At 38.8% G+C, this 57671-nt stretch carries 56 protein-coding genes and 2 pseudogenes (1 of these 58 cut by a window edge); 33 read left to right on the top strand and 25 right to left on the bottom strand.

The window, feature by feature from the left end; translation table 11 throughout:
- Both fba and F952_RS10620 read left to right on the top strand, forming a co-directional pair.
- Nucleotides 1-703: the 3' portion of a class II fructose-bisphosphate aldolase gene (gene fba / locus F952_RS10625; protein ID WP_004927166.1), read on the top strand. The gene continues 335 nt to the left of window position 1, outside the view; 703 of the gene's 1038 nt are visible here — the last part of the coding sequence; the start codon falls outside the window, past its left edge; its stop codon occupies nt 701-703.
- 63 nt (nt 704-766) lie between these two features.
- Entirely contained in the window at nt 767-1618 is an 852-nt protein-coding gene (locus F952_RS10620; protein ID WP_004927163.1) for an EamA family transporter, read from the top strand.
- Between the two features lie 45 nt (nt 1619-1663).
- On the opposite strand, the gene nfsB is transcribed toward F952_RS10620, so the two are convergent.
- From nfsB to F952_RS10605, 3 genes are all read right to left on the bottom strand, one after another.
- Nucleotides 1664-2317, bottom strand: coding sequence for an oxygen-insensitive NAD(P)H nitroreductase (nfsB, locus tag F952_RS10615; RefSeq protein ID WP_004927159.1), 654 nt, complete (start codon nt 2315-2317; stop codon nt 1664-1666).
- 104 nt (nt 2318-2421) lie between these two features.
- Nucleotides 2422-3150: a UDP-2,3-diacylglucosamine diphosphatase gene (locus F952_RS10610; RefSeq protein ID WP_004927155.1), complete on the bottom strand. Its 729-nt coding sequence runs from the start codon at nt 3148-3150 to the stop codon at nt 2422-2424.
- A 19-nt stretch (nt 3151-3169) separates the two neighbouring features.
- Nucleotides 3170-3679 (bottom strand): peptidylprolyl isomerase, encoded by a 510-nt coding sequence (locus F952_RS10605; RefSeq protein ID WP_004927153.1) that lies wholly within the window; start codon nt 3677-3679, stop codon nt 3170-3172.
- A gap of 167 nt (nt 3680-3846) precedes the next feature.
- Here F952_RS10605 and F952_RS10600 point away from each other — a divergent pair, with 167 nt between their 5' ends.
- On the top strand, nt 3847-5574 hold the full coding sequence (locus tag F952_RS10600; protein ID WP_004927148.1) for a glutamine--tRNA ligase/YqeY domain fusion protein: 1728 nt from the start codon (nt 3847-3849) through the stop codon (nt 5572-5574).
- Nucleotides 5575-5736: 162 nt separating this feature from the next.
- Here the strand turns inward: F952_RS10600 and F952_RS10595 are convergent, their stop codons facing one another.
- A complete protein-coding gene (locus F952_RS10595; protein WP_004927145.1) occupies nt 5737-6267 on the bottom strand; it encodes a lecithin retinol acyltransferase family protein in 531 nt (176 codons plus the stop codon).
- A gap of 274 nt (nt 6268-6541) precedes the next feature.
- On the opposite strand from F952_RS10595, the gene F952_RS10590 reads away from it, so the two are divergent.
- Nucleotides 6542-6733: a DUF2536 family protein gene (locus tag F952_RS10590; RefSeq protein WP_004927142.1), complete on the top strand. Its 192-nt coding sequence runs from the start codon at nt 6542-6544 to the stop codon at nt 6731-6733.
- Between the two features lie 27 nt (nt 6734-6760).
- On the opposite strand, the gene fdhD is transcribed toward F952_RS10590, so the two are convergent.
- From fdhD to F952_RS10570, 4 genes and pseudogenes are all read right to left on the bottom strand, one after another.
- A complete protein-coding gene (fdhD, locus tag F952_RS10585) occupies nt 6761-7582 on the bottom strand; it encodes a formate dehydrogenase accessory sulfurtransferase FdhD (protein ID WP_011182374.1) in 822 nt (273 codons plus the stop codon).
- Nucleotides 7575-9965: pseudogene (locus F952_RS10580) on the bottom strand (FdhF/YdeP family oxidoreductase). Before F952_RS10580 ends, fdhD begins: the two are co-directional and overlap by 8 nt.
- Before the next feature lie 175 nt (nt 9966-10140).
- Nucleotides 10141-11172, bottom strand: coding sequence for an ABC transporter substrate-binding protein (locus tag F952_RS10575; protein ID WP_004927132.1), 1032 nt, complete (start codon nt 11170-11172; stop codon nt 10141-10143).
- Nucleotides 11159-11764, bottom strand: coding sequence for an ANTAR domain-containing response regulator (locus tag F952_RS10570; RefSeq protein WP_004927129.1), 606 nt, complete (start codon nt 11762-11764; stop codon nt 11159-11161). The genes F952_RS10575 and F952_RS10570 overlap by 14 nt, the downstream gene beginning before the upstream one ends.
- 438 nt (nt 11765-12202) lie before the next feature.
- On the opposite strand from F952_RS10570, the gene F952_RS10565 reads away from it, so the two are divergent.
- The 14 genes and pseudogenes from F952_RS10565 to F952_RS16875 all read left to right on the top strand — a co-directional run.
- The gene (locus tag F952_RS10565; RefSeq protein WP_004927126.1) at nt 12203-13549 is read left to right on the top strand and encodes an MFS transporter; all 1347 of its coding nucleotides are present in this window, start codon (nt 12203-12205) and stop codon (nt 13547-13549) included.
- A 33-nt stretch (nt 13550-13582) separates the two neighbouring features.
- Nucleotides 13583-16126: a nitrite reductase large subunit NirB gene (gene nirB, locus F952_RS10560; RefSeq protein ID WP_004927123.1), complete on the top strand. Its 2544-nt coding sequence runs from the start codon at nt 13583-13585 to the stop codon at nt 16124-16126.
- Between the two features lie 11 nt (nt 16127-16137).
- Complete coding sequence (nirD, locus tag F952_RS10555) at nt 16138-17775, top strand: nitrite reductase small subunit NirD (RefSeq protein WP_004927119.1); 1638 nt, start codon at nt 16138-16140, stop codon at nt 17773-17775.
- 33 nt (nt 17776-17808) lie between these two features.
- Nucleotides 17809-20607: a nitrate reductase gene (locus F952_RS10550; protein ID WP_004927117.1), complete on the top strand. Its 2799-nt coding sequence runs from the start codon at nt 17809-17811 to the stop codon at nt 20605-20607.
- Nucleotides 20604-21242 carry an NTP transferase domain-containing protein gene (locus F952_RS10545; protein WP_004927114.1) on the top strand — a complete coding sequence of 213 codons (639 nt, stop codon included), beginning with the start codon at nt 20604-20606 and terminating at the stop codon, nt 21240-21242. Before F952_RS10550 ends, F952_RS10545 begins: the two co-directional genes overlap by 4 nt.
- Before the next feature lie 109 nt (nt 21243-21351).
- The gene (gene moaA / locus F952_RS10540; RefSeq protein ID WP_004927111.1) at nt 21352-22377 is read left to right on the top strand and encodes a GTP 3',8-cyclase MoaA; all 1026 of its coding nucleotides are present in this window, start codon (nt 21352-21354) and stop codon (nt 22375-22377) included.
- On the top strand, nt 22378-22629 hold the full coding sequence (locus F952_RS10535; protein WP_004927109.1) for a MoaD/ThiS family protein: 252 nt from the start codon (nt 22378-22380) through the stop codon (nt 22627-22629).
- A 1-nt stretch (nt 22630) separates the two neighbouring features.
- On the top strand, nt 22631-23140 hold the full coding sequence (locus tag F952_RS10530) for a molybdenum cofactor biosynthesis protein MoaE (protein WP_004927106.1): 510 nt from the start codon (nt 22631-22633) through the stop codon (nt 23138-23140).
- Nucleotides 23141-23160: 20 nt separating this feature from the next.
- On the top strand, nt 23161-24084 hold the full coding sequence (gene moaCB / locus F952_RS10525) for a bifunctional molybdenum cofactor biosynthesis protein MoaC/MoaB (RefSeq protein ID WP_004927103.1): 924 nt from the start codon (nt 23161-23163) through the stop codon (nt 24082-24084).
- Nucleotides 24084-25310, top strand: coding sequence for a molybdopterin molybdotransferase MoeA (locus tag F952_RS10520; protein WP_004927100.1), 1227 nt, complete (start codon nt 24084-24086; stop codon nt 25308-25310). The genes moaCB and F952_RS10520 overlap by 1 nt, the downstream gene beginning before the upstream one ends.
- A 10-nt stretch (nt 25311-25320) precedes the next feature.
- Nucleotides 25321-26082 (top strand): molybdate ABC transporter substrate-binding protein, encoded by a 762-nt coding sequence (modA, locus tag F952_RS10515; protein WP_004927097.1) that lies wholly within the window; start codon nt 25321-25323, stop codon nt 26080-26082.
- Between the two features lie 8 nt (nt 26083-26090).
- Nucleotides 26091-26774: a molybdate ABC transporter permease subunit gene (gene modB / locus F952_RS10510; protein WP_004927094.1), complete on the top strand. Its 684-nt coding sequence runs from the start codon at nt 26091-26093 to the stop codon at nt 26772-26774.
- Nucleotides 26771-27418 carry an ATP-binding cassette domain-containing protein gene (locus F952_RS10505; RefSeq protein WP_004927091.1) on the top strand — a complete coding sequence of 216 codons (648 nt, stop codon included), beginning with the start codon at nt 26771-26773 and terminating at the stop codon, nt 27416-27418. Before modB ends, F952_RS10505 begins: the two co-directional genes overlap by 4 nt.
- A gap of 1 nt (nt 27419) precedes the next feature.
- Nucleotides 27420-27515 (top strand): annotated as a pseudogene (locus tag F952_RS16875) (winged helix-turn-helix transcriptional regulator); the annotation flags it as partial.
- Between the two features lie 26 nt (nt 27516-27541).
- Here F952_RS16875 and F952_RS10500 read toward each other — a convergent pair.
- Nucleotides 27542-28942, bottom strand: a complete 1401-nt coding sequence (locus F952_RS10500; RefSeq protein WP_004927088.1) for an aminotransferase-like domain-containing protein — start codon at nt 28940-28942, stop codon at nt 27542-27544.
- 128 nt (nt 28943-29070) lie between these two features.
- On the opposite strand from F952_RS10500, the gene F952_RS10495 reads away from it, so the two are divergent.
- Entirely contained in the window at nt 29071-29940 is an 870-nt protein-coding gene (locus F952_RS10495) for a DMT family transporter (RefSeq protein WP_026056835.1), read from the top strand.
- Between the two features lie 4 nt (nt 29941-29944).
- Here the strand turns inward: F952_RS10495 and F952_RS10490 are convergent, their stop codons facing one another.
- Genes F952_RS10490 through tusD form a run of 4 tightly spaced genes read right to left on the bottom strand, consistent with a single transcriptional unit; the run spans nt 29945 to nt 31332 of the window.
- Nucleotides 29945-30256: a TusE/DsrC/DsvC family sulfur relay protein gene (locus F952_RS10490; RefSeq protein WP_004927084.1), complete on the bottom strand. Its 312-nt coding sequence runs from the start codon at nt 30254-30256 to the stop codon at nt 29945-29947.
- A gap of 23 nt (nt 30257-30279) precedes the next feature.
- Entirely contained in the window at nt 30280-30561 is a 282-nt protein-coding gene (locus F952_RS10485) for a hypothetical protein (protein ID WP_011182367.1), read from the bottom strand.
- A gap of 7 nt (nt 30562-30568) precedes the next feature.
- Nucleotides 30569-30919, bottom strand: a complete 351-nt coding sequence (locus F952_RS10480) for a hypothetical protein (RefSeq protein ID WP_004927079.1) — start codon at nt 30917-30919, stop codon at nt 30569-30571.
- A gap of 44 nt (nt 30920-30963) precedes the next feature.
- A complete protein-coding gene (tusD, locus tag F952_RS10475) occupies nt 30964-31332 on the bottom strand; it encodes a sulfurtransferase complex subunit TusD (RefSeq protein WP_004927076.1) in 369 nt (122 codons plus the stop codon).
- Between the two features lie 71 nt (nt 31333-31403).
- On the opposite strand from tusD, the gene F952_RS10470 reads away from it, so the two are divergent.
- The 4 genes from F952_RS10470 to F952_RS10455 all read left to right on the top strand — a co-directional run bounded on the left by F952_RS10470 (nt 31404) and on the right by F952_RS10455 (nt 35272).
- The gene (locus F952_RS10470) at nt 31404-32408 is read left to right on the top strand and encodes an SDR family NAD(P)-dependent oxidoreductase (protein ID WP_004927074.1); all 1005 of its coding nucleotides are present in this window, start codon (nt 31404-31406) and stop codon (nt 32406-32408) included.
- 148 nt (nt 32409-32556) lie between these two features.
- Nucleotides 32557-33951 carry a class II fumarate hydratase gene (gene fumC / locus F952_RS10465; RefSeq protein ID WP_004927071.1) on the top strand — a complete coding sequence of 465 codons (1395 nt, stop codon included), beginning with the start codon at nt 32557-32559 and terminating at the stop codon, nt 33949-33951.
- 95 nt (nt 33952-34046) lie between these two features.
- Complete coding sequence (locus F952_RS10460; RefSeq protein ID WP_004927068.1) at nt 34047-34538, top strand: hypothetical protein; 492 nt, start codon at nt 34047-34049, stop codon at nt 34536-34538.
- A gap of 131 nt (nt 34539-34669) precedes the next feature.
- Complete coding sequence (locus F952_RS10455; RefSeq protein ID WP_004927065.1) at nt 34670-35272, top strand: nitroreductase family protein; 603 nt, start codon at nt 34670-34672, stop codon at nt 35270-35272.
- Between the two features lie 58 nt (nt 35273-35330).
- Here the strand turns inward: F952_RS10455 and F952_RS10450 are convergent, their stop codons facing one another.
- Entirely contained in the window at nt 35331-36260 is a 930-nt protein-coding gene (locus tag F952_RS10450) for a LysR family transcriptional regulator (protein ID WP_004927063.1), read from the bottom strand.
- A gap of 91 nt (nt 36261-36351) precedes the next feature.
- Here F952_RS10450 and F952_RS10445 point away from each other — a divergent pair, with 91 nt between their 5' ends.
- Genes F952_RS10445 through F952_RS10425 form a run of 5 tightly spaced genes read left to right on the top strand, consistent with a single transcriptional unit; the run spans nt 36352 to nt 40781 of the window.
- Nucleotides 36352-37593, top strand: a complete 1242-nt coding sequence (locus F952_RS10445) for an acyl-CoA dehydrogenase family protein (protein ID WP_004927061.1) — start codon at nt 36352-36354, stop codon at nt 37591-37593.
- 28 nt (nt 37594-37621) lie between these two features.
- Nucleotides 37622-38725, top strand: coding sequence for a phosphotransferase family protein (locus F952_RS10440; protein ID WP_004927059.1), 1104 nt, complete (start codon nt 37622-37624; stop codon nt 38723-38725).
- A gap of 14 nt (nt 38726-38739) precedes the next feature.
- Nucleotides 38740-39438, top strand: a complete 699-nt coding sequence (locus tag F952_RS10435) for a histidine phosphatase family protein (protein WP_004927057.1) — start codon at nt 38740-38742, stop codon at nt 39436-39438.
- 13 nt (nt 39439-39451) lie between these two features.
- Nucleotides 39452-40195, top strand: a complete 744-nt coding sequence (locus F952_RS10430; protein WP_004927055.1) for an SDR family oxidoreductase — start codon at nt 39452-39454, stop codon at nt 40193-40195.
- A gap of 1 nt (nt 40196) precedes the next feature.
- The gene (locus tag F952_RS10425; protein ID WP_004927054.1) at nt 40197-40781 is read left to right on the top strand and encodes a uracil-DNA glycosylase family protein; all 585 of its coding nucleotides are present in this window, start codon (nt 40197-40199) and stop codon (nt 40779-40781) included.
- A gap of 5 nt (nt 40782-40786) precedes the next feature.
- Here F952_RS10425 and F952_RS10420 read toward each other — a convergent pair whose 3' ends face one another.
- Nucleotides 40787-42349: a phospholipase D family protein gene (locus F952_RS10420; RefSeq protein WP_004927052.1), complete on the bottom strand. Its 1563-nt coding sequence runs from the start codon at nt 42347-42349 to the stop codon at nt 40787-40789.
- Nucleotides 42350-42593: 244 nt separating this feature from the next.
- Between F952_RS10420 and F952_RS10415 the strand changes: the two genes are divergently transcribed.
- From F952_RS10415 to F952_RS10405, 3 genes are all read left to right on the top strand, one after another.
- Complete coding sequence (locus F952_RS10415) at nt 42594-42869, top strand: metal/formaldehyde-sensitive transcriptional repressor (protein WP_004927050.1); 276 nt, start codon at nt 42594-42596, stop codon at nt 42867-42869.
- Nucleotides 42870-42890: 21 nt separating this feature from the next.
- Complete coding sequence (locus tag F952_RS10410; protein ID WP_004927048.1) at nt 42891-44000, top strand: S-(hydroxymethyl)glutathione dehydrogenase/class III alcohol dehydrogenase; 1110 nt, start codon at nt 42891-42893, stop codon at nt 43998-44000.
- 546 nt (nt 44001-44546) lie between these two features.
- A complete protein-coding gene (locus F952_RS10405; protein WP_004927046.1) occupies nt 44547-45602 on the top strand; it encodes a 3-deoxy-7-phosphoheptulonate synthase in 1056 nt (351 codons plus the stop codon).
- Nucleotides 45603-45645: 43 nt separating this feature from the next.
- Here the strand turns inward: F952_RS10405 and gcvH are convergent, their stop codons facing one another.
- The 4 genes from gcvH to F952_RS10385 all read right to left on the bottom strand — a co-directional run bounded on the left by gcvH (nt 45646) and on the right by F952_RS10385 (nt 49512).
- Nucleotides 45646-46020, bottom strand: a complete 375-nt coding sequence (gene gcvH, locus F952_RS10400) for a glycine cleavage system protein GcvH (RefSeq protein WP_004927044.1) — start codon at nt 46018-46020, stop codon at nt 45646-45648.
- A 70-nt stretch (nt 46021-46090) separates the two neighbouring features.
- Nucleotides 46091-47116, bottom strand: a complete 1026-nt coding sequence (locus tag F952_RS10395; RefSeq protein ID WP_004927042.1) for an AraC family transcriptional regulator — start codon at nt 47114-47116, stop codon at nt 46091-46093.
- 102 nt (nt 47117-47218) lie between these two features.
- Nucleotides 47219-47665 (bottom strand): MaoC family dehydratase, encoded by a 447-nt coding sequence (locus F952_RS10390; RefSeq protein ID WP_004927041.1) that lies wholly within the window; start codon nt 47663-47665, stop codon nt 47219-47221.
- Nucleotides 47665-49512: an ABC transporter ATP-binding protein gene (locus F952_RS10385; RefSeq protein ID WP_026056833.1), complete on the bottom strand. Its 1848-nt coding sequence runs from the start codon at nt 49510-49512 to the stop codon at nt 47665-47667. The genes F952_RS10390 and F952_RS10385 overlap by 1 nt, the downstream gene beginning before the upstream one ends.
- A 467-nt stretch (nt 49513-49979) precedes the next feature.
- On the opposite strand from F952_RS10385, the gene F952_RS10380 reads away from it, so the two are divergent.
- The gene (locus F952_RS10380; RefSeq protein ID WP_004927037.1) at nt 49980-51143 is read left to right on the top strand and encodes an MFS transporter; all 1164 of its coding nucleotides are present in this window, start codon (nt 49980-49982) and stop codon (nt 51141-51143) included.
- A 24-nt stretch (nt 51144-51167) separates the two neighbouring features.
- Here the strand turns inward: F952_RS10380 and F952_RS10375 are convergent, their stop codons facing one another.
- The 6 genes from F952_RS10375 to F952_RS10350 all read right to left on the bottom strand — a co-directional run bounded on the left by F952_RS10375 (nt 51168) and on the right by F952_RS10350 (nt 56431).
- The gene (locus F952_RS10375) at nt 51168-52448 is read right to left on the bottom strand and encodes a mechanosensitive ion channel family protein (protein WP_004927035.1); all 1281 of its coding nucleotides are present in this window, start codon (nt 52446-52448) and stop codon (nt 51168-51170) included.
- 121 nt (nt 52449-52569) lie between these two features.
- Nucleotides 52570-53106 carry a DUF2058 domain-containing protein gene (locus F952_RS10370; protein ID WP_004927034.1) on the bottom strand — a complete coding sequence of 179 codons (537 nt, stop codon included), beginning with the start codon at nt 53104-53106 and terminating at the stop codon, nt 52570-52572.
- A 15-nt stretch (nt 53107-53121) separates the two neighbouring features.
- Nucleotides 53122-53796, bottom strand: a complete 675-nt coding sequence (locus F952_RS10365; protein ID WP_004927030.1) for a YoaK family protein — start codon at nt 53794-53796, stop codon at nt 53122-53124.
- A 38-nt stretch (nt 53797-53834) separates the two neighbouring features.
- Complete coding sequence (gene sstT / locus F952_RS10360; RefSeq protein WP_004927028.1) at nt 53835-55034, bottom strand: serine/threonine transporter SstT; 1200 nt, start codon at nt 55032-55034, stop codon at nt 53835-53837.
- Nucleotides 55035-55232: 198 nt separating this feature from the next.
- On the bottom strand, nt 55233-55541 hold the full coding sequence (locus tag F952_RS10355) for an ArsR/SmtB family transcription factor (protein WP_004927027.1): 309 nt from the start codon (nt 55539-55541) through the stop codon (nt 55233-55235).
- 323 nt (nt 55542-55864) lie between these two features.
- Nucleotides 55865-56431: a TetR/AcrR family transcriptional regulator gene (locus F952_RS10350; protein WP_004927025.1), complete on the bottom strand. Its 567-nt coding sequence runs from the start codon at nt 56429-56431 to the stop codon at nt 55865-55867.
- Nucleotides 56432-56777: 346 nt separating this feature from the next.
- Here F952_RS10350 and F952_RS10345 point away from each other — a divergent pair, with 346 nt between their 5' ends.
- Nucleotides 56778-57620, top strand: a complete 843-nt coding sequence (locus F952_RS10345) for a hypothetical protein (RefSeq protein WP_011182364.1) — start codon at nt 56778-56780, stop codon at nt 57618-57620.
- The last annotated feature ends 51 nt before the right edge of the window (nt 57621-57671 follow it).

The raw sequence follows: 57671 nt of genomic DNA, 5'->3' as shown, positions 1-57671 counted from the left end.
CAAAACACCAACTTCTTATGATTACAACGTTGATGTAACTCGTCGTGTAGTGGCTATGGCACATGCATGTGGTGTATCCGTAGAAGGTGAAATTGGTTGTTTGGGCAGCCTTGAAACTGGTTTGGCGGGTGAAGAAGATGGCGTGGGTGCAGAAGGTGTACTTGACCATTCACAACTTTTAACTTCTGTTGAAGAAGCGACTCAGTTTGTTGCAGATACCAATGTCGATGCGCTTGCAATTGCAGTGGGTACCTCACACGGTGCTTATAAGTTTACTCGTCCACCTACAGGCGATATTCTAGCAATTGACCGCATTAAAGAAATTCACGCAGCTTTACCAAATACGCATCTTGTGATGCATGGTTCAAGCTCTGTACCTCAAGACTGGTTGAAAATTATCAATGAGCATGGTGGTCAAATTGGTGAAACTTACGGTGTGCCACTTGAGCAGCTTGTCGAAGCAATCAAGCATGGTGTTCGTAAAATCAATATTGATACCGATTTACGTTTGGCATCAACGGGTGCAATTCGTAGCTTTATGTCTGAAAATCCAGCCGAATTTGATCCACGTAAATACTTGGCAAAAACTGTTGATGCAATGAAGCAGATTTGTATTGAACGTTATCAAGCGTTTGGTACAGCGGGCAATGCAGATAAAATTCGTCCTATTTCTTTAGAAGCGATGGTTGATCGTTATAAATAATTAGTCCGAAATTCAGAAAAGCCCATTTGATGGGCTTTTCTTGTTTTTGATGAGGTAGAAATAGTGGAATTCATTGTTTTAGCTGCACTATGTAGTGTGTTGGTTTCCATCTTAATAAAAGCATTAAAGTCTAAAGGCTTTGAACCACTTCAGATGATTGTCTGGAATTATAGCAGTGCCAGTCTGCTATGTTTTCTATGGTTCAAACCTGATCTGGCACATCTTTCAGTCCAGCATACGCCGTGGTGGTTAATTGTACTATTGGGCATTGCACTGCCAAGTGTATTTTTATTACTGGCCAAATCTTTGCAGTATGCAGGTATCGTTAAAACTGAACTCGCACAGCGATTGTCTGTTGTGCTGTCTTTACTTGCTGCTTTCTTTATCTTTCAAGAGCATTTTAACGCTTTTAAACTTTTAGGCATTATTTTGGGTTCGTTTGCTATTGGTTTAATCATGCTCAGTAAAACACAGCAGAACCAGAGTGTTCATCAGAAAAGTCTTGTGAGTCTGGTGGGTGTGTGGAGTGGCTATGCTCTGATTGATATTTTACTAAAGTACACCAGTAGTTTAGGTCTTAAATTACCCATGACCTTAAATCTGGTATTTATCGCTGCATTTGTATTTTCATTTATCTATACTTATATTTTTAAGAAAGAAACTGCACGTTTCAAAAACATGTTAGCTGGATTGGTTTTGGGTGGGTTGAACTTTGCCAATATTGCCTTATATGTGCAGGCGCATATTCTCTTAAAAAATAGTCCTGCCATCGTGTTTGTGGGGATGAATCTTTTCGTTGTCATCTTTGGAATTTTAAGTGGTCTTCTACTCTTTAAAGAAAAAGCAGAGCCTAAAGTTATCATGGGTTTAGTATTGGGAATGGTCGGAATTATTTGTCTTGCTCAAGCGATGTGAACAAGGTCATCGGGTTATTAATAGACCAGATGACCTTTTTCTAGGTTAAATTTTAGTAAAAATGATGTCATCGCTTAAACGTGATTTCGGTAATTTTGCATTAAAGTCAGCTTCACTGCGATAACCTAATGCAACTACAACAGACGCACGAAACCCTTTTTCTGTTAATCCAAATTCTTGATTTAAGATATCTTCATCGAAACCACCCATTGGTGTTGCATCAACATCTTCTAACCCCGCTGCCAATAAAAGCTGCCCGAGCGCGATAAAGGTTTGGTTTTCCATCCATCCATACAGGTTTTGTTGCTCATTGCGATAATATTCGACATAGCCTGCACGGGTCTGACGTTGGCCTTCTTTTGCACTTTCATCTTTAAAACGTCCGCTTAAATCATCTTGCTCAAGAAGTTGTTCAAGATGTTCATGTGTGACATCAGTGCGGGTGCAAAAAACAATGGTATGTGAAGACTCTAGCACTTTGGGTGCATTATAGGCATAACGTCCAGTCATGGCTTTGGCAACACGCGCTTTAGCTTGCTCACTTTCTGCGATTAAGAAATGCCACGGCTGAATATTGACAGAAGAGGGAGTTAAACGCAAAACCTTGAGTAAACGCTCAAATTGATCTAAGGGAATTATTTTACTGCGATCATAAGCTTTGGTGGTATAACGACTTTTTGCGGTCTCTAGTAAGTTCATGATCATGTCCCTCATATTTAAAGGTTAGATAAAACATGATCATAAATCGAAAAATTATCAGATGAAATGCTTTCAAATAAAAATTGAGGTAACAAAATAGATTTTTAGCGTGATGAACTAATATTCCATTGAATAAAATTTTGGTGACCTTGTTCATCGATTTCTAAAATCATGGCTTGATTTGTTTTTTCTCGCCAATCCCCTAAAACGATTCGGGTTTTTTGTCCCAAAGGATGTATTGCAGGGCGGTGAGTATGACCATGAATTAAAATATCGACATCAAATAGCGCAGTTTCGACAGCTTTGGGATGTACATCCATAATGGCATAAGTTTTTTGTTGCTTGTCATCATGACTTTTTTTACGAAAGCCATTGGCCAGTTTCTGTCTAAAACTTAACGGCGTACGTTTTAATAATGCAATAAGATAAGGATTTCGAATGATCTTTTTGAAGCGTTGATAAGCGACATCATCTGTACATAGTGCATCGCCATGCTCGAGCCTATACGTGACACCAGAGATATTAAGCGTATAGATATCAGGAAGTAAAATGCCATGAAATTGCTTTAAAAAATCATATCCCAATGCAAAGTCACGATTACCCACCTGAAAATAGACTTGATTGCCGTGTCGATGAAAATCCTGAAGTTTTTCTACGATTTCATCCAGCCAGGGGGCAGTATAATCATCGCCAATCCAGGCATTAAACCAGTCGCCCAAGATATAAAGCTGAGTATGTCGGTCTTGATAAGATTGTAATAAATCTAAAAACCCTCGAATGAGTCGAGGGTGTTCAGGTGACAAATGTAAATCTGAAATAAACAAATAAGTCACAAAATAATCCGTTTAAAAATTATTCAGCGATAATTTTAGCAGATTCAATGACAACATTTTCTAAAGGTACATCAGCGTGATAGCCACGGTTGCCAGTACGAACGTTTTTAATTGCAGTTACAACGTCCAGACCTTCAACAACTTTACCAAACACCGCATAACCCCAACCTTGCGCAGTTTTACCTGTGTGGTTAAGGAAAGAGTTGTTTTTCACATTAATAAAGAATTGAGCAGAAGCAGAGTGAGGTGCTTGAGTACGTGCCATAGCAATCGTACCTTCATCATTGCTCAAACCATTGTCAGCTTCGTTTTCAATTGCATCACGAGTGGCTTTTTCTTTGAAGTTTTCGTCCATGCCGCCGCCTTGGATCATAAAACCATCAATGACGCGGTGAAAAATCACGCCGTCATAGAAACCATCACGAACATATTCCAAGAAGTTAGCAACTGTTTTAGGCGCTTTTTCAGGGTTAAGCTCAAGAACAATACGACCTTTATTGGTGTTTAATTCGACTTGAGGAAAACTCATTACATAATCTCCTAATCATGGACACGAAAGCCATGGGTTTTTTGGTTGAGAGAAGCATAAGCAAACTGTAAACTACATAGCAAGTAAAAAACGTAAATTTCTTTGATAAAAACAAAGATTACGTTTCATTCAGTCAAATTTTAACTGTAAAGAAGTGAAATATTTATATGAAGCCAAATGATGTTGTTTCAACTCTGCCCAATTCTCCGACAACGAATACTCATACATCTGTCGATTCTGCGCAGCAAGAACAACAGGCAGGCTTAGATTTTGTCAGACAAGTCATCACAGAAGATTTGAACGAAGGTCGTACCCAAACTGTGGTCACTCGTTTTCCACCTGAACCAAACGGTTATTTGCATATTGGTCATGTTAAGGCCATTTGTCTTAATTTTGGCGTTGCTGAAGAATTTGGTGGTTATTGTAATCTCAGATTTGATGATACCAACCCAGATGCAGAAGAGCAGGAATATGTCGATGGGATTGCCAACGACGTAAAATGGCTTGGTTTTGAATGGAAAGATGAACCACGTTATGCATCGAGCTACTTCGACCAGCTTTATACGTGGGCGGTACAACTGATTAAACAAGGTGATGCCTATGTCGACTTGCAAACACCCGAAGAAATTAAGCTGAACCGTGGTAACTTTGTAGAGCCAGGTAAAAACTCTCCTTACCGTGATGCGAGTGTAGAAGAAAACCTTCAACATTTTGAAAAAATGAAAGATGGGACTTATCAGGAAGGTCAAGCTGTTTTACGTGCCAAAATTGATATGGCAAGCCCGAATGTACATATGCGTGATCCAATTTTGTATCGTATTCTGCATTCAGAGCACCATCAAACAGGTGATACATGGAAAATCTATCCAATGTATGACTATGCGCATCCGTTATCTGATGCGATTGAAGGTGTTACGCATTCGTTATGTACGCTTGAGTTCCAAGATCATCGTCCATTTTATGACTGGGTGATTGAAAAAGTTCATTCAGAAGCAGTACCACGCCAGTATGAATCATCTCGTTTAAACATCGATTACACCATTACCTCTAAGCGTAAGTTACGCCGTCTGGTCGAAGGTGGTTTTGTAAATGGTTGGGATGATCCGCGTATGCCAACAGTCGTCGGTATGCGCCGTCGTGGATTTACCTCTGAAGGCTTGCGTGATTTTTGTAAGCGTGTAGGTGTATCTAAAACGGATGGTATTGTGGATGTTGCAATGCTCGAATTCTGTATTCGTCAGTCGCTCGAAAATACTGCAAGCCGTGGCATGGCTGTACTCAATCCGTTGAAAGTCACCTTAACCAATTTGCCAGAAACACTTGATCTTGTGCATGCACGCCATCCGAATGTCGATATGGGCGAACGTGTTATTCCACTAACATCTGAGCTTTATATTGACCGCAAAGACTTTGAAGAAGTGCCACCAAAAGGCTTTAAACGTTTGATTCCAGGTGGTGAAGTACGTTTGCGTCATGCTTACGTGATCAAATGCGATGAAGTGGTCAAAGATGAACAGGGTGAAGTCATTGAGCTTAAATGTTCAATTGATCCAGACACTTTAGGTAAAAACCCCGAAGGTCGTAAGGTAAAAGGGGTGATTCATTGGGTATCTGCAACCAAAGGACTTCCTGCGGAAGTGCGTATTTATGATCGCCTATTTACAGAAGCTGCACCTGATGCAGATGATGACTTTCTTGCCAATTTGAATCCTGACTCATTACAAGTCGTTCAGGCCTATATTGAGCCAGCATTGGCACAAGCATCACCTGAACAACGCTTTCAGTTTGAGCGCGAAGGTTATTTTGTAGCAGATCAGCATGATCACACTTCAGAAAAACCAGTGTTTAACCGTATTTTAGACCTAAAAGATAGCTTCAAACCTGAGAAAAAATAAGGCGACAGCCTTATTTTTTCGCAAGGCCCCGCAGGGTAAAGCGCGACAGTCTTATTTTTTAGCAAGGTCCCGCAGGGAAATGTAGCAACGCTTTACCTCAGCACAAGGGTCTTATAAAACAGGATAAAAGTCTTTTTAAAATAAGCTGTCGAATAACGCAGCTTATTTTTTATGTTCTTCATGATAAAAAATAGAATCAGGTACTTTCATTTTGGCCTTATCTCTTAATTTTTTCTTGATATAAAGTACGAGTGCAAAACAAGTGGTGGCAATCGTGAGGAATAAGCTGTTCATATAACTCATGATTGAGCTGAGATAGCCAATTGTAGTCAGGCGGTTCATCATTTTAACCACTTGATGGCTATTCTCAACGCCTGTAATTGCCCATGAGCATAAATGTTCACAGTTATTGATAATGAGATGATAGTGATTTTCATGTATGCGTGAGCGCATTCGGCGTACAACAGTTCGGCCCTTATATTTGGGTTGATCATAGATACGGATATGGATTTTTTTTCCGTGAGAAAATTTCTGCAGTGTCGTGATTTCAATTGGCTTTTTTTTAAAAAGATGGGCAAATCCAGAATAATGGATTACACGACCACGACCCGCATAAATACCATGGTGGCTATATCCTAGATGATAGATGACCAGATGTGCACCTATGGGATAACGTTTAATGTGCTGTTGCATGTGCTCCAAAACCAAAAAAGTGTACCAGCAGTAACTTGATTGCGATGAATGTTGAAAGTATAACGAATATTTATGACAGTAACTTCAAAATTTGTATCTTTAAGATGAATTGGAATAAAAATCCAGCATAACCACAAAAAATAAGTTGTATTGTTAATTGAGCAGTGCGCATGCTTTAATATTACAAGATTGATATAGACTAGATCTGGTATAAATAATCATGTAATAGGGAAATCGACCTCAAAACATTGATATAGCCATGGAGATTAGGCACATGCAGCAGGTTAAAATATTTGAAACTAACGTATTTAGCAAACTTGAGACAGACATTAATCACTGGATTGATTACGAACATCGCAACAAACGCTGTATTGAAATAAAGTCAATTAGCCATGCTTATGTCGGATCTGAAAACGATTTTTACAAGTATACTGCGATTGTGGCATATGATCTCAAACATGAATAACGTAAATCGAGTCCTATTAACGTGGTGTTATGAGTAAACCACATAACGAGACTGACGGCAAAAACTAGCCAGTTTTAGGCCACTACGCTTCGCAAGCTCTATCGCTAAGCTTGTAGGCGCAGAAATGGTAGCCAAAAGTGAAATGTTAAGTTGCGCACATTTTTTAACAAGCTCATAACTTGCCCGACTTGTCATTAAGACAAACCCTTGTGAGCGATCGATATCATGCTTGACCAAATGGCCGAGAAGTTTATCGAGAGCATTATGACGTCCCACATCTTCAAACACAGTTAGAATGTTACCATTCACGACCCAAGCTGCCGCATGTGCACCTCCCGTGACAGCAGAAATTGGTTGCTGCTGCTGTAATTGAACCATGGCATCTGGTATTTGATCTAGCCAGTGTACAAAAAAATCATGAGTCACTGGGGGAAAGGTATGTTGAATCTGTTGCAAACTCTCGATGCCACATATACCACAACCCGTTTGACCTGCAAGTGTACGTCTATGTGTTTTTAACTTTATAAATGCCTCAGACGCGATTGTTATTTCTACCTGTATGCCCAAATCGCTTTTTATAATTTCAATATCATAAATCTGTCGTGGATGATCAATAATGGCTTCTGTCAGACTAAATCCAATTGCAAACACTTCAAGATCGAGCGGCGTTGTCATCATGACTGCATGAGAGATCCCGTTATAGATTAAAGCAACAGGGAATTCCTCTACTACACAGTCATACACAACCTCACGTATGTGACCGACATGCCGAGTAGTGGAAACGCTTTGATAGCCTTGAGCATGAGTATCATTACTCAAGGCATTTGTCGTTTCGGTTAAACTATCCATTTGCATGTTCAGGATCGACGGGCGCAGCGAGATTAAAATGTTCTGGCGCTTGACCAGGATGTAAGATTACAGGAATACTTTTGGATGCAGGTATTTTTGCGTATTTGTCATGACTGCTTAAAGCCACCAAGGGGTTTGTTTCTGGATAATAGGCCGCCATACTTCCCCTTGGAATATTGTACGGTACGATTTTAAAGCTACGGACAATACGTTTGAGTCCATCGGAATAGATACTTTCAATATCGACCCATTGGTCTGCCTGAAAGCCTGCTTCTTGAATATCCTGTTCATTCATAAAGAGTACACGGCGCTGACCGAATACCCCACGATAACGGTCATCTAGACCATATAGCGTTGTATTATACTGATCATGTGAGCGTGTAGTCATGAGTGTATAAACTTTAGCTTTTGAGTAAGTATCTGCAAATTGATGTTCTTTATCTGCATACACTTCTGAAATCGGTGTAATTAAAAATTGGGCTTTGCCTTTAGGGGTATTCCACACATGCTGATTGGCAGGGTGCTCAAGGTGAAATCCTCCAGGTTGATAGACGCGTTGATTAAAGTCATGGAATTCATCAAACACTTCAGATATTGCATCACGAATACGGTCATAGCTTTCAACATACCAGCGCCATTTGATCTGACTATCAGGTAATGTTGCTTCTGCAATTCTGGCGACAATGTCGGGTTCTGATAGTAAATCTGAAGAAATTGGTTCGTTACGTCCTGCTGAAAGATGCACATTGCTCATCGAATCTTCAACAGAAATCGCTTGTGGGCCGTGTTTTTGCGTATCAATTTCAGTTCGACCCAGGCAAGGGAGCATTAGGGCGTCTTCACCACACACCAAGTGGCTACGGTTCATTTTTGTGGTGATATGTACGGTTAATTTACATGCACGTAATGCTTGTTGTGTATAGTCGCTATCAGGTGTAGCTACGGCAAAATTTCCACCTAGACCGATAAATACTTTTACTTGACCTTCAGCCATCGCTTTGATGGTTTCTACAACACCCAGCCCATCTTCACGTGGAGACTGAATGCCAAAAACGCGATCAATACTATCCAGCATTTTGGCGCCTGGACGCTCATTGATTCCCATTGTGCGATCACCCTGTACATTGCTATGACCACGAATAGGCGCTAAACCTGCGCCAGGACGTCCAATGTGGCCACGGGCAAGCATCAGATTAGCAAGCATGTGCACATTAACCGTGCCATGACGATGTTGGGTGATTCCCATACCCCAGCAGAAAATGGCACGCTGTGATTCGAGATAGAGTTTTGACAGTGCTTCAAGATGTTCGGGTGTAAGCCCAGTATGTGGATGGATCTCCGACCAAGAAGTATTACGAATTTCGGTTAGCATGTCTTCAAAACCTACGGTATTGAGCGCGATAAAATCACGATCAAACACACTTGGTTTACCTTTAGACAGATTGATTTGATCCCATTCATCCAGATGTTTGAGCATGCCAAACATAATGGCATAGTCGCCGCCTACTTTAGGTTGAAAATAATAACGGCTGATCGGTGTACTACCATTGGTCATCATTTCAAGTGGGGCTTGAGGATCTTGAAATCTTTCTAAACCACGCTCTTTAAGCGGGTTAATTGCAATAATGGTTCCACCACGTTTCGATACTTCACGTAAGGTTGCCAGCATACGCGGATGATTGGTTCCAGGGTTATGACCGAAGCTAAAAATTGCGTCAGCTTGATCAAAGTCATCCAGTGTAACCGTACCTTTTCCAAGACCAATAGCGTCTTTCAAACCAACACTGGTCGCTTCGTGACACATGTTCGAGCAATCTGGAAAATTATTTGTTCCAAAATTTCTGACAAAAAGCTGATATAAAAATGCAGCTTCGTTACTGGTACGACCAGAGGTATAAAACGCGGCTTCGTTTGGATGATCGAGTGCCTGCAAATGCTTGGCAATTAACTGAAACGCATCATCCTATGAAATAGGAACATATTTGTCGGTTGCTGCATCGTAACGCATAGGGTCGGTGATACGCCCAGCATCTTCTAGAAAAAAGTCACTTTGTTCTTTGAGCCAGCTTACGGTATGCGTTGCAAAAAACTCTGGTGTGACACGTTTACTGGTGGCTTCAAATGCAACGGCTTTGGCGCCGTTTTCGCAGAAATTAAAGGTATGGGTGTCTTTTTTTTCAGGCCAAGCGCAACCAGGACAATCAAAACCTGTGGGTTGATTAATATTAAGTAATGAAATGGATCCTTTTTTAAATGTTTCTTGACGTTTTAAATTTCTTGCAACACTGAGTAAAGCACCCCAACCGCCTGCGGGTTGATCATAGGGTTCGATACGTGCATAACTCGCATTATTATCTTCTGTTGTGGTTTCTCGGCTGTCCATATGTGCATCTCGATAGCTTTTAAATAGATATTAAAATGATTAATTAAGATGTGATGATAAAAATTGTAAAGATTGAATAAATAGTTTTGACTGTAGATTAAATATTTAATCTACATTCAAAACTGCTTACAAGTAATTAAATGGCTGAGATTGATTCAACTACCCAGTATCAAAATTAACCCGTGTTACTTTGAACATGCTGCATGGCTTTCTCAAAACTATTTTGATCAATACAACGTTGACTCAATTCGTTAAGCGCTGTTGTCTCAATTGTTAAATCATGCCATTTTTGCATTTGTCCAAATAACCAGAGCATATCTTCACTACAGGGAGCAGCTTGTCCAACAACCAAATGTCGAATGATCTGTTCGAGTGCATGGTAAGACTTAACATGAACCGATTTGGAACATTGGAAGCGAACAATATTAAAATTAATGAGTATCTGCCAAACGGGCTCAAGGTTAGATAAGGTTTCAAGTTCTTGTTGCGCTTTTAATATGGCTGCAGTTAAAGCAATCACAGTATTCGGATGATGTGCTGCCCATTCTTCTGTAACAGCTAAAACTTTATCGGCCACTTCAGGAATAATATCTCGACTAGAGGCAACAATCTGGCTATATCCTTCAATTTCACCTTGAGTATTCCACGGTTCTCCTACACAAAAACCATCAATTGAAGCAGATGCCAGTGCATCAAGCATATACGGTGGGGGTAAGGTTTTTAATTGAATGGCTTTAGCTAGGTCTAGATGGCTTAATGCCAGCCATTCACGTAAACAGTAGTGATGAATTGAATGATGAAATACATGTGCAAGCGCTATGCTTTGTTCTTGCTCAAGATACTTTACAAGTTTTGCCGAATTTTCTTGGGCATTATCAGCGTTTTGGATAGATAGCTCATAGCATAATTTCTGGCTCAAGCTGATATAGGCACGGTTTTTACTGAGTACCAACGGTGTTTTGAGTGGGATTCCAATTTGATCTTCACCAATGGCGGCTGCAGGAAGCATTGCAGAGAGACAGTGAGCAGCATCTAAAATACCAAAAGCCAGGCGATCCCTTAAACTTGCCCAAGATGCTTCTTTGACTAATGTGACATCTAATCCCATTTCTTCAAAGTAGCCACGTTCTTTGGCCCAAAGGAGTGCAATGCAGTCTAAAAGAGGAATATATCCGAGCTGCAATTGTTTTTTTTCAATCTGACTCATGAGAATCCTCTTTTAACGGGTTAAGAAGTAACTGTTGTGCATCAATTAAACGCCGTGCCATTTCTCCCATAGTGATACGATGACTCATGGCATTTTTACGCAACAATTGAAATGCAGTATCTTCACTCAAGTGATGTAACTGCATTAATAAAACTTTGGCTTTTTCGATATCTTTACGGTCTGCCAGTTTTATTTTGGTTTCTTTGAGATCACTCTCAAGCTGCTTATGCTTTTTATACTGCTCAATTGATATTTCTAGAATGGTATCTAAACGTGATGGGTCAATTCCATCGACAATATAGGCTGTTACACCAGCAGCAATGGCTTGCTTAATCGTATCTTTATGCGTGTTTTTGGTAAAAAGTACCGTAGGTAAATCGAAACGGCTGACACAGCTTTCTATAATATCTCGGTGAGGATGATCCATATCCAGCAAAATAACATCGGCCTGAAGTTTTTCAAGTTTGAGTACATTCAAATGATCCAGTGTCATGCAAGCAACGACATCAAAATCATGTGCACGTAAATCCTGCCGAATAAATTCGGCTCGTTCGAGGTCATCATCAATGAGTGCAATTTTTAATTTAGACATAAGAAATAGAGCAAATTTTTTCGCATTTGCGAAATAGTGTAAGCGAAATCAATGACAAAATTGCATTGCAAAATCGATGCCATGAAAAAAACAATGCAATTGGCATTTGAAACATTAAAGTACAGCCTGAACTGAAATAGTGCGAATAGCTGACTTTGTAATATATTTTTATCCTCAATGCTGCGTTTTTTAAGAAAAAAAGTTCAATTTTAAAATATCTCTTAAATATTGAATTTAATTTTATTATAAAAATCAAATTCATAATTGGTATAGTGCTTGGTTTTATATTTTCTGGCACACTCATTGCTTAATTAAATATGAGTCAAAGACGACTCAAAGTTGAAAAATTTGTAAGACGGCCAACGACGTCCGTTCTGATCGATTGCTCATACAGCATTTGCTGTAAAGCCCATATTACGTTCAGTTCAGGAGAAGGCGATGTCTTCAAATTTAGATTTAACAGCAAAAAAAGCGACTAAAATAAATTTATTTAATTTTAGTGTTCCAGCGATGCGAGCCTTCCATATGAGTTGGCTCGCTTTTTTTGTTTGTTTTTTTGCATGGTTTGCCTGTGCACCTTTAATGCCAGTGATTGCAGGTGAGTTTCATCTGACTAAAGACCAAATTGCCAATATTAATATTGCTGCTGTTGCGATTACCATTGTGGTCCGTCTGATTGTGGGGCCGCTGTGCGATAAATATGGCCCACGTAAAACTTATACTGCCTTGTTACTCATTGGTAGTTTGCCAGTGTTTGGGGTCGCCGCTGCCAATAGCTATGAATCTTTTTTGTTCTTTCGCCTATTGATTGGCGCAATTGGTGCAAGTTTTGTTATTACTCAATACCATACCAGTATTATGTTTGCACCCAATGTGGTCGGAACAGCCAATGCGGCTTCCGCAGGTTGGGGAAATGCAGGTGGTGGTGCAACCCAAGCTTTAATGCCGTTATTACTCTCTGCTCTAGTGATGTTTGGTGTCGAGCAAGCAATGGGCTGGCGTGTTGCTTTACTGGTTCCTGGTGCAATGATGGTGATTGTTGGGCTACTTTACTGGAAATATACGCAGGATTGCCCGCAAGGAAACTTTAAAGAACTCCGTGCCCAAGGGATTCAAGTGGGTAGTGATAAAAAAGGCGGTATGGCAATTCTGATGCATGCTGCACGTAATTATCGTGTCTGGATTTTATTTGGTGCTTATGCTGCATGTTTTGGAATCGAAATCTTTATTCATAACATTGTGGCGATGTATTACGTCAATCATTTCAACTTTGGATTAAAAGAAGCAGGTTTAGCAGCAGGTATTTTTGGTTTGCTGGCACTATTTGCGCGCGCTTTGGGTGGCATCATTTCAGATAAAGTTGCAATCAAAAAAGGATTAGATGGCCGTACCAAAGTGTTGTTTGCCATGATTGTGGGTGAGGGTTTGTTTCTGATTATCTTCTCTCAAATGAACAGTGCGATGCTCGCAATTATGATCATGACGTTATTTGCTTTATTTACTCATATGGCGTGTGGAGCAACCTATGCGTTGGTGCCATTTATTGATCGTGATGCGTTGGGCGGTGTTGCGGGTATTATTGGCGCTGGAGGTAATGTCGGTGCAGTTGCAGCAGGTTTTTTACTCAAGGGAATGATGGATATTCAAACCTGTTTGATGGTACTTGGTGGTCTGGTGATTATTGCAGGTGGTTTTGTCATGCTGATTCGTTTCTCGGCTGAACATAAAGTCAAAGAGCAGCGCTTATTTGAACAAGCGGTACTTGAAAGAAATAATCTGGCTTAAGTCAACCTATTGCATGATCTGAGGAGAAACCCAATGAAACTAGTCATGATTGGCCATGGTATGGTTGGCCACAAATTTATCGAAAGCCTGTTAGAAAAAGCAGATGATGAACTTGAAGTTACAATTATTGCTGAAGAACCCCGTATTGCATATGACCGCGTACATTTGACGGAGTATTTTTCTGGTAAAACCGCTAAAGATTTGTCATTAGCACGCGCAGATTTTGCAGATGCTTACGGGATTGATCTACGTTTAAATACCAAAGCCATCGCAATTGATCCGATTCTAAAAACAGTCACTACCAGTGCAGGTGATGTTATTGGCTACGATAAATTGGTACTTGCAACAGGCTCTTATGCCTTTGTACCCCCAATTTCAGGTAATGACCGCAACAACTGTTTTGTTTATCGTACCCTTGAAGATTTAGATGCGATTCGTGCCGCAAGTAAAAATGCTAAATCTGGCGTAGTGATTGGCGGTGGCCTGCTTGGACTTGAAGCGGCAAAAGCACTACGCGATTTAAATCTGGAAACACATGTGGTGGAGTTCGCGCCACGTCTAATGGCGGTTCAGATTGATGATTTAGGCGGTAAGGTTTTACGCCGTAAAATTGAAGATTTAGGGGTTAAGGTTCATACCCAAAAAGCAACACAATGTATTGAAGATGGTTCGACCCATCATCACATCATGAAGTTTGCAGATGGTTCAGTGCTTGAAACGGATATTGTGCTGTTCTCTGCGGGAATTCGTCCACGTGATGAATTGGCAAAAATATCGGGTTTGGCGACAGGTGAGCGTGGCGGTATTGTTATTAATGATTATTGCCAGACTTCTCAGCCTGATGTTTATGCGATTGGTGAATGTGCACTCTGGAATAATAAAATTTATGGTTTGGTGGCACCAGGCTATGATATGGCACGAATTGCAGCCAAGCATATTTTAGAGGAAGAAACCCATTGCTTTACTGGTGCGGACATGAGTACCAAGCTTAAACTAATGGGGGTGGATGTTGCATCGATTGGTGATGCGCATGCGATGACTCCGAATGCGCTTAGCTATTTTTATGCTGATGAAGATGCATTGATTTATAAAAAAATTGTGGTGAATGCAGAGAAAACACAATTGCTTGGTGCTGTTTTGGTGGGTGATGCGAAAGAGTATAGCGATCTGTTACAAATGATGCTCAATGGTATGGCACTTCCAGAGCAACCAGAAAGTCTGATCATGCCAGGTTTTTCTGAGGCAGGCGCTGCAAAATCTGGTGGTAGTGGTGTCGATCTACTTCCAGACAGCGCAACAATTTGCTCATGTAATAATGTTTCCAAAGCGGATATTTGCCAAGCGATTGAAGACGGCTCAACTTCTTTAGGTGCATTAAAAAAATGCACCAAAGCGGCTACCGCTTGTGGAGGTTGTGCTCCGTTAGTGACTCAGGTGTTAAAGTCTGAGCTACAGCGTCAAGGTGTCACCGTAAATAATCATCTCTGTGAACATTTCGCTTATTCTCGCCAAGAGCTATATCACCTCGTCCGTGTTAATGAGATTAAAACATTTGATGATTTGATTGAGCAGCATGGCCATGGTTTGGGTTGTGATATCTGTAAGCCAACTGTTGCTAATATTTTAGCCTCTTGCTGGAATGATTTTGTACTCAAGCCAAGTCATGCTGGTCTTCAAGATAGTAATGACTACTACTTGGGTAATATTCAAAAAGATGGTTCTTACTCTGTTGTACCACGAATGGCAGGCGGTGAAGTCACACCTGATGGGCTAATCGCCGTCGGCCAGATTGCCAAAAAATATAACCTGTATACCAAAATTACAGGTGGTCAGCGTGTTGACATGTTTGGTGCGCAGTTACATGAATTGCCACTGATCTGGGAAGAATTGATTGCTGCTGGTTTTGAATCGGGGCATGCCTATGGTAAGTCATTGCGTACAGTAAAATCCTGTGTAGGCAGCACATGGTGCCGTTATGGTGTGGATGACTCTGTGGGTTTAGCGATCTTTTTAGAAAATCGCTATAAAGGCTTACGTTCACCGCACAAGCTTAAAATGGCAGTTTCGGGTTGTACACGTGAGTGTGCAGAAGCCCAAGGCAAAGATGTTGGGGTGATTGCCACTGAAAAAGGCTGGAATCTTTATGTTTGTGGTAATGGTGGCATGAAACCACGTCATGCTGAACTGTTGGCCTCAGATTTGGATACCAATACCTTAATTCGTTACATTGATCGTTTCTTTATGTTTTATATCCAAACTGCCGATCGTTTGCAGCGTACCAGTGTTTGGCGTGACAACATGGAAGGTGGTTTAGATTATTTAAAAGCTGTGATTGTTGAAGATTCATTAGGTTTAGCTCACGAGCTTGAACGCCGTATGTCGCATGTCGTGAATACTTATCAGGATGAATGGCGTACTGCGGTTGAAGATCCTGACGTGCGTAAACGTTTCCAGACGTTTATCAACCAAAAAGAGCAGCGTGACCCACATATCCAGTTTACAGAGGAGCGTGGTCAAATTCGTCCACTTAAAGCCAGTGAACGAGATGAGTCACGTATTCCATTGGTTGAAGCATAAGGAGAACAAATATGAGCAACTTAAAACAGTTAAATCAGATTGCAGAAAATGAATGGATTGATGTCTGTGCCTTGAGCGACATTACTCCAAATACGGGTGTCACAGCTTTAATTGATGATCAGCAAATTGCTTTATTTCGTGTCGGGCACGAACAGCGAATCTACGCGCTCAGCAATCAAGATCCATTCAGTGGGGCAAATGTGATGTCACGTGGAATTATGGGTGATTTGCAAGGAGAACGAGTGATTGCTTCGCCTATTTATAAACAGCACTTCAGTTTGGCAACGGGGCGTTGTCTGGAAGATAAAGAACAAAAGTTACTGGTTTTCCCTTGTAAAGTACAATCAGGACGTGTTTGGGTGAGTCCTGTACCTCAAAAAACCTATATTACCAATAACGGATTGGCACAGGATAAATTAAAGCTGGTACTGGTAGGAAATGGACTAGCAGGCATGCGCTGTCTAGAAGATTTACTGGATATGAATCCCGAACGTTATGAAATCACAGTGATTGGTGAAGAACCGTGGGGGAATTATAACCGTATTATGCTGTCACCTGTTTTATCTGGTGAAAAAACCATTGAAGATATTATGTTACATCCTCATCAATGGTATCAGGATAAAGCCATTCGCTTTGTGGCGGGCGATCCAGCGATCAAGATTGATCGTAACCGTAAGCAAGTGCATACCCAAAATGGTGAGTGTGTTGAATATGACCGGCTTATTTTGGCTACTGGGTCTAAACCGTTTATTCCACCTATTCAAGGAGCAGACTTAAAAGGTGTCATTAGCTTTCGGGATATCTATGATGTCAATACCATGGTGGATTACGCATCTCAGAAAAAGCATGCTGTGGTGATTGGTGGTGGCTTATTAGGTCTGGAAGCCGCCTATGGTTTAAAACAGCGCGGTATGAATGTGACGGTATTGCATTTGATGGATCGGATTATGGACCGTCAGTTAGATGCTCAAGCCAGTGTGATGCTACGTCATAGTATTGAGCAAAAAGGTATTGAAATTATAACTGAAGCAAATACCGAGGCTTTGCTGGGTAATGATCAAGGCCATGTAACGCATTTGCGTTTAAAAGATGGGCGTGTTCTGGATGCCGATTTGGTGGTATTTGCAGTGGGAATTCGCCCGAATATTCGTCTGGCACAAAGTGCAGGCTTAAGATGTAATCGCGGAGTATTGGTGAATGATACGATGCAAACCTTCGACCCAAGTATTTATGCGGTGGGTGAGTGTATAGAACACCGTGGACAAACTTTTGGTTTGGTTGAACCTTTATGGGGACAAGCATTTATTTGTGCCAGCCATCTGGCCGAACATGGTAGTTTGACTTTTAAAGCCCCAACGGTGCCTACACAGCTTAAAGTGAGTGGTGTGGATGTGTTTTCGGCAGGTCAAATTGATATTGATGTTCGCCAATCGGAAGATGGTTATGAAGACATTATTATGAATGATGAGAAACGTCAGATTTATAAGCGAATTATTATTCAGCATGATCGTGTCATTGGTGCTGTTTTATTTGGTGATACCGAAGATGGTACATGGTACGCCGAATTGATCGCAGATCAGACCCCTATTTCTTCAATTCGTAGCAAGCTGCTGTTTGGTCGAGATTTTGCTTTAAGAAAAGCAGGTTAAGTTAAGATAAAACCGGGTGATCAAGGAGCTTCAATGAATACGATTCCTGCTGTGCAACTCCAAAGTACCACCGATAATCAGCTTGAATATTCTGTTCAGACCACAAATACGACGTGTCCTTATTGTGGTGTGGGATGTGGTGTTTCTGCCACAGTTGAGAAAACTGTATCTGGTCAACGTATATCTGTGACTGGGGATCAAGAGCATCCTTCTAATTTTGGTCGCTTGTGTATTAAAGGTAGCCGTCTGGCCGATACGCTTGGACTGGAAACTAGACTGTTACAGCCTATGATAGGTCGCGGTGATTTACGTAAAGTGACTACATGGGATGATGTGACAGAACAAATAGCAACACGTTTTCAGCAATGCATTGACACTTATGGAGCCGAGAGTATTGCTTTTTATGTGTCTGGGCAGTTGCTGACCGAAGACTATTATGTCGTGAATAAATTCGTTAAGGGCTATCTTGGGACTGCTAATATTGATACCAATTCACGGCTATGTATGTCCTCTGCGGTCGCTGCACATAAACGTAGTTTTGGCGAAGACCTTGTCCCTGCAAGCTATAAAGACTTTGAGCATACCGACATGGTGGTTTTGGTGGGCTCAAATACGGCTTGGTGTCATCCCGTGTTATATCAACGCATCATGCAAGCCAAAACGGAACGGGATTTAACGGTCGTGGTCATTGATCCGCGTTTTACTGCCACTTGTGAACAGGCCGATTTACATCTGCCAATTTTACCAGGACAAGATGTCACGCTGTTTAATGGGTTACTTCAGTACCTATATCAGCAAGGATATACAGACCATTCATTTGTAACCGCTTATACCGAAAATCTGGATAGTGCACTGTTGGCCAGTGATGCTGAAGCAGATATCAAAGTGGTTTCAGAAAAAACAGGCATTGCATTGGAAAAACTCCAGCAGTTTTATCAGATGTTTGCCCAGACAGATAAAGTCATGAGTTTGTTTTCAATGGGAGTGAATCAATCCTCTCAAGGGGTAAATAAGGCCAATGCAATTATTAATTGCCATTTACTCACAGGAAAAATAGGTCAATTAGGTGCTGCACCGTTTTCTATGACAGGTCAACCCAATGCGATGGGTGGACGCGAAGTAGGAGGGCTTGCCAATATGTTGGCAGCACATATGGAGCTCGACCAGCCATTACATCAAGAGATTGTGCAAAGCTTTTGGCACAGTCCACGTATTGCATCAAAAGCTGGTTTAAAAGCAGTTGATCTATTTCAGGCCGTAGAAACTGGGAAAATCAAAGCCGTCTGGATTATGGCTACCAATCCTTTGGTGAGTTTGCCCGATGCAGATCAGGTTAAACGTGCCTTAAATAAATGTGAGTTTGTCGTGGTGTCTGATATTTGCCAGGATACAGATACCACTGCTTTTGCGGATGTATTATTGCCTGCACTGGGTTGGGGGGAGAAAGATGGCACAGTCACCAATTCCGAACGCCGTATATCGAGACAGCGTGCTTTTTTGGATACACCAGAACACACCAAAGCAGATTGGTGGGCAGTTTGTCAGGTTGCCAAGAAAATGGGCTTCTCTGGTTTTGAATTTGAACATGCACATCAAATTTTTCAGGAACATGCAGAACTCTCTAGCTATCAAAATGCGGCAATGAGCCATCGTGATGAGGCAAAAGCATTTCGTTACTTTAACTTGTCTGGACTAACGCAAATCTCACAATCTGACTATGATCAATTGAAACCCATTCAGTGGCCTGTGCTTAAATCGATAGATGAGTTAAATGATACTGACAGTGAACGTTTGTTTGTTCAGGGACAATATAGCCATAGCTCAAAAAAGGCCAAATTTATTGCTACAGATGCCATTGCTCCTGTACATGCCACAACGCACCAATATCCGTTGATTTTAAATACAGGACGGATTCGGGATCAGTGGCACACCATGACCCGCACAGGACTATCATCAAATTTAACCACGCATCGAGCCGAACCTTATTGTGAGATTCATCCACAGGATGCTTTAAAATACGGTGTAAGAGAACATGGTTTAGTCGAAGTAACATCAAACTGGGGCAAGTGTGTATTAAGGGTTCATCTTTCAGAGGGCATTCGCCGTGGACAGGTCTTTGCGCCTATTCACTGGAATGATCAGTTTGCATCGGATGCGCGTATCGGCAAGGTGGTAAATCCTGTTGTAGATTCAATTTCAGGTGAACCTGAGTTTAAGCATACCCCAGTGATGCTCAATCCCTTTTATGTACATTGGCAAGGCGTGTTATACATTCGCGAGGGAATGGAGCAACTGATTCAGACATGCTTAAAAAATGTAGTGTGGTGGACCAAAGTTAAAATGACCAAAGTGAATCGTTTTGAAATTGCTGGCCGTAATAAACTTGATGAGGTTCAATATGCACTTAAAGATTTTCTTCCTTTTGATGATGCCTCTTTTGAATGGATGAATTTGAGTGACACATCGATGCAAATGTCACACAGTATTATATTAAAAGATGGCATTTTAATTGCTAGTTTATATATAGCACCTGCCGAGATGTTGCCTGATCGGGATTGGGTTGCCACGCTATTTAAGCGAGAGCGTTTAAGTGCACTGCATCGTAAGGCATTGCTTGCGGGTATGCCAATGAGTATGAGCAGTCATGACGGCCCATTGGTTTGTAGTTGCTTCAAGGTAGGAAAAAACAAGATTATTGAAACCATTAAAACTCAAAACATCACACATGAAAAACAAGTGACAGCCTGTTTAAAAGCAGGTGGAAATTGTGGTTCATGTTTACCCGAGATTCGGGGACTGATTAAAGCATGTCAGCAGGAGATCGATGCATGAAAGACCATAAAAAAAATGAAGAACTCAAAAATAAATATCCTAAAACTGATTTGGTTATTTTGGCGGGTGGACAAGCCAGACGCATGAATGGTGTGAATAAACTGCTACAAACTTTTGATGATCAGATGCAGCTATTAAAAATTTATGAAAAACTTAAGGATCAAGTAGAGCAAATTTGGGTAAACAGTCATCGTGATGCTGCACTTTATCGTCAGATTGTTCCTCATGTCAGATGCTATCCAGATGATGATGCTGGTTTTTTGGGGCCGATTATGGGGATGAAAAGTGCATGGTCACATGTCGAGTCGGACTATGTACTGTTTGTTCCTTGTGATGTGACCTATATTCCCTCAAAAGTGATATCTACATTGCATGAAAGTTTATGCCGAGATCCTCAGGCGATGATGTCTTATGTGTCGATAAATGGGACTTCGTTGTATCCTTTTTGCTTAATGAAAAGAGAAGGTTGTTCAGTTTTAGAACAACACTTGGCTCAAAATCAGCTGAGTCTCAAAAAAACACTCAAAGAACTGCATGCTCAGGTTGCTTATTTCCGTAAACATCGATTATTTTTCCATAGTATTAATTCACTGGATGAACTGCAACAATACAAACAGTTGAATTACCTTACATAAAACTGGAACAGTTTTTGCTATTTAAATCCCCCGAAATAATTTTGATATTGATTTTTATCCCATTTCAATGCGATAACGGGATAATAGGAAGTGAAATAGAGTGCATAGCATGGAAGACAGCGCAAGCATGAGTCCTGCGATATTCAGTGATCAATATGGTCGATACAAACGGAAACTTAGAATTTCTGTAACAGATCGCTGTAACTTCAAATGCATGTATTGTATGCCTGAACATCCAGAATGGATTAAAAAGAAAGATTTGCTGGATTTTGAAGCACTTTACTTGTTTTGCGAGTTTATGGTGCAAAATGGAATACAGAAAATCCGCATTACTGGTGGCGAGCCATTAATGCGACAAGGCGTGGTGCATTTTGTACGAGATTTGCAAAAGTTACGTTCAATTGGTCTGAAACGTATTTCGATGACCACCAATGCACATTATCTTGCCAAATATGCTTATGATCTTAAGCAGGCTGGACTGGATGACCTGAATATTAGTCTGGATAGTCTGGATGCTCAACAGTTTCTTAAACTCACAAAGAAATCAATCGAACCAGTTTTGCAAGGCATACAAGCAGCCCAGTTGGTTGGTCTACCCTTTAAAATTAATACCGTACTGATGAAAGGCAAGAACGATGACCAGATTTTACCTTTGGTCAATTGGGCCAAGGCGCATTCTATTCCTTTAAGATTTATTGAGTTTATGCCACTAGATGGTGATGCACTTTGGCATAATCACGATGTGGTGACAGAGCAGGAAATTCTTTCTGTTTTGGCGACACAGTTCGATCTACGTGAATTAAAACAAGAGCATGAACCAGCCAGATTGTATCGTTTAAATGATGAATATGATATTGGGATTATTTCAACCATTAGCCACTCTTTTTGTGGAGAATGTGACCGAATCCGTCTAACTGCTCAGGGTGAACTTTACAACTGTTTGTTTGCTCCCCAAGGTTTAATGCTTAAACCATTACTTGATCAAATTGTCGCTGAAAAAAATACGGATCTTCGCCAAACTTTACAACGTACCATTCATGAAAAAATTTCGGCTTATATCTGGCATAAAGCCAAAGGATTTCATAGCTTGAACAAACAACCCCGAAAAATTAGCATGCATACATTAGGAGGCTAAATGAGCGCAGTACAGGTCACGATTGAAGGCTATGGTGCCATTCAACGTCAGCTTCCTTCCAAACTCATCTTGGACTATCCATCAGAGGTTTTGGTCAGTGACGTATTGGCCAAGATTGTAAATCAGTATCCAGAAGTACAAAAAGCACTTGATCGTTGTGCTTGTGCGATTGGTGAGGATATTATAGCGCGTCAGACCATATTAAAAACTGATTGTACGCTTGTACTTTTATCGCCAGTTGCTGGAGGCTAATATGAAAGAGTTTCAGCGGGTACAGTCAGAAGATTTAAGTTTAGATTGTTTTGATTCAATTGCAGAGTTTCCAGAATGTGGGGGAATTGGAATCTTTCAGGGAACTGTTAGAAATCATCATGAAGGTCGAGCGGTTCAAGCTTTAAAATACACCTCTTATACACCTGTAGCGGAAAAAATGATTCGCCAGATTGAGCAGGATATTACCCAGAAATATGGCGTATCTTATGTGCGAGTCATTCATCGCATTGGGGCTTTAGATATTGGTGGTACAGCAATCATTGCCGTGGCTTATGCACCACATCGCCGTGAGGCTTTTCAGGCATGTGAAGAAGCTGTTGAGCGTGTGAAGCACGAAGTACCCATCTGGAAAGAAGAATTTTATATCGATGGGAGCAGTCAATTTGTAGAAGGCTGTTGTATCCGTAAAGATCATAGTCATCCGCATGAGGATACGCCTCATCACCATCATTCAGAACATCATCACAATCACCATAATCATCAGCATTAAATCTATTTGCGGGACTCTCCATGAAAAATGTAGGCATGAAACCTGAAAGTTATCGTATTGCCGAAGCTCAAGCCATTTTATATGCACCGCCGCATTGTATTGAATTATTACGTACTGGAAATACCGAAAAAGGCGATGCGCTTAAAACAGGTCGTATCGCTGGTATTCTTGCAGCAAAGCGTACCGATGAACTGATTCCACTGTGTCATCCACTACCGATTTATCGTGCCGAAGTTGAATATGAATTGCATGAAAATTTTGTAGAAATTCTAACTACGGTTGAAACCATTGGGCCTACAGGGGTCGAAATGGAGGCGTTGACTGCTGCTAGTATTGCGGGGCTTACTTTATATGACATGCTCAAGCCACATTGTGAACCAGAAGATTTAGTACTAGATCAATGCAAGTTACTGAAGAAAAAAGGTGGTAAGTCTCACTTTAAACGGACATTACGACAAGCTGTTTCTGCTGCAGTGATTGTTCTTTCAGATACTGTAGCGTCTGGTAAAAAACCTGATACAGCAGGAAAATCTGTTGTAGATACACTGAATGAAGCTGGATTCACTCCAATCCATTATCAGATTTTGCCAGATGAATCAGATCAGTTAAAAGATTTGGTACTTGAGCTTACCCAATCTTATGCTTGTATTATCACCGTTGGGGGCACAGGCATAGGCAAGCGAGATATTACTGTCGATACGCTAGAACCATTGCTTGAACGAAAACTGGACGGTTTGATGGAAGCTGCAAGAGCATTTGGTCAACGCCGTACGCCTTATGCTGCCATGTCGCGCGGTGTTGCAGGCTTTATAGATCGCTCATTAATCATGACTTTACCTGGTAGCCGTGGTGGTGCTTCAGAATCCATGGCAGCACTCTTACCCGCAATTGTTCATATTTTTGATGTTTGTCGTGATTTACCACATCCAGGAGGTTATGAGTAATGTCGGCATGTGGTCATGAAAAAGACTTGATCAGCATTGATGAAGCGATTCAGTCTATTCTAAATACGGCAAAAAAATTATCAACAGAAACAATTTTTGTAAAAAATAGCCTAAGTAGATATTTGTCTGCACCTGTTTATTCGCCTGTAAATTTACCTGGTTTTGATCAAAGTGCAGTTGATGGTTATGCACTGTGTACTTCTCATGCAGATGCTCAACATCAATCTTATGTGTTAATGGGTGAGATACGTGCAGGTGTCGCAAGTGATTTGGCTTTACAAGAAGGACAGGCGATACGAATTTTTACAGGCGGTAAGTTACCTCAAGGTACGACCACAATCGCACGACAGGAAATTGTAGAAGTCGTTTCAGATACACAGATCCGCATTACGGATCCGTTAATGGCACATACCGATATTCGCAGACGAGGAGAAGAACTTGCTGAAGGTCAATCACTTGCTGAAGCAGGTCAATTTATTAATATCGGTAGTCTTGCTGCACTGAGTATGGCAGGCGTTCAAACAATAAGTGTATTTCGCCAACCAAAAGTTGCTGTCGTCATTACAGGCGATGAAATTGCACTTGATCAAAATAGCCTAAGCGAAGCTCAAGTTTTTGATGCAAATGGACCTCTTTTAAAGGCATGGTTCCAACAAAATGCAATTCAGGCCGAAATTATTCATGTATCAGATCAGTCTCAGGCCGTTACAGCATGTTTTGAACAACTAAAATCGAAATATGATTTAATCATTACGACAGGTGGTGTTTCAGTCGGCGACTATGATTTTGTTCGTCCAAGTTCATTCGATGCAGGGTTTGAACAAATTTTTTGGAAGGTGAAGCAAAAGCCTGGAAAACCCCTGTATTTTGCTCAATACCAAAATCCAGAACATCACTGTTATCTGTTGGGGCTACCAGGTAATCCTGCGGCTGTTTATGTGTGTATGCAGGTGTACGGCAAGTTGCTCATAGATGCCTTACAAGGACAACAACCTAAAACTGATACGTGGTTTACTGCAAAATTAACACATGGCATGAAAGAAGATAAAAGGGAACGTTTTATTCGAATGCAAGCAAGTATAGTAAAAGGGGAGCTCAAGGTTTCAAGCCTTGCAAAGCAACAGTCCCATATGTTAAGTAATTTAATGCAGGCCAATTGCCTCGTTCGTATTCCGGCAGAGGTAAAACCCGAAGCTGAAATGTTGGTTTCAGGCTTATTTATTTAAGGAAGCAAAAATGTTAAAGAAAGTTGGGTTGCTTTCATTGATGTGCCTATGCACATTTCAGGCTTCTGCAGGAGAAGTGAGAGTCTATGCTGCTGCTAGCCTTACAAATGCAGTATCAGATATTGCCAAGATTTATCAGCAACAAAATCCTGCTACTAAGGTCGTGACAGTGTTTGGTGCATCTTCAGCGCTTGCTAAACAGGTCGAAAGTGGTGCGAAAGCAGACCTCTACTTTTCTGCAGATGAAGACTGGATGAAGTATCTGGTTCAAAAACAATTGATCAATCAAAGACAAGTCAAAAAAGCGCTAGGCAATCAATTAGTTGCCATCACTCCCATGAACATGGATATACCATTTGGACCTACACGACAGTTTAACTTTGCAAATGCTTTTAAAGGGCATTTGTGTACAGGTCAAATGGAGTCTGTTCCTGTCGGTAAATATGCCAAACAAAGCCTGACTGCACTTGGATGGATGACCCCATTACAAGGACGTATTGTGGGAACAGATGATGTCCGTTCGGCATTGGCATTTGTTGAGCGAGGCGAATGTGATGTGGGGATCGTTTATCAGACAGACGCACTGATTAGCAAAAAAGTGAAAATCATTGGCATATTCCCAGCTAAAACACATGATCCAATTGTTTATCCAGCGGCTTTAACAAAAGTAGGTGAAAAAAATAAAGAAGCTGTGCAATTTGAGCGTTTTATGCTTAAAAATGCACGTGCAAAAGCTATTTTTACAGGGTATGGCTTTAGTGATGTAAATTAGGTTGATTGATGCTTAGTCCTGAAGAGATCTCAGCCTTATATTTGTCTGCCAAAGTGGGATTATTTGCCACTTTGGTTAATTTGCCATTCGCAATAGCAGTGGCATGGATTCTGGCACGCTATGAATTTCGATTTAAAGTTTTCCTAGAATCACTCTTACAACTTCCTATGATATTACCGCCAGTCGTATTGGGCTATTTTTTGCTCATCTTATTTGGTAATCGTGGCGTAATTGGTCAGTTTTTAACTGAATGGGGAATCCAGTTTGCATTTAACTGGAAAGGCGCAGTGATTGCTTCTATGGTGGTTGCCTTTCCATTAATGGTTCAACCTATTCGTCTATCATTTCAACTAATTAATCGTCAGCTAGAACAAGTGGCACAGACCTTAGGTGCAAGTCCGATTCAGGCCTTTTGGTCAATTAGTTTACCTTTGGCTGTTCCTGGAATTTTGATCGGCAGTATTTTGTGTTTTAGTCGAAGTCTTGGAGAGTTTGGTGCAACAATTACCTTTGTGGGTAATATTCCAGATGAAACACGGACAGTTCCTATCGCAATTTATTCTTTGTTACAGCAACCAGATGGGGAAAGTATGGCGATGCGTCTGGTGATGTTGTCGGTACTTTTAGCATTCGCTGCATTGGTTGCAAACCATATTATTTTACAGCGTTACCAGCAAAGGTTAACGTCATGAATCTGAATTGTCAGTTTGAATATCGGCATGATGATTTTAATCTGAAAGTTGATCTCGACTTAAATCAAAATTTATTAGGTATTTTAGGACGCTCTGGCGCAGGTAAAAGTACTTTTCTAAAAAACCTGGTCGGTGTATTGAAGCCAACAGTGGGAAAAATTGATTTCAATCATCGGCTTTTGGTCGATACCTCACTCCAAATGTTTATGCCTACCCATCAAAGGCATATCGCCTTGATTTTTCAGCAAGCTCAACTCTTTCCACATTTTGATGTCAGGCAGAATCTAGAATATGGCATGAGATTTCATCGAAATCGTGTACAAAAATTCAGTTTTGATCAAATCGTAGATTTATTGGCTTTAGATCAGTTGCTTAATCGTAAATCTCTGCAATTATCAGGAGGCGAGTCGCAACGTGTCTCAATTGGACGGGCTTTACTTGCTTCACCCGATCTTGTGTTGTTAGATGAGCCTTTAACGGGGTTAGATCGTAATTTAAAAAATCAATTATTGCCTTTTTTAAATGAGCTCAAGCAACAACTCAATATTCCTATGATTTATGTCACCCATCATCCAGAAGAGCTTGAGTATCTGCATGCACCAATCGTGACAATGACAGATGGAATACTACAGTATTCCGATTAATGGTGTTACTCGTCATGTCTCATCAGACCGGTTAAAACGCTTAGTTGAAAATGAGATTTTGGTGAAAACACCATATAAATCCCGCATATACAAATTTTACGCCCCACATTCTGCAGCAGAAAGCTAAAGAGAATTGAGAGGACGATTCATACTTGCATATTGCATGGCATCTTCTAAGATATTAAAAAAATCTGGATGCATACATTGTGCAATATTAAATCTTAAAAAATTTTGAAATGTATGTGCTTCACCAAATGAATTACCCAAAGCTAAAATTACTCCCTTTTCAGTGCAATATGACATTAATTTTTGGATATTAATATCTGTGGGCAATTCGCACCATAGAAAAATACCTGCTTTAGGCCTTATCCACGGCTGAATTCGTATTTTTTCTAATCTGTGAATTGAAATGATCATGGCATCGGCCAATCGAATTTTAAGTTGCTCAATATGTTTACGGTATCCACCATGAGTTAATATTTTATAAAGTACATGCGCCGAAAAATTATTATGACTAAAACTAGTTGCGACTTTTAAATCAATTAAATAATCAATCCATTCTGATTTTGTCACGATGTAGCCACAACGTAGTGATGCAGATAAAGTCTTTGAGAAACTACCAATGTAAATACTATTTTTAAGTCCATCCAATGCACTGAGGCGGGGAGAAGCAGAGGTTTCAAAATCCGAGAAAATATCGTCTTCTACAACCACCATATTGGCATGTTCAATCAACGATACAAGCTGATGTGCTTTGGATTGGGAAAGTGTTGCGCCCGTTGGGTTATGAATACCAGAATTTGTGATATATAAGCGAGGATGATGTTCAATGATCGCCTGTTTAAAAGCCTCAATATCTGGTCCGTCAGGAGTATAACGGACACTAATCACTTTAACCTGATGTACTTTGAGTAAGGCTCGAAAGTTAAAATAGCAGGGATCATCAAGCAATACTGTATCGCCAGGTTTAAGTAAGAAACGACAAATCAGATCAATTGAGTAAGAGCCTGAGTCAGTCAGTAAAATCTGCTCAGGAGTCACGTTAATGTCTTTGGTATGTAAGCGTCGTGCTAATAATTCACGTAGCGAACTTAGCCCCAATGGAGATGAATAATTCATTAATTCAAAAACTGAATCTTTTGACGTATCACGAATTGCTTTACGCAAGGCTTCATGCGGCATCCAGTCATCAGGTAACCAGCCACACCCAGCCTTGATTAAAAAAGAGGAGGCCTCTAAAAGCTGACGGGAAATTTTTAGAGGATCTAGATTTTGATCTTGAATTGGTTCGATATGTGAAAGTATAAGAGGTTCAAGAGGTGCGCATACAAAAAATCCTGAACCAGCACGAGACTCAATGAGTCCCATAGATAACATGCGTTCATACGCATTTACGACCGTTGATACCGAAAAATTAAGCTGTTTCGCTAAACTTCTGACAGAGGGCAATCGCATGCCAGGCGTTAAGCGACGACTTTTAAGTTGTTGGTCGACATAATGAATAACTTGTTCAATTTTGGTCATGTAAATCGATCTATAACTGTATGGAAATTATGAGCAGTACAGTTTTTTAAAATTGTACTGCATTGTCTCTGTCGTAAAGCACAATATAAGCCTATAAAAATAAACATCAAGTAAGATGTTATATGATTATGAATTCTAAATCTTTAGCGTGGATAAGCGGGTTTATTGGTGTTGTAATTTTTTCGGGTTCACTTCCAGCCACTCGTATTGCAGTAATGGATTTAGATCCGTGGTTTCTTACGGGTGCACGTGCCGTCATCGCTGGGATAATTGCCATAATTTTGCTTAAATTATTTAATATTCAAATACCTAAAAGAGAAGACAGATTGAGTTTAGTGTATGTATCTATAGGTGTGGTCATAGGATTTCCATTATTTACAGCTTTAGCACTGCAATATATGAATGCTGCTTCATCAATTGTGTTTATTGGATTATTACCATTAAGTACAGCCATATTTGCAGTTATCTGTGGTGGGGAGCATCCGCAAAAAAACTTTTGGATTTTTGTTTTAATAGGTGCTGGTCTTGTCATTCTGTATATTTTTCTAGAGGCTTCGCCAAATACAAATCATATTTTAGGCATCTTTTATATGCTGATATCGGTTCTTGTATGTGGACTCGGTTATGCAGAAGGCGGGAAATTGGCACGTAAGATGGGAGGCTGGCAAGTGATTTGTTGGGCACTAGTGCTTTCTCTACCTATTATGCTGGGGATTATGGTTTGGAATTATTCTAACGACGTAATCACTAAACTTTCATTATCAGGTTTGATCGCACTCGTATACGTTTCACTATTTAGTATGCTGATCGGATTTTTCTTTTGGTACTATGGTTTATCAAAGGGGGGAATTGCTACAGTAGGGCAGTTACAATTACTGCAACCATTATTTGGTCTCTCACTTGCAGCAATCCTGTTGCATGAACCGATCAGCTCAACGATGCTGATGATCACAGTGGGTGTGATGATCTGTGTCGCATATGCAAAAAAATTTGCTTAATGTATTACAAGCAATTTGCAGGTTTGGGAACACCAGCCAATCGACTTAAATGTCTGGCCACCAGACCTGTATTAAATCGCTGCTGCAATATCGCATTATTAATATCTGGGCTTACAGTCTTCATTAAGAATTTAATGAGCGGACGTGTGGCAGGCGAATGACCAAACTGCTGATAAAATTGCCTGACAGCTTGCAAGATTTGAAAATGCCATTCGGTCAATTCTAAATCCAGTGATTGCGCCAATTTTTTAGCAACCTCTTCGTTCCAGATGGTGTAATCGAGTAAATGTCCGTCTTGATCCAGTTGTAACTGCATAAAATAGCCTAAGCAAAATTAAATTATTTAAAAGAAACACAACGTTCAAATTGTAAAACCAGATCAGAAAATTCATCATAATCCAAATACTTAATAAAATTCTTCAATTCTGGATTTAAAAAACTCATCTCACTTTTTAATATATAGCAGTGAGTTAACTCTTTCACGAGTTCTTCTGACAACGCTAAAATGGATTCACCTAAAAAAACAACTTGATCGTGCTCTTGATAAATGCTTTTGAGCTTTTCAATCGTTGCTAGAGAAGCGATAGCACTAGATTGAATTAAAAATAAAGTAGCTTGCATGATCGTATTACCAATATAAAACATGATCAAATGATTGAATGAAATCAGAGTTAAATTCGATAAACTCAATCTCTTGATCTGAGTTTTTTACGAAATAATTTTCTTTATTTAACGACTCAACTAAAAGAGGTGTAAGATCGTAAAATTCAAAGCTTTCAAGCATATTCGATGCTGGTTTGAAAGCATGAATTTTCTCATCAAACACTAAATTATTTTCAAGTAAACTTAATGCTGCATCTTGCAGTAAAACTTTTACATGAGATCCAAAAGTGGCAAGTACCATGGTAGCCGATAAACTTTCATTTACTTGTAAACTACTTAAGTTAGCCTGAGTTAATATAACGAGTACAGATTTCACACAATTTACCTTTTTAAAGCAACACTATAGATATAAAAAGCTGCTTAAAATTGAACTAGACGTGTAGAAGATTCTACGGCATCTGCAAGCTCGCCTAAACCAACCAGCTCGAAGCCTTGAGCAAGATTATGGTGAGAAATCTGATGGCGTTTGGCATTTTCTTCATCTGTTATTCCGCGATTGAGTGCAGCACTAACACAAACAGGTAATCGAATCGAAAGTTTCTGCCATTCTCTCATCAAGTTACGCTGGTCATCGGGTACCCATTGCAAATTATTTGCAACATGAACAGCATCTTGATAAAAGAAAACTCTAAACACTTCATTTTTACGCTGGAGTGCTTGAGCTAAACCAAGTGCATGCCACGCATGAATGGACGTAGGTGCTGAGGTAACTAATACTAAAGTGCTCATGGAAATTTCACTATGGACATGTCTCTGATAACAGATGGGTCATTTACACATTATAAAAAGGTAAGTATACAATGATTTTAGTGACAGGTGGTTTAGGCTTTCTTGGGTCACATATTGCTTTGAGCTTACTTGCTCAAGGTCAAGAAGTTATTTTGGTTGATAATTTAGCAAATGCTTCACTACAGACACTGGAACGGCTTGAATACATATCTGGAATGTACATTCCCTTTGTGAAAGTAGATGTACGAAACACGCCCGCCTTAAACAAGGTATTCGAGCAATATTCTATCGATGCTGTGATTCACACTGCCAGCTTTAAAGCACTTGAAGAATCAAAACTAAAACCACTTGAATATTACAATGATAATGTCAGTTGTATTATGAGCTTGCTACGTTCAATGCAACGAACTGGTGTACGTAAACTTGTTCATTTATCAAGTTTAATGGTGTATGGAAAATCGAGTTCAAAACTTACCGAAGATGAGCCATTTGATACAGTTTATCCAAATCCCTATATCAAGTCTCAGCAAATGATCGAAGAAATTATCAGAGATACTTTTAAGACAGATCATGAATGGAAAATTGCCATTCTAAGACTCTCTAACATTGCGGGTGCATTTGAGCATGGTGTTTTAGGAGAAATGATCACGCAGTTACCTAAAAATATTATTCCGCTTGCAATGCAGGTTGCAGCAATGCAACGAGATTATCTTGAATTACAGCGTCAAGCTGACACAACAGATCAAACCGTTGAACGTAGTTTTTTGCATGTGTTGGATGTATGTGAGGCGGTGTTTGCAAGTTTGTATTGGTTAAATCAACAAGATCATTGTTGTGAATCATTTAATATTGCACACAATGAGGTAACCTCTATACAACAGCTATTGGAAGTCATCAGTCAGGTGACGCAAACTCAGATTAATACTCATGATGCGATGTATCCAACCGAAGAGCTGGCTCAGGTTGGTGCAAATATCGATAAGGCGAAACAAGTACTTAACTGGCAGCCAAAACGTACATTACAACAAATGATCGAACATCAATGGCAATTTTATCAAAATACCTTAAAAGGATAATAGGAATATTAAAAGGATAATAGGAATATTAAAATGATTCTTATTTACAAAATTGTTGTGCTTGATTAGTATCATCTCACTAGCCAAGTAATGATTACAATTGCTCAGCCCGTAATGTCTTAAATTATGATGAATATTAGAGGTTTATATGCAAACTCGAATTGAACACGACACCATGGGTGAGGTTGAGGTCCCAAACGATGCACTTTGGGGAGCTCAGACGCAACGCAGTTTGCAAAATTTTAAGATCGGTCAGGAAAGACTCCCACGAGCGATGATTCGTGCAATGGGACTTGTCAAGAAGGCAGCAGCGATTACCAATGCAGAACTCGGGCAGTTGCCAGAGGATCTGAGCCAATATATCGTTGGTGCGGCAGAAGAAGTAATTGCAGGTGACTGGGACTCGCAATTTCCTTTGGTGGTCTGGCAAACGGGTTCAGGCACACAAAGTAATATGAATTGTAATGAAGTGATTGCCAATATTGCGAACCAAAAATTAGGAAATGCTTTAGGTTCTCAATCACCTGTGCATCCGAACGATCATGTCAATCGTGCTCAGTCGACAAACGATTCTTTCCCAACTGCCATACATGTTGCTGCATCATTACAAATCAACGAATTGCTTATTCCCGCTGTAAAAAGCCTAAAAGAGACCTTGAAGAAAAAATCAGATGAATTTTCTGATATTGTCAAAATTGGTCGCACGCATTTACAGGATGCAACACCGTTAACATTAGGGCAAGAGTTTAGTGGGTATGTATCGCAGCTCGATCATGGGTTAAAGCGATTACAGCAAGCGCTTGAGGGTTTATACGAGCTTCCGTTAGGTGGAACGGCTGTGGGTACAGGTTTAAATGCACATCCTGATTATGCAGTGAATGCAGCTCAACAACTTGCTAAACTGACAAGTCTGCCATTCGTTACGGCACCTAATAAATTTGAAGCTTTAGCTGGACGTGATGCTGCGGTATTTGCATCTGGTGCACTGAAAACTCTCGCTGTAAGCTTAAACAAAATTGCAAATGATATTCGTTGGCTGGCAAGTGGTCCGCGTTGCGGATTTGGTGAAATTCGTATTCCAGAAAACGAACCAGGCTCAAGCATTATGCCAGGCAAAGTAAATCCAACGCAAAGTGAAGCTATGACGATGGTGGTTGCGCAGGTGTTAGGCAATGATACAACGATCAATGTTGCAGGTGCTTCTGGTAACTTTGAACTGAATGTCTTCATGCCTGTAATCGCATTTAATCTTCTTCAGTCAATTCAGCTTCTAGGTGATGCTTGTAATAGTTTTAACGAACATTGTGCAGTAGGTATCGAGCCAAATAGAGAAAAGATTGATTATTTTCTGCATAATTCATTAATGTTGGTGACGGCATTGAATCCTGTTATTGGTTATGAAAACGCTGCAAAAGTAGCAAAAACGGCTTACAAAGAAAATAAAACGTTAAAACAGGTTGCTGTAGAACTAAATTTAGTCACAGAACAGCAGTTTGATGAAATCGTTCGTCCTGAAAAGATGGTATCTCCAAATACCAAGTAATCATGATTTGAACTGAATTCTGCTATCAGCAGTTTTTATCTGGATGAGTTATGCGTACAATAGCCAATCCAGATTAAGACTGCTGATGAAAACCTATGCTTGATGTTTTTTTGACAGATATTCAAAAACAAGTTCAATTCCGTGATTATCCTAGTGATCAGCCTGTTAAATTTTTAATTAATCTAAAAAAAATCTTTCCAAGCACTGCTGATTTATTGTTACCTGTATTACCTGAAGATAATAATCTTGAAAATGTAACATGGGAATCGACATCTAAAGATTTTGAAACATTTAAGAAGCTCATCGAAGCGTGGGGAATTATTGAACTACGTTTAAATGCACTAACCACTTATAAAGATAAAGAATTTACAAATCAGGTGCTGAAACTAGCACAAGCGAAGCGTAAGCACATTGCGACAAACCAAAAACAATTATCGTTAGTTGATCTGGATTATGTATTCATTCATGAAGTTCATACATTGATTGATGCCGAGCTTTCTGAAATTGGCGAAAAATTTTATTTACCAACATTACGAGAAATCTGGAAAGATGAGGTCAAACAGGAAGTGCTTGTTGTAAAATTCTAGTTTTGAACAAATAGTCAATAATATATCTTATAAATTCAAATACCTTATACGACTGGCTGGCATAAAATGTGCTATAAAATTGAAAGGATTTTTCCAATTTTAGTCGTCTAGTCGTATACAGGAATTTTGTTATGTCCAATCAATTTCTTCCTTTTTTGCAAAATCGTCGTACCATTTATGCCATTGGTAAAAATCTATCCCAGACACCAGAACAATTGACAAAAGTTATTCAAGAAGCGATTCGCCAAAGTCCTTCGTCTTTTAATTCACAATCTTCACGTGCAGTTATACTGTTTAATGCCGAACACGAGAAATTTTGGGGCTTTGTAAAAGATAAATTACGTGAATATGCAACGGATGACGCTGCTGCAGTCAAGACCAGTGCAAAAATGGATAGCTTTGCTGCTGGGGTAGGGACTATATTATTTTTTGAAGATCAGGATGTGATTAATGAACTTCAGGAAAAATTTGCGCTTTATGCAGAGAACTTCCCAATTTGGTCAGAACATTCAACTGCTATGGCTCAACTTGCTGTATGGACAGCATTAGCAGCAGAGAATGTAGGTGCATCTTTACAGCATTACAATCCAGTTGTAGATGACAAAGTACATGCAGAATGGGAGATTCCTTCGAGTTGGAAGTTACGCGCTCAACTTGTATTTGGTTCTATTGAGGCGCCTGCAAGTGAAAAATCATATATTGATGACTCATCAAGATTCAAAGTATTTAAATAATTTCTGAAACATGAACAACCGAGCATAATCTGATCGATCGTTCGGTTGTTCAAATAGCCTAAGCAAATAAAGCAATAATTTCTTTTTTCAAAAAATCATATCTTAAATTTCTGGATAAATGAGCAAAAGAAAAGATACCAATATTAATTTCCGGGAAATCAAACGGCAGTTGATATACATTTAAGGCATTCGAATAAGATAAATGTGACAAGATACTGTTTGGTATAGTTAGCATTGCTGTAGGATTTTGTTCAAGTATTTGCAATGCGGTCGAATAATTTTGACATCTTAAAAAAACGTGCCTGGATATATTATTTTTATTTAAATATATGTCTTCAAAAAGCACTCCTGCACGGCGTGATGACACGCCAATATGAGAAGCCGCAAGATACGATTCTTGTGAAAGATCAGTTTGTTGTGTACAAACAACATAATGATCACAAACCAGAAAATCAAAGCCAATCGCTTTATTTAAATCATGCTTAATATCAATAACAAAATCCAATTGTTGAGTAGCAAGATCATGCTCAATTTTTTTTCGATCTAGTTTAATACTCGCAAACTGAATATCTGGCGCTATTTCCTGAAAATGACGAATAATTTTAGGAAAAATGATGGGTTCAATTTCATCATGAATTGCGATTTTCAAGCTTTGAATCAGGCTTGGATCAAACGTATATTTCTGTAAATTAATATTTTGAATAGACAACAATGCACTTTTAATAGCTGGATAAATTCTTTGTGCAAAGGGTGTGGGTAACATCTTATTGCCATGTCGTACAAATATTTCATCGTCCAATTGTAGCCTGAGCCGTTGCAAAGCATGGCTTGCAGCTGACTGGCTAATCGAAAGGCTTATAGCTGTTTTTGAAATACTTTTTTGTTCAAAAATTGCAACAAACAGTGGATATAAATTGATATCAATGCGATGAAATAAGCCAAGGTCAAGATGATTGTCTTGGTTGTTTGAATTATGAATATTATTCATAGTGATGTATTGGATAAAATCATTTCATGCATAATAAATTTGAGCGTATGTTCAAGTAAAGCAAAATGATAAACGAATTAAAGGAATCATCATGTTTGAACTTTCTGAGCGCGCGCAAGGCTTTATTTCAAAAACAAAAGCATTTATAGAAAACGAAATTGAGCCAATTGAAGCTGATTTTTGGCATGAGGTTCATACGCTCAACCCTGATAGTCATTGGAAGAGCTGGACTTGGCCATCACAACTTGAAATATTAAAAAATAAGGCAAAGCAAGCTGGTCTTTGGAATATGTTTTTGCCAGATCCCACATTGGGTGCGGGTTTATCTGTGCAGGAATATGCGCATATTGCTGAACTTTCTGGAAAAAGTTTGATCGCACCAATGGTATTTAATTGTAACGCGCCAGACAGTGGCAATATGGAAGTTCTCTGGCGTTATGGTTCTGAGCAACAAAAGCAGCAATGGCTAAAACCTTTATTAGATGGAAAAATCCGTTCAGTTTTCTGTATGACAGAACCTGATGTTGCATCCAGTGACGCAACCAATATGCAAGCAACAGCAATTATTGAAAATGACCAAATTGTACTCAATGGACGTAAATGGTGGTCATCTGGGCTTGGAGATCCAAATGCCAAAATCATTATTTTTATGGCACACACTCCAGATGCAACTAAAGATCGCCATCATCAACATTCAATGGTACTCATTCCTATTGATACAAAAGGCGTAACGATTGAACGTATGTTACCCGTATTTGGGGATTACGATGCACCTCATGGTCACGGCGAAATTAGTTTTGATCATGTTCGTGTTCCTGTCGAAAATTTCATTGGTGGGGCGGGACAAGGCTTTGAAATTGCACAAGGACGTTTAGGGCCTGGGCGTATTCATCATTGTATGCGTTGTATCGGTGCAGCCGAAAAAGCACTCGAATTAATGATTAATCGTGGCATGTCTCGTAAAGCTTTTGGAAAGGAAATACTTCAACTGGGTGGAAATTTGGAACGTGTTGCGGAAGCTCGTGTCGCGATTGATCAGGCTAGACTCTTAACCTTATATGCAGCTTATAAAATGGATACGCTTGGCAATATGGCAGCATTAACTGAAATTTCTGCCATTAAAGTTGTAGCACCTCGTGTTTTGGAACAAGTGGTCGATATGGCGATACAAATACACGGCGGTGCTGGTGTATCGCAAGATACGCCATTGACCGCATTTTTTGCTCAAGCTCGTAGTTTACGTTTGGCAGATGGCCCAGATGAAGTACATAAAGGCATGATTGCAAAAATTGAACTGGCCAAACATGGCTATAGTACAAGAAGACAAGCATAAACAATTCAATATATTATCAGGAAAACATATGTCGATGATTGATACAGGTGGCCAAGTTAGAAAAGGTGAGGAACTGAATGTTTTAGCAGTAGAAAACTGGTTAAAACAGCAAGGGATTGATTTAGAAGGTTCAGCCCAAGTCACGCAATACACAGGTGGAGCATCGAATTGGACTTATCGTTTACAATACCACAATGTCGACCTGATTTTACGTCGTCCACCAACGGGTACAAAAGCAAAATCTGCACATGATATGGCCAGAGAATATCTGGTGCAGAAGAATTTACTCGCTTATTATCCCGTCGTTCCAGAAATGATTGCATTGTGTCAGGATCAATCCGTGATTGGTTGTGACTTTTACGTAATGAAACGCATTGAAGGAATTATTCCTCGTGCAAAACTTCCTATTGAACTTAACCTCACCGAGCACGATATACACCTACTGTGTATCAATGTAATCAATAAACTCATTGAATTACACCAAGTTCCTTATCGTGATACAGCTCTAGCGGCAATTGGAAAGGGAGAAGGTTATTGTCGTCGTCAGGTAGAAGGATGGAATCAACGCTACATCAAAGCAAAAACCATAAATGTGCCATCTTTTCGATATATCAGAAAGTGGTTACTTGAAAATATTCCAGAAGATTCTACAACCTGTATTATTCATAATGACTGGCGTTTTGATAATGTGATTTTAGATCCCAAAGACCCCACACAGGTCATTGGTGTGCTCGATTGGGAGATGGCCACACTAGGAGATCCGTTGATGGATTTGGGAAGTGCTTTGGCTTATTGGGTTGAAGATACCGACAATATGATTTTTAAATCAACGCGTCGTCAACCTACCAATCTAAAAGGCATGTTTACCCGTCAGCAGGTGGTGGATTATTATTTAGCAAAAACAGGGCTAACAACAAATAACTGGACGTTTTATGAAGTGTTTGGAGTATTTCGTTTAGCTGTAATTGCCCAACAAATTTATTATCGTTATTTCCATAAACAAACAACAAATCCAGCTTTTAAAGATTTCTGGATTGTCATTCATGCCTTGCATATAAGTGCATTAAAGCGAATTGCTCAGAAAAAATTACACGAATCAAAAATTGCGCGAAAGTACATCAATAAAACTTAGGAGTTAATCAAAAAATGACCACGATTTATCTGGTTCGGCATGGTCAGGCTTCGTTCGGTAAAGCCAATTATGATGAACTCTCTGAAAATGGCCAAGCTCAGGCAACCATATTAGGTCAATATTTAAAAGAAATTTTAAAGGAACAACCTTATGTAATCGCTGGAACCATGAAACGCCATCTACAAACTGCTCAAGGTGCTTTGAAAGAATGTTTTCCTGATACACATATTTATACACATGCTGGGTGGAATGAGTTTAATCATCAACAAGTGTTTGCAAATTATGAGCCACGCTTTAAACAGCCTGAATTACTTAAACAAGATGTCGCTAAAGAACAAAATCCACGGGCATACCTTGCCAAAATCTTTGAAAGTGCAATTTCACGTTGGACTGATGGCGAATTTCATCACGAATATGAAGAATCTTGGCCTAAGTTTAAACAACGTGTAGAAATAGCTTTAAAGATGTTATGTGATGAACTGGCACAAACTAAACCACGTTATGCCGTGGTATTTACATCTGGCGGTGTGATTTCAGTGATTGCTGGAAAAATACTTGAGCTGAATCCTAATCGAACCTTTGCTTTGAATTGGGCCATTACCAATACCAGTCTGACGACTTTAAGACTGGTAGGGAATGAGCCACAACTTTTAAGCTTGAATGAACATCATTTTATAAAAGTAGTAAATCCAGCATTACTGACATGGATATAAAGGAACAATGACCATGACGAAAACAATTTTAATTACTGGGGCAAGCTCAGGCCTAGGCGCAGGTATGGCAAAAGAATTTGCCAAGAAAGGCTATAATTTAGCAATTTGTGCGAGGCGATTAGAACGCTTAGAGACATTAAAAACCGAATTAGAACGTCACTACGATGTTAAAATTATCGCTAAATCACTGGATGTCACAAATTACGACCAAGTCTTTGAGGTTTTTAACGCATTTGAACAAGAGTTTGGGCAATTAGATCGTATCATTGTCAATGCTGGTATTGGTGAAGGTAGACGAGTCGGTAAAGGGCATTTTGATATAAATCGTAAAACGGCCGAAACCAATTTTATTTCTGCTTTAGCACAGTGTGAAGCAGCTGTTGAAATATTCCGTAAACAAAATTCGGGACATTTAGTAGTAATCTCGTCCATGAGTGCGATGCGTGGTTTACCTAAACATTTATCCACTTATGCTGCGAGCAAGGCAGGTGTAGCACATCTGGCTGAGAGAATTCGTGCCGAACTGATTGACACGCCCATCAAGGTTTCTACAATTTTTCCAGGCTATATTCGTACCGAGCTGAACCAAGGTGCCAAGCAGCTTCCTTTTGAAATCGATGAACAGACAGGGGCACGGTTACTGGTTAAAGCAATTGAAAAGGAACCTGTAAAAGCTTATGTACCACAATGGCCATGGTTACCGATTGGAATTGCCATGAAAGTCTTACCTTTAAAATTAGTCAATAAATTGAGTTAAAATGATTGACATAGAATCTCATCCTTTAGAACCGTTTTTACCATCAAATGCGCGTTTGCTCATGCTAGGGAGTTTTCCACCGCCTAAAGAGCGTTGGAAAATGCAATTTTATTATCCAAATTACCAAAATGATATGTGGCGGATTTTTGGTTATCTGTTCTTTGATGATAAGAATTATTTTCTGGATTTATCAAATAAAAATTTTAATGAAGCTCTCATTCATGAGTTTTTACTGGAAAAAGGCATTGCCATTTTTGATACTGCTGTCCAAGTCAAACGGTTGAAAGGAAATGCCTCGGATAAGTTTCTAGAAATTGTGACCGCTACCGATTTAAAACAACTGCTGTGTAAGATCCCCCAGTGTCATACCATCATGACAACTGGAGATAAAGCTACAGATACATTGATGCTTTCATTCTCACCAGAAACACAAAAACCGCAAATTGGACAGATTGCACATACCAATTTTGCAGGAAGAGCATTGGATTTGTACCGTATGCCATCTTCTTCACGAGCGTATCCACTTGCACTTGAGAAAAAAGCCGAAGCTTATGCAGTGTTATTTAAAAATCTGGGATTTTTATGAGTTCACTACATCATCCATTCAATGGGTAAATATGACACAGCTTTCATCATAAAACGCTGAAATCTGGTGGTTTCTGGATCATGATGATATTCGATGGTTTGGCCATCTGCATTGTGATCTAACCATACGAGATTGCCATTTTTGTCGAGTTTTAATTGGTATGCAATCGTAGGCAAGTATTCATCAAGAACTTTGGTAATTTCGTTTTGAAGATCTTCAGATTCAACCACCAATCCCACTTCGGTATTCAGATATGCAGAACGTGGATCGAAATTAAAAGAACCAATAAAGACTTTTCCATCTACATCAAAAAACTTTGCATGCAGGCTCGAGCTTTTCTTACCTTTGGCAGGAATCACACGACCTGTCATTTTTTCATACCAAGTAGGTTCTTTTCGATCAATGATAGGTTTGAATTCGTAGAGTTGAATGCCGTTCTTGATAAGCTCTTTTCGATATTGACTATAAAAGGCATGCACAATAGCGACATCATTTGCAGCAAAAGAATTGGTTAAAACCCTTATCTTAACGTCTTGTTGGCTTAAATTGCTTAAGTATTGTGTACCAGCCTGAGTGGGAACAAAGTAAGCTGATACAAGTTCCAGATGTTTTTGGGGATGTCCCATAATACTAAACATCTGATTATAGATAAGTTCATTGCCTATAGCATGCCCGTGTATTTTTTTAGGAGAATCTGCCACAAAATGCGCCTTAGCCCATTTTACCGAATAACGTTGTTTTAAAGCTTCATTCAGTTCAATTTGAGCTTCATTGATTTTATCTTCCGTAGGCGTATCAACACGTTCGATTTCCTTATATTTAGATCGCAATTGAAGTAGATCATTTGGCTGACCTTTCGTGATGAGTTTTTGTGTAGTGACACTGAGTGGACTATCCCAGAAAGTTTGAAAGACTTTCTCTGCCTGAGATGCGGCTGTACCATAAAACAAAATATCGAGATCTGTAAACTGGAATTGATAGCTGGCATCAAAGTATTCACTGCTGATATTGCGTCCTCCAGTCACCGCAATTGTGTTGTCCGCAATAATCAATTTGTTATGCATGCGGTGATTGATTTGATTGGGACGAAATAAAAAATCTACAAATCTAAGCTTACGAAATTTATAAGGGTTAAATACCTTAATTTCAAAAAGAGGATGTTGTAACAGTGCTTGGAAGGTAGAATCGAGTCGCGTTCCGTTCTGATCGTCAATTAATAGGCGAATTTTGACGCCACGATCAGCTGCTTTCAATAATTCGTTTAATATTAACTGACCAACGAAATCGTTATGCCAAATATAGTATTGTAAATCAATTTGATGTTTTGCATGCCTAATCAGATAAATACGAGAAGCAATACTAATAAATGCATCATCAAGAGGAATGTAGGCAGTCAAACCCTTTTGAAGATTTTCGTCAGTGTGTGGATCATTTAACCATTGGCTATTTATCAAAATTTTCTCACCCTGAGATGCAAAAGTTTTTAAAGGTGTCCAACATATGAGACAAAAGACGATAAAGCTAAAATATATTTTTAATGTATGAGATAAATTATTTTTTAAGTTCATCTGATGTTCGGGAATCCTTTCATTCTTTTTAATCACTATAAGACATAATCTATTCCTGTGCCAAATTTGAAACAATTTTAACAGTCAAATATTTAACTATGATGAGAAAAGTTGAGTATTTGGGATGAGAATCGTCTTAATCAGATTATTCCAATCATTTAAATATCATACAAATTTAATTCCGTTCACTTTATTAATTTACTATACTGGGGTATAGTATAAAAATCTCAAAAAAGATATAGATATGCCAAAGCAAATTGAAGACAAGAAAAAGATCACGCTTCGAGTAAAAAAAATTCAAGGGCAGGTTCAGGCAATTGAACGTGCGCTTAATGATGACACTTCATGTGCTGCAATTCTTCAACAGATTTGTGCAGTGCGTGGCGCGATCAATGGTCTGATGAATCAGGTATTAGAGGTTCATTTAAAGGACACATTGGTCGATGGAGATTCAACAGAGCTTCAGCGCAGTGAAGAACTGATTGAAATTAGTAAAATTCTGAAATCCTATCTCAAGTAAACCTTACAAGGAGAAACATCCATGAAATCACGTGCAGCAGTTGCATTTGGCCCAGGTCAACCTTTACAGATTGTTGAAGTGGATGTCGAACCACCTAAAGCTGGTGAAGTTCTGATTAAAGTCACCCATTCAGGTGTATGCCATACAGATGCTTTTACCTTATCTGGTGATGATCCTGAAGGTGTTTTTCCCGCAATTTTAGGACATGAAGGCGCTGGTATTGTTATTGAAGTCGGTGAAGGTGTCACCAGTGTACAACCTGGCGATCATGTCATTCCGCTTTATACTGCCGAATGTGGTGAATGTTTATTCTGTAAGTCGAATAAAACCAACTTGTGTGTTTCCGTTCGAGCGACACAGGGGAAAGGTGTGATGCCAGATGGAACGACTCGTTTTTCTTATAACGGCGAACCTATTTATCACTATATGGGATGTTCAACTTTTAGCGAATATACCGTTGTGGCAGAAGTATCACTTGCCAAGATTAATCCTGAAGCAAATCACGAACAGGTTTGCTTACTTGGCTGTGGTGTAACCACAGGAATTGGTGCTGTGCATAACACTGCTAAAGTTCAGGAAGGTGATAGTGTTGCCGTCTTTGGTTTAGGTGGTATTGGTTTAGCCGTGGTACAAGGCGCGCGTCAAGCAAAAGCAGGACGCATCATTGTTGTAGACATGAACCCAGAAAAATTCGAACTCGCAAAAGAATTTGGTGCGACAGATTTTCTTAATCCAAAAGATTATGACAAGCCGATTCAGCAAGTCATTGTTGAAATGACAGGCTGGGGAGTCGATCATTCATTTGAATGTATTGGTAATGTGAATGTTATGCGTTCGGCATTAGAGTGTGCACATCGTGGTTGGGGTCAATCAGTCATCATTGGGGTTGCTGGTGCGGGACAGGAAATTTCAACTCGACCTTTTCAGCTCGTTACAGGACGTAAATGGTTGGGGACTGCTTTTGGTGGTGTCAAAGGGCGTAGTCAGCTTCCGAAAATGGTTGAAGATGCAATGAAAGGCGACATCCAGCTTGAGCCATTTGTTACGCATACCATGCCGCTGGATGAAATTAACCATGCATTTGATTTAATGCATGAAGGTAAGTCTATTCGTAGCGTAATTCATTTTTAGAATGGATATATATTCATCCTGATTTTTATTTATGAACATCTCAGGGACGAGTGGTCACTGAGATGTTCAATCTTATGAAAGAGCATCATTAGATGAAGTCTTCAGCAAGATGACTGCTTATGATGCTGGTTAAAGTATTAATCAGTTCAATAAAAACGCTAAAAATCGTCGATAAACGCTTGTCAAATACTCAAACAACGCGTATGTTAGTTAACAAGATACGTTTTATCTGATTGAAACAGACATGTTAAAACAACCAATGATCAACAACGCTTACTTTTATTTTTGGCAATTTAGTTAGTTGCCTGACTGCATTCGGGCAACAAAAAGGTTGCCCATCAAGTTAATACCTGATCGGCAACCCCGATCAGGTTTTTTTATGTCTGTTTATTATTACTTTAATTGGAGAATGACCATGTTTAACCTAGCAACTTCATATTTTAGCAACGTGGATTACTTTTACTTTAATCAACATCTTCAACTGAATAGATCCTCATTGCTCAAATAAATGATCGGGCTGATTGAGACAGCCCAAAGGAATATGAAATGAACGCGCTTAATACATTGATCCAGAAAAATACGACAAAAGAAATTACACTTAGCTTGCCACAGCAATTAAAAGCAAAATATTCGCTTGCTCCCATTTTTTTAGAGCAGATCGCAGAGCATCGTCAAACCATTCAAAATATCCTTGCTGGCAAAGATTCACGGCTTTTGGTCGTAACTGGTCCATGTTCGATTCATGATCCTGTTTCTGCGCTGCAATACGCACAAAGGCTTGTCAAATTACAAGATCAAGTTAAAGATCAGATTTTTTTAGTGATGCGTGCTTATCTCGAAAAACCACGTACAACAATTGGCTGGAAGGGTTTTTTATACGATCCAAATCTTGATGGTTCATCAGATTTACAGCTGGGTTTAGAAAAATCTCGCGCATTATATTTGCAAATTATTGAAATGGGGCTTCCAATTGCCAGTGAAATTTTAAGCCCAATGGCGACTGGCTATTTTGATGATTTACTGGCTTGGGGAGCTATTGGGGCACGTACCAGTGAATCTCAGATTCATCGTGAAATTTCAAGTCATATGCCGTTTCCAATTGGTTTTAAAAATGGTACTGATGGTTCGATTCAGATCGCATTGGATGCCATTCAATCTGCACAAAATGAACATCAGTTTTTAGGGATGAGTCAGCTTGGCCAGCCTGCAATTTTACAAAGTTCTGGGAATCCACTGCCGCATTTGATCTTGCGTGGAGCAAATGATGGACCAAATTATGATATTCAGTCCATTTCGAATATTAGAGCAAAACATAAGGGCGAATTACCTGCGCTTGTAATTGACTGTAGTCATGGCAATAGTTCAAAAGATCCGATGAAACAACCGCAAGTACTTCGACAAATCATTGCAGAAAGAATTGAAAGTGATGTTCGAGGTGTGATGTTGGAAAGCCATTTGGTCGATGGAAATCAGAAGATTTCATGCGACATAACCTATGGCCAATCTGTGACTGATGGTTGCCTTGGGTGGGAGAAGACAGAGAATTTACTTTTAGAAATGGCTGATCAACTCGCACAATGTCCTTTACGCCAATCAGCTTAAAGCGCTAAAACTCTCCCTCAAATCATAAGGGAGAGTACATCTTTTATAAACCAGCTTCGTAATCGGTATTGGAGAGAAGTTGATCTACGTCTGCGATGTTGTCTGGTTTCATTTTATAAATCCAGCCTTTGCCATAAGGTTCGTCATTGATAAAGTCTGGATCATCTTCCAGTGCAGTATTGACTTCAACCACTGTACCCGATACTGGTGCATGAATGTCTGAAGCTGTTTTTACAGACTCAACCACGCCAGCTTGTGTGCCAGCAGTCATATGGCTCCCTACTTCAGGAACTTCTACATAGACAAGATCGCCTAAGGCATCTTGTGCATGATCACTAATTCCAGTGACGATAAGATCACCTTCAATTCGTACCCATTCATGGGTAGTTGCATACTTCAATTCTGAAGGATGATTCATGGCAGCTCCTCAACATTCAATTTTATTGATTTTGATAGGTTTATACAGGTTTTTGATTCAAAATAAAAGTTTATAGGTAAGGGTCTTTACGCCAATTACTTGGACTTCGACCACTCCAGCGTTTAAAGGCACGACTAAAGTTGGCTACATCAGAATAACCTAATTCATCTGCGATCTGTTCCAGACTATAATCTGTCCGGGACAATAACGATGTAGCATGTCGATAACGAACTTCATCAACCAATGTCGAAAATGATGTACCTTCAGCCGCAAGCTGGCGTTTTAGGGTACGATCAGACATATGCAGCAAATCTGCTACATTTTCGATACTTAGATAGTGCTGTTCAGAATGAGTTAAGATATCACGCACCCGCATAGCCAAACGACGGCGTTCACCCAAAGCAGAAAGTTCTGTTTCGCATTGATTGATTGCAATCTGACTGGCAATTGGGTCAGCATTCACCATTTTTAACCCTAAATAATGCTTATCAAAACTTGAAATGAGATGGGGTTGATCAAAACGCATATTTAGATTCATTTTCTCTAAATACTTGTTAAAACCTTCTGGTTTTTCAAAATCAAGATCAACTTCACCTGTTAATTCATCACAACCCGTTAATGCTTTTGCCATGCTCATAATGCCAATAGTAAGACTTAAAATAATTTCGGTGCGTAAAGGTTCAAGATCGAAGTCGCACTGTAGCTGCAAAGTTGCTTTAGGGCCAAAGGTTGAAAAATAAAGCTGTAAAAAGGGCATACGCAACTGTATAAAACGAGTCGCTAAGGCCAATGCATCGGTAATATCATGAGCAGTCATAATGGCGTACCCAATAAATCCATGAATGGAAATACGCATCTGATTGCCAAGGTGATAGCCAAGCGTACTTTCACCAGTCAGTTTTAAGGCATGTTTAACCAGTTCGTTAGCAATATGAATTGGAATACGATATTCGGGATCAGCCAATTGTTCGCTACTTAAATGGAAAGGCGCAAATAAAGTTTCATCGTTATAACCCCAGCGAGATACAACATCTAATAATAATAATCCATAAACACCTGGTATTCCTTGTTCTTGACGGGCTGAGTTTATTTTCATTCGCGATCCGTTGCTTTGACCAATATATTGCAGTTATCTATGAAATATCTTGGCATGAATTTGAATTAAAAAAAATAAAAATTGTTAGACAAAGCGATATCTCTACATTTCAGGATGTCTTTTAAATACAACAATCTTGGTTGTGGAGATCAATAAAACATCTCCATATTGGTTTAACGCTTGTGTGATATAGCTCACAATTCCACGATCAGGCTTGGTTTTTGATAAAGTAATGGATGCTATTTCTACTTCGACATGAATTTTATCGCCTGGTCGAGTCGGGCGTGGCCATCGTAAATTAGAGTCAGAGCCAATCAGCCCTCCAGCGACAGGAAAGCATTCTGTCCAAAGTCGCATGGTAACGGCTGAAGTATGCCAGCCACTTGCTGCGATACCTTTGAAAATAGGATGTTTACTGGCTTTTTCTTCATCTAGATGAAAAGGTTGTGGATCATACAGGCTGGCAAATTGCTTAATTTCTTCTAGGGTCATTTCATAATCACGACTTATAAAACGATCGCCAATTTTAAGATCTTCAAGATACAACATTATTGTTTTTCCTCAATTTCAAACTCATCGACTAAAAAGCCACCCGTCTGTCTTTTCCATAAATGAGCATACAAACCATCTTTTTCAATGAGTTCATCATGCGTACCTTGCTCGACAATATTTCCCTGATCGAGCACGATCAATCGATCCATCTGAGCAATAGTAGATAAACGATGTGCGATCGCAATAACTGTTTTTCCATCCATCAATGCATCTAGACTAGATTGAATTGCGGCTTCTACCTCTGAATCCAGAGCACTGGTTGCTTCATCCAATATCAGGATTGGTGCATCTTTTAAAAATACACGTGCGATTGCAATACGTTGACGCTGACCACCAGAGAGTTTTACACCACGCTCTCCTACATAGGCTTCATAACCCTTGCGCCCACGTAGGTCGCTCAGCTGTGGAATAAATTCGCTGGCCTGAGCTTTGTCTACAGCAATTCTCATTTCATCGTCTGTGGCATCTGGCTTACCATATTTGATATTTTCTGCAACTGTGCGATGCAATAAAGAAGTGTCTTGAGTTACCAGAGCAATATTAGCGCGTAAACTATCCTGAGTTACATCATTAATATTTTGTCCATCAATCAAAATCTTACCTTCATTTAAATCATAAAAGTGCAGTAGTAATTGAATCAGAGTAGATTTACCGGCACCTGAACGACCAACGACACCAATTTTTTCTCCTGGGCGAATGGTGAGATTGAAATGATTAATCACATTTTTTTCATTATAGGCAAAACTGACATTTTCAAAACGAATTTCACCAGATTGAACATTTAAAGGTTTCGCTTCGGGCTTATCCTGAATGGTGACTGGGCGACCAAGTGTGCGCATACCATCCTGAATGGTTCCGACATTTTCAAAAAGCATGGACATTTGCCACATCATGAATTCGGCCATGCTATTAAGTTTTAAAATCATGGCTGTTGTTGCTGCAATTACACCAAGTGCTGCTTGCCCGTTCATCCATAACCACACAGCCGTACCAATTACGCCAATAAATAAAACAGCGCTTAAAATTGTAGTACTAATTTCAAACAATGTTCCCAAACGCATTTGTCTGAATACAGTATCCATAAATTCAATCATAGATTGCTTGGCATATTTACTTTCACGACCCGCATGTGCAAATAGTTTGACTGTCTGGATATTGGTGTAGGCATCCGTTACACGACCTGTCATGATTGAACGTGCATCTGCCTGTTCTTGAGAAACTTTAGAAAGACGCGGAATAAAAAACCAGGCACTTAAGATAAATAAACTCAACCAGATGCCTAAAGGAATGAGTAGCAATGCGGAGATATTACCCAATACGACGCTAATCGTAATGAAATAGATGGTGACATAGACCAGCATGTCACCTAGAATCATCCAAAATTCTCGGATAGCAAGAGCAGTTTGCATGACTTTTGCAGAGAGTCGCCCTGCAAAATCATTATGAAAAAAATCGAGACTTTGTTGCAATAAGAGGTTATGAAACTGCCAACGCAATCTCATTGGGAAGCTACTATACAAAATCTGATGTTTAACGATGGATTGAAGACAAACAAAGAAAATATTGGCAAATAGTACACTCGCCAAAAGAATAAGATTGTGTTTATGATGATCTAAAAATGTACTCGGCTGGCTTGTACTTAACCAGTCTACAAGATGTCCAATTTTTGAAAACAATAGTGCTTCAAAAGTTGCTGCACCCGCAGTACAGGCAATCAAAACCAACAGATATGGTCGAACGCCACGTGTTGAATTCCATATAAAAGAAAAAAAACTGGTTGGTAAAGGTTGTTTTAATCCATGATTTGGATAGGGATCGACTAATTTTTCAAACCAACGCAGCAGCATACTTTTTCCTAAATGACAAAATAAAATCTTTTTATATAATTGATTAAATTACAAAAATATAAGTCTAGAAATGAGTTGACCCTATACTCAGCATCAACCGAATATAGATATGGCCTATACCAAAGTGTACGCCAAAACGTATAAAAAAAGAATGTCATTCAGTTTGAACATCTGTAAATCAGACCTTACATCTTAGATTTTTTAAAATACATAAATAAGAATAATTAATTCATGCCTAAATTATTCTAATCTATTAAAGATGAGCTATCTGAAAAATTCGTATTGGATGTAGAGCTGATCTGGCATAATCCACGTGAGATTTTATAAACCAATTTTTGGGCATATATTCATCCAAAGTATTTGTGCTCAACGAAAAGTTTATAAAAGTATAGGTTGCACAATTCTAATGATCTATATGAATGACAATTCTTTAATTGCTGAAAATTAAGCAAGGACAAATGTAAGTGTTACAGCTTCCAATTACGACTAAACTTGGCGGATTTTACTTCTTTTACTATGCCATTGTCGGAACCTTCATGCCATATTGGAGCCTTTATTTAGAAAATCAGGGATTCAACTATAAAGAGATTGGTTTACTTTCTTCGATTGCCATCATTACACGATTTTTTGCGCCATTTATATGGGGCTGGGTGGCAGATAAGACTGGCAAAAGGATGCTGCTAGTGCGTATTGCGACATGGATGGAAGCGTGCATCTGGTTGGCAATTTTCGTAATTTCAAAGAGTTTACAATCGATTGCATTATTAATGCTGATTTTCAGTTTTTTTCAAAATGCCATTCTTGCCCAGTTTGAAGGTGTAACATTATTTTGGTTAGCAGATAAACGCAATGAATTATATGGAAAAGTTCGAAAATGGGGTTCTGTGGGTTTTATCACAAGTGTATTTGGTATTGGAGCTTTGTTAGAAATTATTCCCGTATCGATGCTGCCCATTCTACTACTATGTATTTCCTTTTTGGCCTTCATCTGGTCATTTCAAATTAAAGAACCACAACGTGCACCCGCAGCACAACGCGCTTTAGAACCATTATTACCTATTTTAAAACGACCCATTGTATTTGGCTTTTTTATTATTGAATTTATTTTGTTGTTTTCCCATGCGCCATTTTATAGTTTTTATAGTAATTTTCTAAAAGAATCAGGTTTTTCAACTATCCAAATTGGCGGTTTATGGGCGGTAGGTGTAATTGGCGAAATTATTATGTTCGCCTATGCACATATTTTGTTTAAGCGATATTCATTACGCACACTGGTAAGTATTTGTCTTGTTATAACCAGTCTGCGATGGTGGATTTCTGGCTATTTTGCGACTGATTTTTGGGGACAGTTTTCGGCACAAACCATGCATTCATTCAGTTTTGGTTTATTTCATTTGATTGCAATGCGAGTAATCTTTAAAAACTTTTCGGCACAGCAGCAAGGACGGGGGCAGGCGTTATATAGCACCATGTGGGGCTTAGGCGTAGCATCTGGGAGTATTCTGGCAGGGCAATTCTGGCAAATGTATACAGGCCCAGTTATTTTTATGATTGTTGCAGTTATTGTCTTAAGTGGTTTAATCTTTGTAAGATGGCTGCCAAATAACGATGTGCAGCCATCTTCCTAACGATTTACTGTAGCGGATTTTATCTTATAAATTTGTATTTTCTTCTGAGACAATCGAACTAGATAATAATTTAAAATCTGCCCCAGAGGGTGCTTGGTAAATTTTTAGTCCAAACTCTGGAATAATTGCCAATAAATGATCAAAAATATCAGATTGAATAGCCTCATAGGCGACCCATGCTGTGGTATTGGTAAATGCGTAGATTTCTAAGGGTAAACCTTCGCTTGTAGGCTGCAACTGACGAACCATAAGCGATTGATTTTGTGCAATTCCACTATGTTGTCTCAAATAAAACTCAATGTAAGCACGAAACGTTCCTAAATTAGTCAGACGGCGCTGATTGTATAAAGATTGATTACTTAATTGATGATTAAACGAGGTGATTTCTGATTTTTTAAGATCAAGATACTGATTCAAAAGAATGAAATTTTTCAACTTTTCCTGCTCAGTTTCAGACATAAAATGAACACTGCTTTGATCAATAAATAAAGAGCGTTTAATACGTCTGCAACCCGCTTGACTCATGCCACGCCAATTTTTAAAGGTATCGGTAATGAGCTTATTGGTTGGGATAGTGGTAAAAGTCTTATCGAAATTTTGTACAGTGACGGTATGTAATGACATATCAATGACATCGCCATCTGCATTCAGTGAAGGCATTTCAATCCAATCACCTATACGTACCATGTCATAGGATGAAATTTGTACGCTGGCCACCAACGATAATATGGTATTTTGAAACACCAACATTAGAACTGTGGCCATCGCACCAAAACCTGCCAGTAAGGTAAAGACATCCTTTTTCAGGAAAGTACCCAATACCATTAAAGCGCAGACAATAAAAATCATCAGCTTAACAAGCTGTAAATAGCCCTTAATCGGTTTGTTTTTAGAATTTGGATTTCGTTGGTAAACCAGATTAAAAATATTGAGAAATTCACTAATTGCTAGGGCAATGGTTAAGAAGATAAATGCCTGAGCACCCATTTGGGTAAAAATAATAAATTTTTCAGATAAATGTGGAACGGTAGTAATACCATTCATAATGACAATCGCAGGAACAATATTTGCGATTCGTTTGATGACACTATGTTGAGCAAAAATAGACTGGTTTAAGAACTTAATCTTACTAATTGCTTTTCGTATTCCCCGTACAACGATTTGCTTTGCTATGAAATTAGCTAAAATCGCCAATAAAATTAAAATAGATAGGGAAGTGAGCATCTCAAGCCATGGATATTGGTCAATCCATCTTTCCACATCATGAATGAATTTTAAAAAATCCAAAACCTCTACACCTTTCATATTTAAAATTGTGATAAGTGTAAAGGCTTAAGAATCAATATATTATTTTATAAAACCTTTTTTTACGTTTTGACAATAAAACTGTACAACATCCATTGTAAATTCATTGACAAAGTTAGACTTACCACATCAGATCATCTGGAATCACGTAATCTGCATACGGATCTTCCTCTTCGGTGGTTTCATTATTTTTTTCTGAGTTATTTACTAAAATAAAACCTTCCATTTTTTGATTGATTTTATCTGCAAGTGGTTTAGGTAAATACGCATAACTGTCCTGATCTTTTGCAATAACCAAAGAGCCAGAAACAAGCGCATTATAGACTTGTTGAGAAATATAGATCTTTTTGATCTTATTATTATCAATAAACTGATAAGCAATTTCGCCTTCAATTTCTTTAATTCTGTGTTGTTTAATCATTTGGATAATTGATGCAACTAAGGCTTTTTGCTCCAGAACTTTTTGCTTTTCCTGATTTAAATTCTGATCTTTTTGTAATTTATCTTGCTGAGCCTTCTCAATATTTGCTTTGAGTTCCGCTTCATTACTTTGTCCAGTACGATGCTCATGTTGGGCTTGCTTGGTGAGTTTCTTTGCCTTTTTATTGTCGACCAAACCTGCTTTTAATAGCTGAGCCTGAAGTGCATTTTTAACCATAATTTCAATCCAGATTTATTGATAACTTGAAGAATGACGAAAATAAATAATCCAATATGCAATACTCAGGATCAAACTAAGTAAGGTTGGAATCAGAAAAGCTTCTAAGTGTAGATGAGGATATATAACAGCAACAATTATTCCACCAAGAAAAAAACCGAGCAAAATCAAAACGTGTAAGGTAATACGACGTTTATCTAATGGTAAACCTCGTGCTTTGTACCCGAGTGATAAACCAATATCTGTGAGAACACCTGACAAATGTGTCGTACGAATAATAGTGCCTTTATAATGACTGACCATTGCATTTTGTATGCCCATTGCGACACATGCCCATAGTAAGCCATAACGAGGGAAATACGGCAAAAGCAACCACGATATAAAAATAAAAAGCGATACAAGACTAAGTGGGATGCCATAACGACGGCCTAGTTTAAACTGGCTATTGCCCAGAATAAAACCACTATAAAACGAACCGACCACAAAGCAAATAATGACCAATAATAAATAAAGAATATGATTGGGTTGCCACTTCGCCAGATCCATAGCGAGCATGCTTACATTTCCAGTCATATGGGATATTGACTGATGTAATACCGTAATTAATGCTAAAACATTAATCATGCCCGCGTTCATCGCAAGTAAAAATACAGCAAACTGAACCCAATTTGGTAAGCTTTGCAGTGGCATTTTAAAACCGTAGATTGAAAATAACTGAGCTAAATGTATTACGTCTTAGATGCCTGATCAACCGCAATCACAAATAATACATCTGTAGAAGAGTTAAGTGCTGTCTCAGTCGAATCCTGTAAAACACTAATGACCATCCCAATCGCCACCACCTGCATGGCAATATCAGAAGAAATTCCAAATAAGCTACATGCTACAGGCACTAAGAGTAATGATCCCCCAGCAACACCAGAAGCACCACATGCAGAAATACTTGCAACTACGCATAGAATCAACATAGTCCAGATATCAACTGAAATTCCTAAGGTATTGACTGTCGCCAATGTTAATACAGTGATTGTAATGGCTGCACCACACATATTAACGGTAGAACCTAACGGGATAATTACATTACTTGTAGATTCATCTACGCCACATCTGCGAGCTAAGTCCAGATTGACAGGTATATTGGCAGCAGAACTACGTGTAAAGAATGCAGTGATCCCACTTTCTCTTAAACATTTAAAGACCAGTGGATAAGGATTTTTCTTAATGACACACGCCACCATAATCGGATTGACTATAAGCGCCATAAAGAACATTGTACCTAACAAAACAAGTAACAAATGAGAATAACTTTTTAAAGTTTCGATCCCAGAATGAGCAAATGTTACGGCCACTAATCCAAAAATACCAATAGGGGCAAAACTGATCACCAAATGAATCACTTTTCCGATAGCATCAGCACAATCTTGTAATACAGTTTTTGTAGCCTGAGTGCTATGTCTAAAAGCTGTACCCAAAATGATTGCCCAAGCAAGAATACCAATAAAGTTAGCCTCACTAAGGGCAACAACAGGATTGGACACAAAGCTTAGTATCAGATTTTTAAGGACATCATTTAAACTACCAGGCGGTTGAAATGCCTGATCTGCAGATGAAGCAAGTACAAGTGTAGTGGGGAATAATAAATCTGCAATTACTGCACTAAATGCTGCAAAAAGCATACTGACAATATAAAGAAAAAGAATAGGCTTAAAATTCTTGGCACTTTGCTCAACATTAAAATTGGCAATCGATGAGATAACGAGTACAAATACCAAAATGGGGGCTACAGCCTTTAACGCTTTGATGAAAATTTCACCAAAAATACTAAAGTATGGCGTCATATTTGGAAAAAGAAAAGCTACAACAAAGCCCAAAATAATCGCAATAAAAATCTTGGTTACTAGGCTTAAGCGCAATAATATTGAAAACATAAAGTGTAGCCTACAAGCTTAATCGGCCAAAAGAAAATAAGGTCGCTATTTTATACATAACTTCAGAAAAGCATAATTTTTTTTTGCAAAGTTGCTTGTTTTTAGATCAATTTACACTGGTTTTAAGGCTAAGTATTTACTTTTCTCGGCTTAAGATGGCTATCTAGCGCAATATCCATACTTTAAAATAAGAAATATTTATTGAGGGCAATATAGTTCATATAAAGTTGATAGAACAATAATTAATTTTTCATCTTTAATTGAATAAAAAATTTGCTTGCCGTCACGGCGAGTATGAACCACGTCACTTTTTCTAAGCATCATTAATTGTTGTGATAGAGTAGGTTGAGTAATATTGGTCTTTTCCTCAATTTGAGAAACATTTAATTCTTGTTTTGCCAAATAACACAAAATAAGTAGCCGATCTGTATTAGCTAGAGATTTTAATATAGTAACCACTGCATCAGCAGATTGACGAATTAAATCTATTTCAAGCTCTTTACTCATTTACAGATCTCTAAACATTTGAAAGTCTGAATTATAAGTCTAAAACTTATGAGGAGTGTATATATTTTAAATATCTAAATAAGCTAAGCTGACATCAATTTTATATAGAGATGAATTCTATTCATGGTTAACACAAGTAAAATTCATCTTAAATATTTTAAAATAGGATATAATGCAACAGACAGGTCTGTATTAGATCTGATAATAAGTGTAAAGTTCATTTACATGTAATTACTGACCATCAAAAGTAATTTTAATGGTCAGTAAAGAGGACTTCAGACGCAAGCGTGAAGATAAAAATAATAGCAGTCACGCTTATTTTTTTAGTCTTTTGGTAGCTCAAATTTAATTAATCTTTCGACGCGTGACCAATATTCATTAATATTAACCGAGTGTTTGTCAATTTGGGCATGCATGGTCATACCATCTAAAATACTGACCAGCAATGTAGCAAGATGTTCAGGATTTTTAATTTTCATTTGATCAAGTAATTCAAGAATGCGTTCAGTTAGCCATTCTTTATACTCAATTGCAGGTTTGATAGTAGAAGGATAAATTTTAAAAATCTCTTCAACCGCTTTCTGAAACATACAGCCGTTAAAGTCATCCGTATGAAACCATGCCGAGTACCACATATAAATTGCTTTAATTCGATCTAATGGAGAATTTGGATCACACGCCTCTAGAGAAGCGGTCAAGGATTCTTGTAAATTCATATTACGTTGATTTAAGCATTCTTCAATCAATTTCGCTTTTGATGGAAAATATTTATAAAATGTCATCTTGGCAACACCTGATTCTAGGATGATCCGATCAATTCCAACAGAGTTGTAACTGTTAGAGTTGAAAAGACGCAAGGCGGTATTGATAATGTCATCTTTTTTCGACATGTTTAAAAGTTCCTGCCAAAGACATTTGTGTATACATGGTCATTTTAGTGAAAGATTTCATATGAGATGAAACTTGAGCAAATTCATTATAGCATTGAAGTTTATAGTTCAATGAAAAATAGGAAAAAAAATTAGATTTTAGTCTAGCAGAACAGAATAATCTTTTTAATTACAGTTTTGGTTGTACTTATATTAAAATTAATACTTTCAGATGAAGCAATTTAGTTGAAAATTTGATATAAGGTTTTGATAATTAAAATTTTATTAAATGTTATATTTTTGTGGATTAACCGTATATTATTCATTAATATACAAGCTATTCTGTATGCAAAATAGAAACCTGACGATGAATAATTTCTCATTTACTCAATCAGAGGACGCTCGTCATGAAGCGTTAAATTTCGTCAAAAATTCACTCGAGAAGGGCAGTTGGGAAAAAAATCAAGTATGTATACACAATATTAAGACACACATTGAAAACCATTCGTTATTTAAGCATCCTATTTTAGCCAAACTTAAGAATAAAGAGCTTAATCTTATTCAATTAAAAGAGATACATAGTCATTACTTCATTGCGATTGTAAAAATTTTTACAGATGCTCTTAGTATTCTGATTTATAACTGTCATGTTCTTGAAAGAAATAAGAATATTCAAGATGAAAAAAGAATATTGGCTAAAGTGCATGCTAGATATCTTTTATCTTTAAACCTGATCGATGAGTTGGGATTTAATACTCACAATTTGGCTTTAAGCTCACCAAACAAATCGCATTTGGCTTATTTTATAAATTTGCTAGAGCAACTAAGAATTGCTCCAATTGATGAAGAACAAGCAGATATTGAAGCAAAAAACATTCAAAATTTCATCAAGCATTATTTATTTGATTATCAAGAATTATTGCTGATTCTTGCAATTACAGAACAGCAAGTTATTGCTTATAGTGAGGCGCTTTCTGTAAATATAGCAAACTATGGTTCTGAGCTTACAGAAGGATATTATGCATGTCATGGTTTGGTGGGTAATGGAGAAAATTTAGCTAATGATGATAATCACCAGGATGATATATGGACTTTACTTACACAAGCTTTAGATGTTGAAAATTTTAATCATTTATATTTACTTGCTGAGGACTATGCAAATCATTGGTTAAGATTCTGGACAAAGATGTCTGAAAAGCTAGAGATTTAGATAATGTTGATTATTAAAATGATTAATAATCAATTTCTTGTGGCACATAAC

Origin of the sequence: Acinetobacter baylyi DSM 14961 = CIP 107474, from assembly GCF_000368685.1 — a bacterium.
Taxonomy (GTDB): domain Bacteria; phylum Pseudomonadota; class Gammaproteobacteria; order Pseudomonadales; family Moraxellaceae; genus Acinetobacter; species Acinetobacter baylyi.
Note: the sequence above shows the minus strand (reverse complement) of the source record. Positions and strands in the feature narration are given on the sequence as shown.

What these genes read in the sequence shown, in the direction of transcription:
- F952_RS10425 (WP_004927054.1), top strand. Translation starts at nt 40,197, where the DNA reads ATGATTGACATAGAATCTCATCCTTTAGAACCGTTTTTACCATCAAAT.
- F952_RS10575 (WP_004927132.1), bottom strand. Translation starts at nt 11,172, where the DNA reads ATGAGTCAGATTGAAAAAAAACAATTGCAGCTCGGATATATTCCTCTT.
- F952_RS10450 (WP_004927063.1), bottom strand. Translation starts at nt 36,260, where the DNA reads ATGAATAATATTCATAATTCAAACAACCAAGACAATCATCTTGACCTT.
- F952_RS10350 (WP_004927025.1), bottom strand. Translation starts at nt 56,431, where the DNA reads ATGTCGAAAAAAGATGACATTATCAATACCGCCTTGCGTCTTTTCAAC.
- F952_RS10500 (WP_004927088.1), bottom strand. Translation starts at nt 28,942, where the DNA reads ATGACCAAAATTGAACAAGTTATTCATTATGTCGACCAACAACTTAAA.
- fumC (WP_004927071.1), top strand. Translation starts at nt 32,557, where the DNA reads ATGCAAACTCGAATTGAACACGACACCATGGGTGAGGTTGAGGTCCCA.
- F952_RS10595 (WP_004927145.1), bottom strand. Translation starts at nt 6,267, where the DNA reads ATGCAACAGCACATTAAACGTTATCCCATAGGTGCACATCTGGTCATC.
- moaA (WP_004927111.1), top strand. Translation starts at nt 21,352, where the DNA reads ATGGAAGACAGCGCAAGCATGAGTCCTGCGATATTCAGTGATCAATAT.
- nfsB (WP_004927159.1), bottom strand. Translation starts at nt 2,317, where the DNA reads ATGAACTTACTAGAGACCGCAAAAAGTCGTTATACCACCAAAGCTTAT.
- nirB (WP_004927123.1), top strand. Translation starts at nt 13,583, where the DNA reads ATGAAACTAGTCATGATTGGCCATGGTATGGTTGGCCACAAATTTATC.
- F952_RS10495 (WP_026056835.1), top strand. Translation starts at nt 29,071, where the DNA reads ATGAATTCTAAATCTTTAGCGTGGATAAGCGGGTTTATTGGTGTTGTA.
- F952_RS10365 (WP_004927030.1), bottom strand. Translation starts at nt 53,796, where the DNA reads ATGCCACTGCAAAGCTTACCAAATTGGGTTCAGTTTGCTGTATTTTTA.
- F952_RS10470 (WP_004927074.1), top strand. Translation starts at nt 31,404, where the DNA reads ATGATTTTAGTGACAGGTGGTTTAGGCTTTCTTGGGTCACATATTGCT.
- F952_RS10490 (WP_004927084.1), bottom strand. Translation starts at nt 30,256, where the DNA reads ATGCAGTTACAACTGGATCAAGACGGACATTTACTCGATTACACCATC.
- modA (WP_004927097.1), top strand. Translation starts at nt 25,321, where the DNA reads ATGTTAAAGAAAGTTGGGTTGCTTTCATTGATGTGCCTATGCACATTT.
- nirD (WP_004927119.1), top strand. Translation starts at nt 16,138, where the DNA reads ATGAGCAACTTAAAACAGTTAAATCAGATTGCAGAAAATGAATGGATT.
- F952_RS10415 (WP_004927050.1), top strand. Translation starts at nt 42,594, where the DNA reads ATGCCAAAGCAAATTGAAGACAAGAAAAAGATCACGCTTCGAGTAAAA.
- F952_RS10405 (WP_004927046.1), top strand. Translation starts at nt 44,547, where the DNA reads ATGAACGCGCTTAATACATTGATCCAGAAAAATACGACAAAAGAAATT.
- F952_RS10550 (WP_004927117.1), top strand. Translation starts at nt 17,809, where the DNA reads ATGAATACGATTCCTGCTGTGCAACTCCAAAGTACCACCGATAATCAG.
- F952_RS10565 (WP_004927126.1), top strand. Translation starts at nt 12,203, where the DNA reads ATGTCTTCAAATTTAGATTTAACAGCAAAAAAAGCGACTAAAATAAAT.
- fdhD (WP_011182374.1), bottom strand. Translation starts at nt 7,582, where the DNA reads ATGGATAGTTTAACCGAAACGACAAATGCCTTGAGTAATGATACTCAT.
- F952_RS10545 (WP_004927114.1), top strand. Translation starts at nt 20,604, where the DNA reads ATGAAAGACCATAAAAAAAATGAAGAACTCAAAAATAAATATCCTAAA.
- F952_RS10590 (WP_004927142.1), top strand. Translation starts at nt 6,542, where the DNA reads ATGCAGCAGGTTAAAATATTTGAAACTAACGTATTTAGCAAACTTGAG.
- F952_RS10460 (WP_004927068.1), top strand. Translation starts at nt 34,047, where the DNA reads ATGCTTGATGTTTTTTTGACAGATATTCAAAAACAAGTTCAATTCCGT.
- F952_RS10605 (WP_004927153.1), bottom strand. Translation starts at nt 3,679, where the DNA reads ATGAGTTTTCCTCAAGTCGAATTAAACACCAATAAAGGTCGTATTGTT.
- F952_RS10440 (WP_004927059.1), top strand. Translation starts at nt 37,622, where the DNA reads ATGTCGATGATTGATACAGGTGGCCAAGTTAGAAAAGGTGAGGAACTG.
- F952_RS10390 (WP_004927041.1), bottom strand. Translation starts at nt 47,665, where the DNA reads ATGTTGTATCTTGAAGATCTTAAAATTGGCGATCGTTTTATAAGTCGT.
- modB (WP_004927094.1), top strand. Translation starts at nt 26,091, where the DNA reads ATGCTTAGTCCTGAAGAGATCTCAGCCTTATATTTGTCTGCCAAAGTG.
- F952_RS10535 (WP_004927109.1), top strand. Translation starts at nt 22,378, where the DNA reads ATGAGCGCAGTACAGGTCACGATTGAAGGCTATGGTGCCATTCAACGT.
- F952_RS10375 (WP_004927035.1), bottom strand. Translation starts at nt 52,448, where the DNA reads ATGAAAGGTGTAGAGGTTTTGGATTTTTTAAAATTCATTCATGATGTG.
- F952_RS10435 (WP_004927057.1), top strand. Translation starts at nt 38,740, where the DNA reads ATGACCACGATTTATCTGGTTCGGCATGGTCAGGCTTCGTTCGGTAAA.
- F952_RS10370 (WP_004927034.1), bottom strand. Translation starts at nt 53,106, where the DNA reads ATGGTTAAAAATGCACTTCAGGCTCAGCTATTAAAAGCAGGTTTGGTC.
- F952_RS10410 (WP_004927048.1), top strand. Translation starts at nt 42,891, where the DNA reads ATGAAATCACGTGCAGCAGTTGCATTTGGCCCAGGTCAACCTTTACAG.
- gcvH (WP_004927044.1), bottom strand. Translation starts at nt 46,020, where the DNA reads ATGAATCATCCTTCAGAATTGAAGTATGCAACTACCCATGAATGGGTA.
- tusD (WP_004927076.1), bottom strand. Translation starts at nt 31,332, where the DNA reads ATGAGCACTTTAGTATTAGTTACCTCAGCACCTACGTCCATTCATGCG.
- F952_RS10355 (WP_004927027.1), bottom strand. Translation starts at nt 55,541, where the DNA reads ATGAGTAAAGAGCTTGAAATAGATTTAATTCGTCAATCTGCTGATGCA.
- F952_RS10455 (WP_004927065.1), top strand. Translation starts at nt 34,670, where the DNA reads ATGTCCAATCAATTTCTTCCTTTTTTGCAAAATCGTCGTACCATTTAT.
- F952_RS10445 (WP_004927061.1), top strand. Translation starts at nt 36,352, where the DNA reads ATGTTTGAACTTTCTGAGCGCGCGCAAGGCTTTATTTCAAAAACAAAA.
- F952_RS10395 (WP_004927042.1), bottom strand. Translation starts at nt 47,116, where the DNA reads ATGAAAATAAACTCAGCCCGTCAAGAACAAGGAATACCAGGTGTTTAT.
- F952_RS10520 (WP_004927100.1), top strand. Translation starts at nt 24,084, where the DNA reads ATGTCGGCATGTGGTCATGAAAAAGACTTGATCAGCATTGATGAAGCG.
- F952_RS10530 (WP_004927106.1), top strand. Translation starts at nt 22,631, where the DNA reads ATGAAAGAGTTTCAGCGGGTACAGTCAGAAGATTTAAGTTTAGATTGT.
- sstT (WP_004927028.1), bottom strand. Translation starts at nt 55,034, where the DNA reads ATGTTTTCAATATTATTGCGCTTAAGCCTAGTAACCAAGATTTTTATT.
- moaCB (WP_004927103.1), top strand. Translation starts at nt 23,161, where the DNA reads ATGAAAAATGTAGGCATGAAACCTGAAAGTTATCGTATTGCCGAAGCT.
- F952_RS10345 (WP_011182364.1), top strand. Translation starts at nt 56,778, where the DNA reads ATGAATAATTTCTCATTTACTCAATCAGAGGACGCTCGTCATGAAGCG.
- F952_RS10430 (WP_004927055.1), top strand. Translation starts at nt 39,452, where the DNA reads ATGACGAAAACAATTTTAATTACTGGGGCAAGCTCAGGCCTAGGCGCA.
- F952_RS10570 (WP_004927129.1), bottom strand. Translation starts at nt 11,764, where the DNA reads ATGTCTAAATTAAAAATTGCACTCATTGATGATGACCTCGAACGAGCC.
- F952_RS10420 (WP_004927052.1), bottom strand. Translation starts at nt 42,349, where the DNA reads ATGAACTTAAAAAATAATTTATCTCATACATTAAAAATATATTTTAGC.
- F952_RS10485 (WP_011182367.1), bottom strand. Translation starts at nt 30,561, where the DNA reads ATGCAAGCTACTTTATTTTTAATTCAATCTAGTGCTATCGCTTCTCTA.
- F952_RS10505 (WP_004927091.1), top strand. Translation starts at nt 26,771, where the DNA reads ATGAATCTGAATTGTCAGTTTGAATATCGGCATGATGATTTTAATCTG.
- F952_RS10600 (WP_004927148.1), top strand. Translation starts at nt 3,847, where the DNA reads ATGAAGCCAAATGATGTTGTTTCAACTCTGCCCAATTCTCCGACAACG.